The organism is Streptosporangium sp. NPDC051023, assembly GCF_040689595.1.
Classification (GTDB): domain Bacteria; phylum Actinomycetota; class Actinomycetes; order Streptosporangiales; family Streptosporangiaceae; genus Streptosporangium.
In genome coordinates this window covers 57672-114972 of sequence record NZ_JBFBCE010000019.1, presented here as the reverse complement: position 1 = coordinate 114972, position 57301 = coordinate 57672, and the positions used below count along the sequence as shown (strand labels likewise).

The 57301-nt window shown below is 70.9% G+C and carries 53 protein-coding genes (2 of these 53 only partly in view); 26 read left to right on the top strand and 27 right to left on the bottom strand.

Features of this window, described 5'->3' with window-relative positions:
- The 9 genes from AB0395_RS15315 to AB0395_RS15275 all read right to left on the bottom strand — a co-directional run.
- Positions 1-2202: the 5' portion of a polyribonucleotide nucleotidyltransferase gene (locus AB0395_RS15315; RefSeq protein ID WP_366280944.1), read on the bottom strand. 123 nt of this gene lie to the left of the window's left edge; 2202 of the gene's 2325 nt are visible here — the first part of the coding sequence; its start codon is at positions 2200-2202; its stop codon lies off the left edge, out of view.
- Positions 2203-2521: 319 nt separating this feature from the next.
- Positions 2522-2791 carry a 30S ribosomal protein S15 gene (gene rpsO / locus AB0395_RS15310; protein WP_271217844.1) on the bottom strand — a complete coding sequence of 90 codons (270 nt, stop codon included), beginning with the start codon at positions 2789-2791 and terminating at the stop codon, positions 2522-2524.
- Between the two features lie 247 nt (positions 2792-3038).
- Complete coding sequence (locus AB0395_RS15305) at positions 3039-3992, bottom strand: bifunctional riboflavin kinase/FAD synthetase (protein ID WP_366280943.1); 954 nt, start codon at positions 3990-3992, stop codon at positions 3039-3041.
- A 32-nt stretch (positions 3993-4024) separates the two neighbouring features.
- Complete coding sequence (locus AB0395_RS15300; RefSeq protein WP_366280942.1) at positions 4025-5092, bottom strand: dipeptide ABC transporter ATP-binding protein; 1068 nt, start codon at positions 5090-5092, stop codon at positions 4025-4027.
- Positions 5079-6221, bottom strand: coding sequence for an ABC transporter ATP-binding protein (locus tag AB0395_RS15295; protein WP_366280941.1), 1143 nt, complete (start codon positions 6219-6221; stop codon positions 5079-5081). Before AB0395_RS15295 ends, AB0395_RS15300 begins: the two co-directional genes overlap by 14 nt.
- A complete protein-coding gene (locus tag AB0395_RS15290) occupies positions 6214-7182 on the bottom strand; it encodes an ABC transporter permease (RefSeq protein WP_366280939.1) in 969 nt (322 codons plus the stop codon). The genes AB0395_RS15295 and AB0395_RS15290 overlap by 8 nt, the downstream gene beginning before the upstream one ends.
- The gene (locus AB0395_RS15285) at positions 7182-8237 is read right to left on the bottom strand and encodes an ABC transporter permease (protein ID WP_366280937.1); all 1056 of its coding nucleotides are present in this window, start codon (positions 8235-8237) and stop codon (positions 7182-7184) included. Before AB0395_RS15285 ends, AB0395_RS15290 begins: the two co-directional genes overlap by 1 nt.
- Complete coding sequence (locus AB0395_RS15280; RefSeq protein WP_366280936.1) at positions 8238-9929, bottom strand: ABC transporter substrate-binding protein; 1692 nt, start codon at positions 9927-9929, stop codon at positions 8238-8240.
- A 7-nt stretch (positions 9930-9936) separates the two neighbouring features.
- Positions 9937-10839: a proline iminopeptidase-family hydrolase gene (locus AB0395_RS15275; protein ID WP_366280934.1), complete on the bottom strand. Its 903-nt coding sequence runs from the start codon at positions 10837-10839 to the stop codon at positions 9937-9939.
- Between the two features lie 132 nt (positions 10840-10971).
- Here AB0395_RS15275 and AB0395_RS15270 point away from each other — a divergent pair, with 132 nt between their 5' ends.
- Both AB0395_RS15270 and AB0395_RS15265 read left to right on the top strand, forming a co-directional pair.
- Entirely contained in the window at positions 10972-11784 is an 813-nt protein-coding gene (locus AB0395_RS15270; protein WP_366280932.1) for a FadR/GntR family transcriptional regulator, read from the top strand.
- 417 nt (positions 11785-12201) lie between these two features.
- Positions 12202-12486, top strand: a complete 285-nt coding sequence (locus AB0395_RS15265; protein WP_366280930.1) for a hypothetical protein — start codon at positions 12202-12204, stop codon at positions 12484-12486.
- Between the two features lie 98 nt (positions 12487-12584).
- Here AB0395_RS15265 and AB0395_RS15260 read toward each other — a convergent pair whose 3' ends face one another.
- The 9 genes from AB0395_RS15260 to rimP all read right to left on the bottom strand — a co-directional run bounded on the left by AB0395_RS15260 (position 12585) and on the right by rimP (position 22225).
- Positions 12585-13994 carry a leucyl aminopeptidase gene (locus tag AB0395_RS15260; RefSeq protein WP_366280929.1) on the bottom strand — a complete coding sequence of 470 codons (1410 nt, stop codon included), beginning with the start codon at positions 13992-13994 and terminating at the stop codon, positions 12585-12587.
- A 74-nt stretch (positions 13995-14068) separates the two neighbouring features.
- A complete protein-coding gene (truB, locus tag AB0395_RS15255; RefSeq protein ID WP_366280928.1) occupies positions 14069-14968 on the bottom strand; it encodes a tRNA pseudouridine(55) synthase TruB in 900 nt (299 codons plus the stop codon).
- 160 nt (positions 14969-15128) lie between these two features.
- Positions 15129-16124, bottom strand: coding sequence for a DHH family phosphoesterase (locus AB0395_RS15250; protein ID WP_366280926.1), 996 nt, complete (start codon positions 16122-16124; stop codon positions 15129-15131).
- The gene (rbfA, locus tag AB0395_RS15245; RefSeq protein ID WP_366280924.1) at positions 16121-16603 is read right to left on the bottom strand and encodes a 30S ribosome-binding factor RbfA; all 483 of its coding nucleotides are present in this window, start codon (positions 16601-16603) and stop codon (positions 16121-16123) included. The genes AB0395_RS15250 and rbfA overlap by 4 nt, the downstream gene beginning before the upstream one ends.
- Positions 16604-16671: 68 nt before the next feature.
- Entirely contained in the window at positions 16672-16971 is a 300-nt protein-coding gene (locus AB0395_RS15240) for a DUF503 domain-containing protein (protein WP_271217836.1), read from the bottom strand.
- Positions 16972-17097: 126 nt separating this feature from the next.
- Positions 17098-20277: a translation initiation factor IF-2 gene (gene infB / locus AB0395_RS15235; protein WP_366280922.1), complete on the bottom strand. Its 3180-nt coding sequence runs from the start codon at positions 20275-20277 to the stop codon at positions 17098-17100.
- A gap of 142 nt (positions 20278-20419) precedes the next feature.
- Positions 20420-20722 carry a YlxR family protein gene (locus tag AB0395_RS15230; protein WP_366280921.1) on the bottom strand — a complete coding sequence of 101 codons (303 nt, stop codon included), beginning with the start codon at positions 20720-20722 and terminating at the stop codon, positions 20420-20422.
- Complete coding sequence (gene nusA / locus AB0395_RS15225) at positions 20706-21701, bottom strand: transcription termination factor NusA (protein ID WP_271222729.1); 996 nt, start codon at positions 21699-21701, stop codon at positions 20706-20708. Before nusA ends, AB0395_RS15230 begins: the two co-directional genes overlap by 17 nt.
- A gap of 23 nt (positions 21702-21724) precedes the next feature.
- Positions 21725-22225 carry a ribosome maturation factor RimP gene (gene rimP, locus AB0395_RS15220; RefSeq protein WP_366280919.1) on the bottom strand — a complete coding sequence of 167 codons (501 nt, stop codon included), beginning with the start codon at positions 22223-22225 and terminating at the stop codon, positions 21725-21727.
- Between the two features lie 190 nt (positions 22226-22415).
- Between rimP and AB0395_RS15215 the strand changes: the two genes are divergently transcribed.
- The 3 genes from AB0395_RS15215 (at position 22416) to AB0395_RS15205 (ending at position 23700) form a co-directional block, all read left to right on the top strand.
- Complete coding sequence (locus tag AB0395_RS15215) at positions 22416-22919, top strand: hypothetical protein (protein ID WP_366280917.1); 504 nt, start codon at positions 22416-22418, stop codon at positions 22917-22919.
- Positions 22916-23383 carry a ferritin-like domain-containing protein gene (locus AB0395_RS15210; RefSeq protein ID WP_366280916.1) on the top strand — a complete coding sequence of 156 codons (468 nt, stop codon included), beginning with the start codon at positions 22916-22918 and terminating at the stop codon, positions 23381-23383. The genes AB0395_RS15215 and AB0395_RS15210 overlap by 4 nt, the downstream gene beginning before the upstream one ends.
- A gap of 125 nt (positions 23384-23508) precedes the next feature.
- Positions 23509-23700 (top strand): DUF4236 domain-containing protein, encoded by a 192-nt coding sequence (locus AB0395_RS15205; protein ID WP_366280915.1) that lies wholly within the window; start codon positions 23509-23511, stop codon positions 23698-23700.
- 221 nt (positions 23701-23921) lie between these two features.
- Here the strand turns inward: AB0395_RS15205 and AB0395_RS15200 are convergent, their stop codons facing one another.
- Positions 23922-25664 carry a proline--tRNA ligase gene (locus AB0395_RS15200; protein WP_366280913.1) on the bottom strand — a complete coding sequence of 581 codons (1743 nt, stop codon included), beginning with the start codon at positions 25662-25664 and terminating at the stop codon, positions 23922-23924.
- Positions 25665-25792: 128 nt separating this feature from the next.
- Positions 25793-26458 (bottom strand): hypothetical protein, encoded by a 666-nt coding sequence (locus AB0395_RS15195; RefSeq protein ID WP_366280912.1) that lies wholly within the window; start codon positions 26456-26458, stop codon positions 25793-25795.
- Positions 26459-26578: 120 nt separating this feature from the next.
- Between AB0395_RS15195 and AB0395_RS15190 the strand changes: the two genes are divergently transcribed.
- Complete coding sequence (locus AB0395_RS15190; protein WP_366280910.1) at positions 26579-27550, top strand: acyl-CoA dehydrogenase family protein; 972 nt, start codon at positions 26579-26581, stop codon at positions 27548-27550.
- A gap of 54 nt (positions 27551-27604) precedes the next feature.
- On the opposite strand, the gene AB0395_RS15185 is transcribed toward AB0395_RS15190, so the two are convergent.
- Positions 27605-28438: a MerR family transcriptional regulator gene (locus AB0395_RS15185; protein WP_366280909.1), complete on the bottom strand. Its 834-nt coding sequence runs from the start codon at positions 28436-28438 to the stop codon at positions 27605-27607.
- 104 nt (positions 28439-28542) lie between these two features.
- On the opposite strand from AB0395_RS15185, the gene AB0395_RS15180 reads away from it, so the two are divergent.
- The 9 genes from AB0395_RS15180 (at position 28543) to AB0395_RS15140 (ending at position 38897) form a co-directional block, all read left to right on the top strand.
- Positions 28543-30732 (top strand): alpha/beta fold hydrolase, encoded by a 2190-nt coding sequence (locus AB0395_RS15180; RefSeq protein ID WP_366280908.1) that lies wholly within the window; start codon positions 28543-28545, stop codon positions 30730-30732.
- The gene (locus AB0395_RS15175) at positions 30729-31991 is read left to right on the top strand and encodes an amidohydrolase family protein (protein WP_366280907.1); all 1263 of its coding nucleotides are present in this window, start codon (positions 30729-30731) and stop codon (positions 31989-31991) included. The genes AB0395_RS15180 and AB0395_RS15175 overlap by 4 nt, the downstream gene beginning before the upstream one ends.
- Positions 31988-32539: a nuclear transport factor 2 family protein gene (locus tag AB0395_RS15170; RefSeq protein WP_366280906.1), complete on the top strand. Its 552-nt coding sequence runs from the start codon at positions 31988-31990 to the stop codon at positions 32537-32539. Before AB0395_RS15175 ends, AB0395_RS15170 begins: the two co-directional genes overlap by 4 nt.
- A complete protein-coding gene (locus tag AB0395_RS15165; protein ID WP_366280904.1) occupies positions 32540-33535 on the top strand; it encodes an LLM class flavin-dependent oxidoreductase in 996 nt (331 codons plus the stop codon).
- Positions 33532-34422 carry a DUF1028 domain-containing protein gene (locus AB0395_RS15160; RefSeq protein ID WP_366280902.1) on the top strand — a complete coding sequence of 297 codons (891 nt, stop codon included), beginning with the start codon at positions 33532-33534 and terminating at the stop codon, positions 34420-34422. Before AB0395_RS15165 ends, AB0395_RS15160 begins: the two co-directional genes overlap by 4 nt.
- Before the next feature lie 191 nt (positions 34423-34613).
- Entirely contained in the window at positions 34614-35912 is a 1299-nt protein-coding gene (locus tag AB0395_RS15155; RefSeq protein ID WP_366280901.1) for an FAD-dependent oxidoreductase, read from the top strand.
- 185 nt (positions 35913-36097) lie between these two features.
- Positions 36098-37579, top strand: a complete 1482-nt coding sequence (locus AB0395_RS15150) for an FAD-dependent monooxygenase (RefSeq protein ID WP_366280900.1) — start codon at positions 36098-36100, stop codon at positions 37577-37579.
- Positions 37580-37695: 116 nt separating this feature from the next.
- Positions 37696-38625, top strand: coding sequence for a hypothetical protein (locus AB0395_RS15145; protein WP_366280898.1), 930 nt, complete (start codon positions 37696-37698; stop codon positions 38623-38625).
- A complete protein-coding gene (locus AB0395_RS15140; RefSeq protein WP_366280896.1) occupies positions 38622-38897 on the top strand; it encodes a hypothetical protein in 276 nt (91 codons plus the stop codon). Before AB0395_RS15145 ends, AB0395_RS15140 begins: the two co-directional genes overlap by 4 nt.
- Positions 38898-39002: 105 nt before the next feature.
- On the opposite strand, the gene AB0395_RS15135 is transcribed toward AB0395_RS15140, so the two are convergent.
- The 3 genes from AB0395_RS15135 to AB0395_RS15125 all read right to left on the bottom strand — a co-directional run bounded on the left by AB0395_RS15135 (position 39003) and on the right by AB0395_RS15125 (position 41369).
- Positions 39003-39677: a copper homeostasis protein CutC gene (locus AB0395_RS15135; RefSeq protein WP_366280895.1), complete on the bottom strand. Its 675-nt coding sequence runs from the start codon at positions 39675-39677 to the stop codon at positions 39003-39005.
- A 43-nt stretch (positions 39678-39720) separates the two neighbouring features.
- Positions 39721-40410, bottom strand: coding sequence for a GNAT family N-acetyltransferase (locus tag AB0395_RS15130; protein WP_366280893.1), 690 nt, complete (start codon positions 40408-40410; stop codon positions 39721-39723).
- 212 nt (positions 40411-40622) lie between these two features.
- Complete coding sequence (locus tag AB0395_RS15125) at positions 40623-41369, bottom strand: GntR family transcriptional regulator (RefSeq protein ID WP_366280892.1); 747 nt, start codon at positions 41367-41369, stop codon at positions 40623-40625.
- 130 nt (positions 41370-41499) lie between these two features.
- Here AB0395_RS15125 and AB0395_RS15120 point away from each other — a divergent pair, with 130 nt between their 5' ends.
- The 9 genes from AB0395_RS15120 (at position 41500) to AB0395_RS15080 (ending at position 52652) form a co-directional block, all read left to right on the top strand.
- Complete coding sequence (locus AB0395_RS15120) at positions 41500-41859, top strand: hypothetical protein (protein WP_366280890.1); 360 nt, start codon at positions 41500-41502, stop codon at positions 41857-41859.
- Between the two features lie 291 nt (positions 41860-42150).
- Complete coding sequence (locus AB0395_RS15115) at positions 42151-43296, top strand: acyl-CoA dehydrogenase family protein (protein ID WP_366280889.1); 1146 nt, start codon at positions 42151-42153, stop codon at positions 43294-43296.
- A gap of 132 nt (positions 43297-43428) precedes the next feature.
- Positions 43429-46635, top strand: a complete 3207-nt coding sequence (locus tag AB0395_RS15110) for a BTAD domain-containing putative transcriptional regulator (protein WP_366280888.1) — start codon at positions 43429-43431, stop codon at positions 46633-46635.
- A 213-nt stretch (positions 46636-46848) separates the two neighbouring features.
- Complete coding sequence (locus AB0395_RS15105; RefSeq protein WP_366280886.1) at positions 46849-48051, top strand: FAD-dependent monooxygenase; 1203 nt, start codon at positions 46849-46851, stop codon at positions 48049-48051.
- 78 nt (positions 48052-48129) lie between these two features.
- Entirely contained in the window at positions 48130-48714 is a 585-nt protein-coding gene (locus AB0395_RS15100) for a TetR/AcrR family transcriptional regulator (protein WP_366280884.1), read from the top strand.
- Positions 48715-48742: 28 nt separating this feature from the next.
- Positions 48743-49351 carry a DUF4865 family protein gene (locus tag AB0395_RS15095; protein ID WP_366280883.1) on the top strand — a complete coding sequence of 203 codons (609 nt, stop codon included), beginning with the start codon at positions 48743-48745 and terminating at the stop codon, positions 49349-49351.
- Between the two features lie 534 nt (positions 49352-49885).
- Positions 49886-50803, top strand: coding sequence for an alpha/beta hydrolase (locus AB0395_RS15090; RefSeq protein ID WP_366280881.1), 918 nt, complete (start codon positions 49886-49888; stop codon positions 50801-50803).
- A gap of 101 nt (positions 50804-50904) precedes the next feature.
- Positions 50905-52152, top strand: a complete 1248-nt coding sequence (locus tag AB0395_RS15085) for an MFS transporter (RefSeq protein ID WP_366280880.1) — start codon at positions 50905-50907, stop codon at positions 52150-52152.
- Positions 52153-52196: 44 nt separating this feature from the next.
- Positions 52197-52652 carry a MarR family transcriptional regulator gene (locus AB0395_RS15080; RefSeq protein WP_366280878.1) on the top strand — a complete coding sequence of 152 codons (456 nt, stop codon included), beginning with the start codon at positions 52197-52199 and terminating at the stop codon, positions 52650-52652.
- Positions 52653-52929: 277 nt separating this feature from the next.
- On the opposite strand, the gene AB0395_RS15075 is transcribed toward AB0395_RS15080, so the two are convergent.
- Together AB0395_RS15075 and AB0395_RS15070 are read right to left on the bottom strand one after the other, a co-directional pair.
- A complete protein-coding gene (locus AB0395_RS15075; RefSeq protein WP_366280876.1) occupies positions 52930-53658 on the bottom strand; it encodes a response regulator transcription factor in 729 nt (242 codons plus the stop codon).
- Positions 53655-54959, bottom strand: coding sequence for a histidine kinase (locus AB0395_RS15070; protein ID WP_366280874.1), 1305 nt, complete (start codon positions 54957-54959; stop codon positions 53655-53657). The genes AB0395_RS15075 and AB0395_RS15070 overlap by 4 nt, the downstream gene beginning before the upstream one ends.
- Positions 54960-55127: 168 nt before the next feature.
- Between AB0395_RS15070 and AB0395_RS15065 the strand changes: the two genes are divergently transcribed.
- Positions 55128-56330, top strand: coding sequence for a lipase (locus tag AB0395_RS15065; protein WP_366280872.1), 1203 nt, complete (start codon positions 55128-55130; stop codon positions 56328-56330).
- Between the two features lie 111 nt (positions 56331-56441).
- Entirely contained in the window at positions 56442-56816 is a 375-nt protein-coding gene (locus AB0395_RS15060; protein WP_366280982.1) for a helix-turn-helix transcriptional regulator, read from the top strand.
- A 147-nt stretch (positions 56817-56963) separates the two neighbouring features.
- On the opposite strand, the gene AB0395_RS15055 is transcribed toward AB0395_RS15060, so the two are convergent.
- On the bottom strand, positions 56964-57301 hold the end of the coding sequence (locus AB0395_RS15055) for an excinuclease ABC subunit UvrA (RefSeq protein WP_366280870.1). 2053 nt of this gene lie beyond the right edge of the window; 338 of the gene's 2391 nt are visible here — the last part of the coding sequence; its start codon lies off the right edge, out of view; its stop codon occupies positions 56964-56966.

Genomic DNA, 57301 nt, shown 5'->3' with positions numbered 1-57301 from the left:
GGGAGTGCCGCCCTCGGCCTTGGCCGCGGCCTCCTTCTCGATGACCTCGACGGGGACCAGGGAGAGCTTGCCGCGCGAGTCGATCTCGGCGATCTCCACCTGGATCTTCTCACCGACGTTCATGACGTCCTCGACGTTCTCGATGCGCTTGCCGCCGTGCAGCTTGCGGATCTGGGAGACGTGCAGGAGACCGTCCTTGCCCGGCATGAGGGAGATGAAGGCGCCGAAGGCGGCGATCTTGACGACCGTGCCCAGGTAGCGCTCGCCGACCTCCGGCATGTGCGGGTTCGCGATGGCGTTGATCGCCGACCTGGCCGCCTCAGCGGACGGGCCGTCGGTCGCGCCGATGTAGATGGTTCCGTCGTCCTCGATCGTGATCTCGGCGCCGGTGTCGTCCTGGATCTGGTTGATCATCTTGCCCTTCGGGCCGATGACCTCACCGATCTTGTCAACCGGGACCTTGATCGTGATGATGCGCGGAGCCGTCGCGTTCATCTCCGCGGGAGAGTCGATGGCCTCCTGCATCACGTCGATGATGGCCAGGCGGGCGCCCTTCGCCTGCTTCAGCGCCGCGGCCAGCACCGAGGCGGGGATGCCGTCGAGCTTGGTGTCGAGCTGCAGGGCGGTGATGACGTCCTTGGTGCCCGCGACCTTGAAGTCCATGTCGCCCATGGCGTCTTCAGCACCGAGGATGTCGGTCAGCGTGACGTACTGGTCGCCCTCGTTGATGAGGCCCATCGCGATGCCCGCGACGATGCCCTTGAGCGGGACGCCCGCGTCGAGCAGCGCCATGGTCGAGGCGCAGACCGAGCCCATGGAGGTCGAGCCGTTGGAGCCGAGCGCCTCGGACACCTGGCGGATCGCGTAGGGGAACTCCTCGCGACCCGGCAGCACCGGCAGGAGCGCCCGCTCGGCGAGCGCGCCGTGGCCGATCTCGCGGCGCTTGGGCGAGCCGACTCGGCCCGTCTCACCGGTGGAATACGGCGGGAAGTTGTAGTTGTGCATGTAGCGCTTGGTGCGCTCCGGGTTGAGCGTGTCGATCATCTGCTCCATGCGGAGCATGTTGAGGGTGGTGATGCCCAGGATCTGGGTCTCACCGCGCTCGAACAGGGCGGAGCCGTGCACCCGGGGCACGACGTGGACCTCGGCGTTGAGCTGCCGGATGTCCTTGACGCCCCGACCGTCGATGCGGACGCCCTCGGAGATGACCCGCTCGCGCATGAGCTTCTTGGTCAGCGACCGGAACGCGGCGCCGACCTCCTTCTCGCGGCCCTCGAAGTCGGGGGCGACCTTCTCGCCCGCCAGCGCCTTGACGCGGTCGAGCTCGGTCTCGCGCTCCTGCTTGCCCGCGATGGTCAGCGCGGTGGCGAGCTCGCTCTTCACCGCGTTGGCCACGGCCTCCAGGACGTCGTCCTGGTAGTCGAGGAACAGGGGGTACTCGCGGGTCTCCTTCGCGGCGACCTCGGCAACCTTGGACTGCGCCTCGCAGAGCACCTTGATGAACGGCTTCGAGGCCTCCAGGCCCTGGGCCACGGTCTCCTCGGTCGGGGCGACGGCGCCCTCCGCAACGAGCTTGAGCGTGTCGCGGGTCGACTCGGCCTCGACCATCATGATCGCGACGTCGCCGTCCTCCAGGACGCGGCCCGCGACGACCATGTCGAAGGTGGCGTTCTCCAGCTCCGAGTGGGTCGGGAAGGCGACCCACTGGCCCTCGATCAGGGCGACGCGCACGCCGCCGATCGGCCCGGAGAAGGGCAGCCCGGCGAGCTGGGTCGACAGGGACGCGGCGTTGATCGCGACCACGTCGTAGAGGTGGTCGGGGTTGAGCGCCATGACGGTCGCGACGACCTGGATCTCGTTGCGCAGTCCCTTGACGAACGAGGGGCGCAGCGGCCGGTCGATCAGGCGACAGGTGAGGATGGCGTCCTCGGAGGGACGGCCCTCACGCCGGAAGAACGAGCCGGGGATGCGGCCCGCGGCGTACATGCGCTCCTCGACGTCGACCGTGAGCGGGAAGAAGTCGAGGTTCTCCTTGGGGCTCTTGGACGCCGTGGTCGCGGACAGGACCATCGTCTCGTCGTCGAGGTAGACGACGGCGGAACCCGCCGCCTGGCGCGCGAGCCTGCCGGTCTCGAACCGGATGGTACGCGTACCGAAAGAGCCGTTGTCGATGACGGCTTCACTGCTGTGGACACCCTCCACGGGGGACCTCCTTGTGGTCGGTCGCCCGCGTCCACCCAGGCGCACGTCTCGCGCCTGAGTCGTCTTCTTCGCCGGCTCCCCGTAGGTGCAGCGCCGGTCTTCGATCGAAGCGCCCGGTTCCGTATGGCTGATGCCATGATGACCGGAGGCCACTACCGAGGACCGGCCCTCCGACGCCGTGGGGCGCGCTTGCTGTGCGGACGCGGGGCACTGTCTCGGCTATTCAGTTTGCTCATATGAGCGGTGTCTTCACGGCGCGACGCGCCGAAACCCCCCGTATGAGATGAGGGAGCGGCGCAGACGCCGCTCCCTCACGATCTTATCGGCGCAGACCGAGCCGCTCGATAAGCGAGCGGTAACGCTCGATGTCCTTGCTCTGCAGGTACTTGAGCAGCCTGCGGCGGCGGCCGACGAGCAGCAGCAGGCCGCGGCGGCTGTGGTGGTCGTGCTTGTGCAGCTTCAGGTGCTCGGTGAGCTCGCTGATGCGCTTGCTCAGCAGCGCGATCTGCACCTCGGGGGAACCGGTGTCGGTCTCACCCTTGGCGTACTCTCCGATGATCTGCTTCTTGGCGGCGGTGTCGAGCGACACATCTCTCCTTGAACTCTACGGGCACGCGGATTCACAGATGCCCGAACGACCGTGCGTGCCTACAGTCGCCGTGGCGAGATCAGCGCCGGGGTTTCGACACCACCGGTGACATAGCTGACACGCCAGATTACCACCGGGCACAAGGAACGCGCACATCCGCGAAAACGCCCGGCCGGACCGCCGCGCCCGGCGGGCGTCCAGGGGTCTCGGCCGTTCCCGAGTCCTTCACGGGGCCGTTCGCGCGGCGTCAGGAGGTGAGACGGCGGGCCTCGTCGACGTCCGCGTGCATCTGCTCGATGAGCGCCTCGATCGAGTCGAACTTGAGGTTGGCGCGGAGCCTCCGCCCGAAGTCGACGGCCACGTGGGCGCCGTAGAGGTCAAGGTCGTCGCGGTCGAGCGCGTAGGCCTCCACGGTGCGGGGCACGCCCTCGAAGGTGGGGTTCGTGCCGACGGAGATGGCGGCGGGCCAACGCTCGCCGCCGTAGACGGCGGGGAGGTTGCCGTTGGAGACCCCCTGCAGCCAGCCCGCGTAGACGCCGTCGGCGGGGATGGCGGTGAACTCGGGCGACTCCACGTTGGCCGTCGGGAAGCCGAGCTGCCTGCCGCGCTGATAGCCGCGGACGACCACGCCTTCGACCCGGTGCGGGCGGCCGAGCGCGACGGCGACGGCGTCCATGTCCCCCACGGCGAGCCACTGGCGGATGAGGGTCGAGGAGATGGCGTCGCCGTTGCTCACCAGCGGGACCGCCTCGGCCACGAAGTCGTACTTCTCACCGAGGGTGTGCAGCGTCTCGACGTCGCCGGAGGCCTTGTGGCCGAAGCGGAAGTTCTCCCCCACGACGACGCCCGCCGCGTGCAGCCGGTCGACCAGCACGGTCTGCACGAACTCGTCCGGGCTCATCCGGGAGAACTCCAGTGTGAACGGCAGCACGCAGACCGCGTCGACGCCGAGACCGGCGAGCAGCTCGGTGCGGTGCCTGGCCGTGGTCAGCCTCGGGGGGTGTGTGCCGGGGCGCACGACCTCCTCGGGATGCGGGTCGAAGGTCACGACGACGGAGGGAAGTCCGAGCCCTCCCGCCATCGCCACGGCACTGGCGACCATCTGCTGGTGCCCTAGATGAACCCCGTCGAAGACGCCGATCGTGACGACGGACCTGCCCCAGTCTTCGGGCACGTCGTCCAATCCGTGCCAGGCTCGCACCGCGACCTCTTCCCGTTGTAGCGGATCGACCCCTAAAGCCTGCCATGCTCCCCGGGTTTCGCTCCAATCGGGGATCCCATTGGGAAATGGCAGGCCACCTGACGGCCGTCCACGCGGCTCAGCGGCGGTCGTTCCTTACGGCACCGCTCCTGGGCGATCGGGCAGCGGGGGTGGAAGGAACAGCCGCTCGGCCGGTCGATCGGGCTGGGCACGTCACCGGTCAGCACGACGCGTTCGCGGCGCGGCGCCCCCGAGCCGTCGTCGATCTCGGGGACGGCCGACAGCAGCGCGTTGGTGTAGGGGTGGGCCGGAGCGGCGTACAGCGCCTCCGCCTCGGCCACCTCGACGATCTCCCCGAGGTACATCACCGCGATCCGGTCGGACACGTGCCGGACCACGCCCAGGTCGTGGGCGATGAAGACATAGGTGAGCCCGAGCTCCTCCTGCAGGTCGGCGAAGAGGTTGAGCACCTGCGCCTGCACCGAGACGTCGAGCGCGGAGACCGGCTCGTCTGCCACGACGAGCTTGGGCGCCAGGGCGATGGCCCTGGCGATGCCGATCCGCTGGCGCTGGCCGCCGGAGAACTCGTGCGGGTAGCGGTCCAGGTGGGTCCTGGACAGGCCGACCAGGTCGAACAGCTCGCCGACCCGCTTCCTGACCGCTCCCGCGTCCCCGTGGCCGTGGATCCTGAGGGGCTCGGCGACCGCGTCGCCCGCCGTGCGCCGCGGGTTGAGCGAGGCGTACGGGTCCTGGAAGACGAGTTGCATGCCCCTGCGGATCGGACGCAGCCCACGCCTGGACAGGGCGGTGATGTCCCGCCCCTCGAACTCGACCCTGCCCGCGGTGACGTCGGTCAGCCTGACCAGGCAGCGGCCGAGCGTGGACTTGCCGCATCCCGACTCGCCGACCACGCCGAGGGTCTCCCCGGCGCGGACCTCCAGCGAGACTCCGTTGACGGCCTGCACGCTGCCGCCCCTGCCGCCGTGCGCCCTGAAGTGCTTGACCACGTCGGTGGCCCTGAGCAGGGGGGCAGCCGCGTCCGTCGTGTTCGCCGTATTCGCTGTGTTCGCTGCGCTCACGGGGCGTTCATCGCTCCTCATCCGCCACGCGGGCGGTCCGTCGTTCCTGGCTCGCGCCCTGGGCCGCGCCCTGGGCGCCCTGGGCGCCGCGCGCGCCGTCGTGCCGGTCGCCCCCGCGGATCCGCTCCCTGCCCTCCTCGGGCAGCCAGCAGGCGTCGAGGTGGCCTGCGGGGCCGGTCAGCGGGGGGACCTCGCCGCAGGGCGCGTGGCGGTGGACGCAGCGGTCGGCGAACGGGCAGCCGCCGCCGGAGGCGCCCGGGGTTCCGGGGATCGTGGGCAGCCGTCTGACGCGTGGGCCGCCGACCCTGGGCACCGAGTCGAGCAGGCCCCAGGTGTAGGGGTGGCGGGGGGCGTGGAAGACGTCCCTGCGGGGACCGCGCTCGACCGCGCGCCCGCCGTACATGACCAGGACCTCGTCCGCGATCTCGGAGACCACGCCCATGTCGTGGGTGATCATGACGATGGCCGAGCCGTGGTCGGTGCGCAGGCGGCGCATCAGGTCGAGGATCTGCGCCTGCGTGGTGACGTCGAGCGCGGTCGTCGGCTCGTCGGCGATCAGCAGCCCCGGGTTGCACGACAGCGCCATGGCGATGACCACGCGCTGGCGCATGCCTCCGGAGAACTCGTGCGGGTAGGAGTCGACGCGCTTGCCCGGGGCCGGGATGCCGACCTCGTCGAGCAGCTTGACGGCGCGGTCGCGGGCGGCCTTCTTCGAGATCTTCTCGTGGGCGCGGATCTGCTCGGCGATCTGCCAGCCGACCGTGTAGACGGGAGTCAGGGCGGTCATCGGGTCCTGGAAGATCATGGCGATCTCCCGCCCCCGTACGGCCCGCATCTCCTTGTCCTTCAGGGTCAGCAGATCTCGGCCCCGAAATATGACATTTCCGGAAATTTCCGCGTTAGGAGTGCGGATCAGGCGGAGCACGCCGAGCATCGACACGCTCTTGCCCGATCCCGACTCCCCCACCACGCCCAGCACCTCGCCGGGCCGTACCGAGAACGACAGGCCGTCGACGGCGGTGAAGTGACCGTCACCGGTGCGGAAGCGCACCCGCAGGTCGGTGACCTCGAGAAGCGGTTCCGGCGAGGCCTCGCGCGAGAACGCGGCGGGGGAGGCGGGCAGGGGCTGGAGCGGGGATCGGTCAGGCACGGCGCACCCTCGGGTCGAGCCGGGCGTACAGGACGTCCACCACGGCGTTGGCCAGCACGACGAAGAAGGCGGCGTAGAGGACCGCGCCCATGATCACGGGAAGGTCCAGGTTCTGCAGCGCCTGGTAGGTGAGCTTGCCGACGCCCGGCAGGCCGAAGACCACCTCGGTGAGCAGCGCCGCGCCGCCCACGAGGGCGCCGAAGTCCAGGCCGAACAGCGAGACGATCGGGATCAGCGAGCAGCGCAGCGCATGCCTGAGCAGGATGCGCCGCTCCGACAGGCCCTTGGCGCGGGCGGTGCGCACGTAGTCCTCGTTCAGTGCCTGGATCAGCTCGCCGCGCAGCAGCCTGGCGTAGATCCCGGCGTACAGCAGGGCCAGGGTGAGCCAGGGCAGGAGCAGGTGCAGCGCCCACTGTCCCGGGCTCTGCGAGAACGGGACGTAGCCGAGCGGCGGGACCCACGAGAAGACCGAGTCGTGCAGTTCCTTCTGGGTGATCAGGTTGACCACCTCGCCCAGCCAGTAGACCGGCAGCGAGACTCCGAAGACACCGAGCAACATGACGAGCGGGTCGACCAGCGTGCCGCGCATGGCCCCCGCGAGGGTGCCCATCGCGACGCCGAGCACCATCCAGATCACCGCGGCGCCCACAACGAGCGAGAGCGTGACCGGGATCGCGTCCATGATCTGCGGAATCACCAGCGTGCCCCGGTTCACGAACGAGGTCAGGTCGTGGCTGACGAACAGATGCTTCATCATCATGAGGTACTGCACGGGCAGTGGCCTGTCGAAGCCGAACGATGCGCGCACCTGCTCCAGCGTGGCCGGGTCGGCGTTCTTGCCCGCGATGCGGGCCGCCGGGTCGACACCGGGGGTGGCGAAGAAGATCAGGAAGACCAGCACACTGATCGCGAAGAGGACGAGCACCGCGGCGCCGAGACGCCGCAGGATGTATCCGGCCATCAGGCACCTCCCCGCAGCCGGGCGTTCGGGTCGAGCGCGTCGCGCACGCCGTCGCCGAACACGTTGAGCGCGACCGCGGTCAGCGCGACGAACAGGCCGGCCGCGATCGTGATCATCGGACGGGTGTAGAGCAGGGCCAGGCCGTCGTTGATGATCGTTCCCCAGCTCGCGTCCGGTGACTGGACGCCGACGGACAGGAACGACAGCGCCGACTCGGTCAGCATGTTGAGCGCGGTCATCAGCGGCAGGAAGACCACCACGGTGGGCAGGACGTTCGGCAGCACCTCGCGGCGCATGATTCGTGCGTCGCTCGCGCCCAGGCCGACGGCGGCCTGCAGGAACTCCTTGCCGCGCAGCGCCATCACCTGACCGCGCAACGGCCTGGCCACGTAGGGGACGTAGATGAGCGCGATGATGACGATCGGCAGCGCGAGGCTGCCCGCGTCGATGTGCACGGGCCCGAGGTGCAGGCCGCTGGTGAGCAGCACGACCGACAGGCAGATGGCCAGCAGGTAGACCGGGAAGGCCCAGATGACATCGAAGAACCGGGAGAGCACCGCGTCGATCCAGCCGCCGAAGTATCCGGCGAGCACGCCGAGCACCGTGGCCAGCGCGCAGCACAGCAGCGCGGAGGAGATGCCGATCAGCAGGCTGTTGCGGCCGCCGTACAGGAGCCTGGCCATGACGTCGCGGCCCTGGTTGTCCGCGCCGAGCAGGTAGTGGGCCGGGTCGCCGGTCGGGCCGATCGGGGTGACGCCGAGGCCGAGGCCCTCGGTGCTCTGCTGCAGGACCGGGACCTCCTGGCCGCCCACGACCGTGGTACCGGAGATGTTGGAGACGAACGGGTCCGTGTGCGCGATCGAACCCGCGTAGACCGGGGCCAGCAGGCAGACGAGCGCGATGAGGAGCAGCCCGGCCCCCGCCGCCAGCGCGGAGCGGTTACGCAGGATCCGGGTCGCGGCCTGCCGCCACGGCCCGGCGCTCGGCCGGACCGGGGCGGCGACGGCAGGGATGGGTCCCGTCTCCTTCACCGCCCCGTTCACCGTGGCGCTCATCTACTTGACCCAGAGCTGCGAGACGAGCATGAAGAACTGCTTGTGGAACTGGTAGTTGCCGACCCGGGAGGAGACGAAGTCAACCTGCTTGGGGGTGAACAGCGGGATGATCGGGCTGGCCTTGGTCAGGTCGCGGTCGATCTCGCCCCACTTGACGTTCGCGGCGTTCTTGTCGGTCCTGTCCAGCGTCATGGCCTCGGCCATCCTGGCGTCGACGTCCTTGTCGCAGTAGCCGGAGATGTTGATGCTGGAGTCGCTGCCGGGGCGGAAGGACGCGCAGGACAGCAGCACGTGCAGGAAGTCGGAGGCCGCGGGGTAGTCGGCGTACCACTGGCTGACGCTGACCTGGACCTTGTTCTTGCTGTTCTGGATGTAGGTGAAGTGGATGTTCGTCGAGATGACCTTGAGCTTGGCCCGGTAGCCGATCTGCTCCAGGGTGCTGCGGACGTACTCGCCGATCTGCTTGCTGACGTCGTCGTCGGAGACGACCACGGAGACCTCCTGGCCCGCGGTGCCCGACTGCTGGACGAGCTGCTTCGCCTTGGCCAGGTCCGGCTTGGGGAAGTCGCAGAAGTCGGCGTGACCGGGGATGCCGGGCGGCAGGATGCTGCAGGCGGGCTGGGCCACGTTGGCGCCGCCGTACATCTTGACCACGGCGTCGCGGTCGATCGCCCAGTTGAGCGCCTGACGGGCCTCCGGCTTGTCGAAGGGGGCGAGGTTGACGTTGAGCGGCAGGTACCAGAAGGCCGACAGCTGGTTCACGTGCGCCTGGGAGGCGTACTTGGCGCCGATCTCACTGAGCCGGTCGGCGGGCAGCGGGTCGAAGACCCAGTCCGCCTGGCCGTTCTGGATCGCGGTGACCGCGGCCTCTGCGGTGAGGCCGTAGGAGTAGACGATCTCGTCCGGGTAGCCCTGCGGCTGCGCGTCGCGCGACCATTCGGTGAAGTTGGGGTTGCGGACGAGCCTGAGCTCCTTGTTGGGGTCGTAGGAGGCCGCCGCGTAGGGGCCGGTGCCACCGATCGGCGTGGTGCCCTGGTCCTTGGCCGGGGTGTCCTTGGGCAGCACCGCCGCGTGCGGCAGCGCGAGCTTGAGCGGGAACTCCGAGTCGGGCTCGACCAGGTTGATCGTGACGGTGTTCTTGGCCTTGTCGGCGACCACGCCCCCGTCGAGGGTGCACTCCCCGGGCTTCTTGACGCAGGCGTCGGCGCCGACGATTCCGGCGTAGAAGGTGCCGGAGGTCGGTCCGGAGACCTTGTAGATCCGCTGGAAGGAGGCGACCACGTCGTCGACGGTGACCTCGCCGCCGCCCGCGAACTTCACGCCCTTGCGCAGCGTGAAGGTGTAGGACTTGCCGTCCTTGCTGACCTGGGGCATGGCCTGGGCCAGGTCGGGCACCAGGTCGTAGGAGGCCTCGCCGCCGACCTTCTTGAAGGCGAGCAGGCCGTCGTACATGGCCTGGAAGACCTGCCAGTTGCCGTTGCTGTAGTTGATGTGCGGGTCGAGCGTGCCGTCGCCGGCCTTGGCCTGCAGGTGGAGCGTGCCGCCCTTGTGCTGCTCCTGGAAGCCTGCCGCGCTCGCCTGTGAGGGGTCGGCCTGCCCGGCGGAGACCGCCGGGGACGAGCCACCGGAACAGGCGGCGGCGGACAGGGCGAGCAGGGCGGCACCCGCCGCGATCATGATGTTGCGCTTCATGGGGGTCCTAGTCCGTGGAGTCGAGGAAGGAGCCGACCACCTGCAGGAAGAGTTCCTCTTCCTCGATGTGCGGCATGTGGCTTGAGTGCTCGAAGATCTGCCACCGGACGTCGGGGATGTGGTCCGCGAAGGGCTGCACGGTACGAGGGGTGGCCTCGTCGTGGCGCCCGGAGACGAGCAGGGTGGGCGCGGTCACCCGGTGCAGCCGGTCGATGACCGACCAGTCGCGCAGGGTGCCGACGACGTGGAACTCGGTCGGCCCGTTCATCGTGTGGTACACGGTCGGGTCCTCGGCGGTCTTGGCGTCGCTGGCCAGGACCTCCGGCGGGTTGGGAACGATCATGCAGACGTGGCGGGCGTTGAACACCTTCTCCGCCTCGCGGTACTCGGCGCTGCCGGTCGTGCCCGCCGCCTCGTGCTCGCGGAGCGTCCGCTCGACCTCGGCGGGCAGTTCGGTGCGCAGCCGGTCGCACTCCTCGCGCCAGAGCTTCATCGAGGCGGGCGAGTCGGCGATGACCAGGCCCCTGAGTCCCTCGGGGCGCAGTACGGCGTGCTCGGCGGCGAGCATGCCGCCCCACGACTGGCCGATCAGGTGATAGCGGTCCGCGATCCCCAGATGGCCGAGCAGGTTGTCCAGTTCCTCAAGGAACAGCTCGACGGTCCAGAAGTCGGCACCGCGCTCCGGCAGATGGGTCGACAGGCCCACACCGAGCTGGTCGTAGTGGACGACCGCCCTGTCCTGCTCGGCCAGCCGCGCCATGCGCAGCGTGTAGTCGTGGGCCGCTCCCGGGCCGCCGTGCAGCACGACGAGCGGGGCCTTGTCGGCCTTCAGGTCGCCCGTGACGCGGTACCAGGTTCGCCAGTCTCGAAAGGGGGCCAGACCCTGGGTGGTCGGTTCGGGGGTCGCCACCGCAGTCCTCCATACAGCAAAGGGGAGACATCTCGCTAGATGCGACGAATGTCCGTTTGCAGACATCTTATGGATTAATGGCCTGAACACAAGACCTTTTTTAGGATCATCAGGTTGTGTAACGTTCCGGATGTGCACCCCGACACACCCCCTCCGAGCACCGACGACCTCTCGCGCATGCTGAACCGCGTGCTGGACGGCACCCCGCAGTCCTCGGCGCTCGGCCCCGTCAAGGTGCACTCGGTGGCCACCGAGGTCGCCGACCGGCTGATGACCGCCGTCGCGATAGGCGACTACCTGCCCGGCGAACGGCTCCCCGGAGAGCGCGAGCTGGCCTCGATCCTGGACGTGAGCCGCGCGACGGTCCGCGAGGCCATCGGCAGGCTCCAGGCGGTCGGCATCGTGGAGATCAAGCGCGGCAGGACCGGCGGCGCCTACGTCAGGACGAGCTGGACCGAGGCCACGGCCTCGGCGGTGCGCAGGACGCTCCTGCCCCGCTGGCCCGAGCTGGAGCAGCTCTTCGACCTGCGCTGCCTGGTCGAGGGGCTGGTCGCGCGGACGGCGGCGCTGCGCCGTACCGAGGAGGACCTGGCGGCGATGCGCGCGGCCCTCGACGGCTACGCACGGGCACGCACGCTGGGCGAGGAGCAGGCCGCCGACGCGGCCTTCCACGGCGCCGTGCTGGCCGCGACCGGCAACCCGAAGATCACCGCGCTCAGCAGGGACATGCTGACGCGGGTGAGCCTGGGGTTCCCCGTCGAGCCGTACGGCGAGGACGACCCCGAGGACTACCAGCGGGCGCTGATCGAACACAGGAAGATCTACGAGGCCATCGAGGCAGGCGACGCCGAGCAGGCGGGCTCCCTGGCCGAGGAGCACTTCACCCTCACCTCGGACATGATGCGCGCCATGCTCGAACGTGCCCAGGAACGCCCGCCCCATTAGTCACAGACGTCCGGGGACACAGGACTTTCTTTTTCTCTGCCTTCTCACCGGCCCCGGAAACTCCCGACGACCATTGCAGGAATTGAGCCACGTCGGACGGGGTCCGTGGATCACAAAAGGCCATAGATGCCGCAAAGAATCGACGGAGACGCGGCACTCCACCTCTCCCGACTCCCCGGAGAAGCACCTCCGAGCTGGGATGTCTCGCGTTCACAGCGGCAATGAAGGCGCCCGGGAAGCCCACCAACGCAGCCACTCACGACAACGGATCGCCATTTAAGTATTTATCATTAAATATCACAACGGGCCGAAGTGAATTATTTTTAATTCATCATCGACCACTTGTTTTCGCGAGAATTCAAGGCGCACCATGAATACGGCGAGGGAAAGTCAACGGCCCACAGAAAGGGGCTATTCATGATTCGCCTTCGAACCGCTGCGGTCCGCGTCGTCACCGTCGCCGCCCTCGGCCTCGCCGTGATCGGCGTCCCCGCAGCCGCCAACGCCGCTCCGGCGAGCGCCACGACCACCGTCACGGCTCCCGTCATGCGGCAGGACGTGTGCTCGACGGTCAGGTCGGTGGCCGCGCCGTTCCTGTTCCTGTACCACCTCGGCCTGATCACCCTCGACGACCTCCTGGACGCGGTCGCCTCCCTCACCGACCTGCCGATCGCCGAGGTCCGGGCCTGCCTCGGTCTCTGAGAACCATCCGCCCCACCTGAAGGCCCCCGCGGGGGCCTTCAGGCTTCGGCGCGCGGGCCCGGGTGCGGGAAGACCCCGAACACGCTCGGGACCGGCGGTCAGGAACGGGACTCCAGGTACTCGATCAGCGTGCGGACCATCACTCCCGTCGCTCCCGCCGGGCCCAGGTCGGTGGCCTTGTCCCGGTAGGCGGTCGCGGCGAAGTCCAGGTGCGCCCAGGGCAGGCCCGCGGTGAACGGCCGCAGGAACAGCGCGGCGATCGTCGCGTCGGCGAAGCTGCCGCCCTCGTTCTTCCCGTCCGCCACCTCGGACTTGAGCCGTTCGGCGTACGGCTCCCACATCGGCAGCTCCCACATCGGCTCCCCGGCCCGCGCGCCGGCCTCGATGAGCTCGCCGACCAGCCGCCTGTCGCTGCCGAGCACGCCGGTGATGTCCTCACCGAGCGCGTGCATCACCGAGTAGGTCAGCGTGGCCGCGTCGATCAGCACGTCCGGGGAGCTCTCCGCCAGGTAGGCGAGCGCGTCGGCCAGCACCAGCCTGCCCTCGCTGTCGGTGTCGGTCACCTCGGTCGTCCGCCCGTCGCGGTGCGTCAACACGTCGCCGGGACGGGTCGCCGCGCCGCTGACCATGTTCTCCGCCGCCGGAACCACGGCGGTGACCCCGACCGGCAGCCCAAGCCCGGCTGCCGCCTGGACGACCGCGAGCATGGTCGCGCCCCCCGCCATGTCGCACTTCATGGTCGACATCGCCTTGAGGCTCTTGATGGCCAGACCGCCCGAGTCGAAGGTGATGCCCTTGCCCGCGAGGCCGACGGTGCCGCTGAGGCCGTCACCGGGGTAGCTCACCTCGATCAGGCACGGCGGGTTCACACTCGCCGCGCCGACGCCGAGGATGCCGCCGAAGCCCCCCTCCCTGAGCGCCTCGACGTCGAGCACCCGCACGTCGAGGCCGTGCGTCTCGGCCATCGCGCGGGCCCGCTCCGCCAGGTCCATCGGGACCAGGTCACCGGCCGGGGTGTTGACCAGGTCCCTGGCGAAGGTCACCGCGTCGGCGACGATCCGCGCCCGTGCGATCCCCCTGCGCTCCTCGCCGTCGTCCTCACCGGCGAGGACGATCACCTCCTGTACGGCCCGCCGCTGCGGCGCGCTCTTGTAGCCGTCGAAACGGTAGCCGCCGAGCCGTACGCCCTCCAGGACCGCCTGGACGTGGGGGAAGGCGATCGCCACCGTGGGGAAGTCGGCCAGCCTGGGTGCGATCCGGCCGACCGCGCGCCGTACCGCATGCTCGTCGCCGCCCGCGCCGACGCCGACCAGCAGAACCGCGTCCGCGGTGAACGCGTCACCGTCCCTGCGCGGCAGCAGCAACTCCTCGCCCGCCTTGCCGGTGAACCTGACCTGGCCGATGACACCGCCGAGGCCGAGCCCGGGGTCGTGTCCCTCGCGCACCGGCAATACGAGCAGGTCGGCGGCGATCTCGGCGGCGGGCAGAGAGGAGAGGGACACCTCCATGAGGAACTCCTAACAGAGCTAAATGGTTCGGTACATGAACCATAAAACACCGCCCCGTCCTGGAGGACATCGGGTCAGGGCACGAAAACCGCCAGGGACTTGGTGATCTTTCCCTGCTCCTCAACCAGCGCGAGCAGCGTGCCGTCGGGGCCGAAGACCCCGATCGGCCCCGCGCCGAGCCCCAGGGACGGCAACCGTCCGCCGTGCGCGACGAGACCGGCCTCCTGCTCGCTCACGTCACGGCGTGGGAAGGCGGCGGCGACCGCCTCCGCCATGGGGAGGATGACGCAGTCGGCGGCGAGCTGCTCGATCGTGCGGGCCATCGACAGGTCGTACGGCCCGACCCGGGTGCGCCGCAGGAAGGTCAGATGGCCGCCGACGCCCAGCGCAGCCCCCAGATCGCGGGCCAGCGCCCGGATGTAGGTGCCGCTGGAGCAGGCCACGGAGACGTCGACGTCGACCAGGTCCCCCTCCCGGCGGATGTCGGTGATCTCGAAGGCGGAGACGGTGACGGGACGCGCCTTGAGCTCGACCTCCTCCCCCGCCCTCGCCCGCTTGTAGGCCCGCTCACCGTTCACCTTGATGGCGCTGACCTGAGGCGGGATCTGCATGATCCGGCCGGTGAGGGCGGCGACGCCCTTCCTGACGTCCTCGTCCGCGACCCCGGCCGCCGACGCGGACGCCATGATCTCCCCCTCGGCGTCGTCGGTGTTGGTCGACTGGCCGAGCCTGATCGTGCCGTCGTAGCCCTTCTCGGTGAGCGCGAGGTGGCCCAGCAGCCTGGTCGCCTTCTCAACGCCGAGCACCAGCACCCCGGTGGCCATCGGGTCCAGGGTGCCCGCGTGACCGACCTTGCGGGTGCCCGCGACGCCCCGCATCTTGCCGACAACGTCGTGCGAGGTCCACTCGGCAGGCTTGTCCACGATGATCAGTCCGCTCGGTGGCGGGGTGCGCTTGACGCGAGCCGTACTCATGGGAAGTCCTCATCAGGAGACTGTCGAAGGGCCAGGAGAAAAAGCCGGGAAAGCGAGCCCGCGAACACGGTGGGTCTCCGCGATCGCTGGTGGAATCCGCGCGGGCCCTCGACGGGTGAGAACACGCGGCCGGAAACGAAACGTGGGGGCTCCACGGGGACTACAGGAGGGCGCGAAAGTCGGCCATGGTCTGCTCGACCGGCAGATGGGAGGTGAAGCCCGCCGCCTTCGCGTGCCCGCCTCCGCCCAGCGCGGCGCAGACGCGCGCGACGTCGACCCCGCCCTTCGAGCGGGTCGAGACCTGCCAGGCCCCGTCGTCGTCCTCCTTGAGGACCACGGCGACGTCCGCCTCGTCGGTACGCCTGACCACGTCGATGATCCCCTCGACCTCGTCGTACGGCAGGCCGTACGCGGCCCGGTCGGCCCGGGTGACGAACGTCCAGACCAGGCCGGGTCCGGCGGGCTCCAGCACCACCCTGTCCAGGACGGCGCCGAGCACCCTGAGGTAACCGAACGGGGAGCGATCCCACAGCTCTCTGGCGATCTCCTCCGGGTTCAGCCCGGTGGACAGCAGCCTGGCGGCCATGGCGTGCACCTCGGGAGTGGTCGAGGAGTGCCTGAACGAACCGGTGTCGGTGACCAGCCCGGCGTACAGGCAGGTCGCGACGGCCCTGTCGACCGGCAGGCCGAGCCGGTCGAGCAGCTCCTCCGCGAGCACGGCGGTGGCCGCCGCCCCCGGGTCGACCAGGTTGAGCGTGCCGAACCCGGTGTTGGAGGCGTGGTGGTCGACCACGATCAGCTCCCGGGCCTTGCCCGCGTTCGGGGCCAGGACGCCGAGCCGGTCGGCGACGGGAACGTCGAACGTCATCATCAGCTCGGGCGAGGCCGGGTAGGAGCCCGGCTCGACCAGCAGGTCCTGCCCCGGCATGAAGCGCAGCAGCCTGGGCACCCGGAACCTGCGCTCCCCGAAGGAGGCCGTGACCCGCTTGCCCCGCGCCCGCAGCGCCATCCCCACGGCGAGCATCGAGCCGAGCGCGTCCGCGTCCGGCGAGATGTGGCAGGCCAGCGCGACGTCGGCGGCGGACGAGACCAGGCCGACGGCCCGGTCCCAGTCACGACCGGGCACCGAACCGCCGCCACGCGGGTCGGACGTCACGTCGCGGAGCGTCCCGCGCGCTCAGACGGCTCTTCCTCGCCGTCCTCGAAGCCGTCCTCGTCCTCGTCGGGCCTGCGGTACGGGTCCGCCTCCCCGGCGTGCTGCGCGCCCTCCGCCTTCTTCGCGATCTCGGCGTCCCTGGCCTTGGCCTCGGCGAACAGGCCGTCCAGGTGGCGGGCGGTGTCGGGGAGCGGGTCGTGGGTGAACGTCAGCGTCGGCGTGTGGCGCAGTCCGGTCTGACGGCCGACCTCCGAGCGGATGAGCCCCTTGGCGCTCTCCAGCGCCGCGGCCGAGTCGGCCCGCTCCGCCTCGGAGCCGAAAACGGTGTAGAACACCGTGGCGTCACTCAGGTCGTTGGTGATCCGCGCGTCGGTTACGGTCACGAAGCCCAGCCTCGGATCCTTGATCCGACGCTCCAGCATCTCCGCAACGACCTGCTGGATCCGGTCGGCGATCTTACGTGCGCGTGCGGCGTCCATATTCGCTCCCCCCTTCTCACAGTAACGACCGGCCACGAAGGCCTGCTCCGCGACCGGTCGTCCTGTAGCTAGTCCTCGTCCTCGTTGTAGAGCCGTTGTCTGGCGGACAGCAGCTCGATCTCCGGGTGGAAGGCGACCAGGCGCTCGCAGTCGTCCAGCACCGCACCGCAGTTGGCTGCGGTCGCGGAGACGACGGCGATCCCGATCTCGGTACGACGGTGCAGGTCCAGATGGCCGGTCTCGGCGACGGCCACACCCGGAAACCGTCGCTGCACCTCGGCGATGATGGGACGCACCACGGAGCGCTTCTGCTTCAGCGAATGAACGTCGCCGAGCAGGATGTCCAATGTCAGGGCACCTACATACATGGTCAGTCACTCGCCACGAATGTCATCGTGCGCCGACGGCGCGGGGCCGCCCGCGGGCTTCGGGAACCGCCCACACCGTGAGCGGTTCCCTTGGCCGGCGAACGGTCCCCGTGCCGGATCGGAGCGTCAGACGCGCGGCTTCTCCCGCATCTCGAACGTCTCGATGACGTCGTCGATCTTGATGTCGCTGTAGCCGACACCGATACCGCACTCGTAGCCCTCGCGGACCTCGGTCGCGTCGTCCTTGAAGCGGCGCAGCGACGAGACGGTGAGGTTGTCGGAGATGACGACACCGCCGCGGATGAGCCGCGCCTTGCTGTTGCGGACGATCGTGCCCGAACGGACCAGCGCACCGGCGATGTTGCCGATCTTCGGCACCTTGAAGACCTCGCGGACTTCGGCGGTGCCCATCTGGACCTCTTCGAACTCGGGCTTGAGCATGCCCTTGAGGGCCGCCTCGATCTCCTCGATCGCCTGGTAGATGACCGAGTAGTAGCGGATGTCGACGCCCTCGCGCTCGGCCAGATCGCGCGCCCGGACCTCGGGACGCACGTTGAAGCCGATGATGACGGCGTTGTCGTCCGCGACCGCCAGGTTGACGTCGTACTCGGTGATCGCACCGACGGCGCGGTGGAGCACCCGCAGGCGCACCTCGTCGCCGACGTCGATCTTGAGCAGCGCGTCCTCCAGAGCCTCGACCGAACCGGAGACGTCACCCTTGATGATGAGCTTGAGCTCGTCGACCTGGCCCTTCTCCATCTCGCTGAAGAGCTCTTCGAGGGTACGGCGACGGCCGGACCTGGCCATGTCCGCGATGCGCTTGCGAGCCGCCCGCTGCTGGGCGATCTGGCGCGCCATCCGGTCGTCGGTGACGACGATGAAGTTGTCACCGGCGCCCGGCACCGCGGTCAGACCGAGGACCTGCACCGGCCGCGACGGGTCGGCCTCATCGATCGGCTTGCTGTTGTCGTCCAGCATCGCCCGGACGCGACCGAAGGCCTCGCCACAGACGATCGAGTCGCCGACACGGAGCGTGCCGCGCTGGACCAGCACGGTCGCGACCGGGCCGCGGCCCTTGTCGAGGTGCGCCTCGATGGCGACGCCCTGGGCGTCCATCGTCGGGTTGGCCCGCAGGTCGAGCTCGGCGTCCGCGGTGAGCAGGATGGCCTCGAGCAGGTTCTCGATGCCGGTCCCGTTCTTGGCGGAGATGTCGACGAACATCGTGGTGCCGCCGTACTCCTCGGCGACCAGGCCGTACTCGGTGAGCTGGGCCCTGACCTTGTTGGGGTCGGCGCCCTCCTTGTCGACCTTGTTGACCGCGACCACGATCGGCACGTCGGCCGCCTGGGCGTGGTTCAGCGCCTCGATGGTCTGCGGCTTCACACCGTCGTCCGCCGCGACCACCAGGACGGCGATGTCGGTCACCTTGGCACCACGGGCACGCATGGCGGTGAACGCCTCGTGACCCGGGGTGTCGATGAAGGTGATCCTCCGGTCCTCGCCCTCGTGCTCGGTGGAGATCTGGTAGGCACCGATGTGCTGGGTGATGCCACCCGCCTCGCGCGCCACCTCGTTGGTGTGCCGGATGGCGTCGAGCAGCTTGGTCTTACCGTGGTCGACGTGACCCATGACGGTCACGACCGGCGGACGCGCGACCAGGTCGCCCTCGTCGCCCTCGTCCTCGCCGAACTCGATGTCGAAGGCCTCGAGAAGCTCGCGGTCCTCCTCCTCCGGGCTGACGACGAGCAGGTTGTAGTCCAGCTCGGCGGCCAGCAGCTGCAGCGTCTCCTCGTTGACCGACTGCGTGGCGGTCACCATCTCGCCGAGGTGCAGCATGATCTGCACCAGGGACGCCGGGTTCGCACCGATCTTGTCGGCGAAGTCCGCCAAGGAGGCACCACGCGAGAGACGAATCGTCTGACCGCCACCGCGGGGAGCCTGCACGCCGCCGATCGCCGGGGCCTGCATGTTGTCGAACTCTTGACGCCGCTGACGCTTGGACTTGCGACCGCGGGTCGGACGTCCACCGGGACGGCCGAACGCGCCCGCCGTACCGCCGCCACGGCCGCGGCCACCGCCGCCACCGGGACGACCGGCGAAACCGCCGCCACCGCCACCGCCACCGGGACCACCGGTTCCGGTGCCGGGACGACCGGCGCCACCGCCACCACCGGGACGACCGGCGAAACCGCCGCCACCACCGGGACGGCCACCGCCGCCACCGGGACGACCGCCACCGCCACCACCGGGACGGCCACCGCCGCCACCGGGACCGCCGGGACGACCGGCACCGCCGCCGCCGGGACCGGCGGGACGGCCCTGGGGCATCATCATCGGGCTGGGACGGGGACCGCCAGGACGCGGACCACCCGCGCCCGCGCCGCCACCGGGACGCGGGCCACCGGCACCGGGCCCGGGACGCGGGCCCGCGGATCCGGGCGGGCCGGAACGAGCCGCGGGCGGACGGGGACCGGCGCTGTCGCGCTGTCCCTGCTCGCGGGGACCGCGGTCCTCACGAGGACCGGGACGCGGGCCCCTGTCACCGGGAGCGCCGTCACGGCCACCGGGCCGCGGCGGACGGGCCTGGCCCATGCCGCTGGCGTTCGACGAGAACGGGTTGTTCCCGGGACGCGGGCCGCGCGGACCCGGACGCGGTCCCGGCCTGGGCGCGCCCGCACCGGGAGCGCCCGCACCGGGCCTGGCGCCCTGACCACCACCGGGACCGCCCGAGGGACGGCCCTCCTGACGGCCTTCCGGCCTGCCCTCGGGACGCGACGCCTCGGGACGAGGCGCCGGACCCGGGCGCGGAGCGGGACGCGGACCCGGCTTGGGACCGGGGGCAGCCGGACGGGGCGCCTCGAACCGCGGCGGCTGGACCGGTGAAGGCTGCTGCTGCGGCTGGGGCTGCGCCTGCTGCTGAGGCTGTGCCTGCTGGGGCTGGGGAACCGGCGGCGGAGCCTGCGGCGCGGGGGCCACGGGACGTGCCGCGGCGGGCCCCGGCCTGGGCCCCGGCTTGGGAACCGGTCCCGGCTTGGGAATAGAGGACGGCGTCGGAGCGCCGTTTCCGGCCTGGCCACCTGCCGGCCGGGGGGCCGCCTGCGGCGGCCTGGGCGACCTGTTGCCGCCCCTGTCGGACGAGCCCCTCGAGGGACCGCCCAAAGCTTCCGTGAGCCTGCGGACTACCGGTGCTTCGATAGTCGAGGACGCCGAACGCACGAACTCGCCCATCTCCTGGAGCTTGGCCATGACGACCTTGCTCTCCACACCGAACTCCTTGGCGAGCTCGTATACCCGGACCTTCGCCACTGCACTCCCTTACTCGGCCCGGGAGGCTGTGCCGCCGGACCGTCGTTACGTAGACGTACTCATCGCCGCATGCTCATCAGGCGCTCATAGCTATCTGACCAGCCCATCAACTCGGCGTCCTACATGACAGTTGGCAACCATGTCACCCGTTCCTTTCAGCGTGAAGCCCTTCCAGGTGTTCTCGCACCCGCGACAGGTCAAGCGGCACCGCGACGCGAAACGCGCGCGGAAACGCTCGGCGACGCTCGGCGAGTTCGAGACAGCTCAGGGAGGGATGCAGTGAAGCACCACGCCCCTGGAGCCGTCGTCGCAGGTCAGGGACGATGACGCCCTCGACCACCACCAGGCGGAGCAGCTCGGAGGAAACCGTGCGAACCCGGCAGCCCACACACGTTCTCAGTGGGGCCGCCTGGCCACCATATTCCAGCTTACCGTGTGGACGCATCTGCGGAACCGGCCGCATCCCCCGCTTGTGTATCGGGACGGATGTCGATGCGCCAGCCGGTGAGGCGGTTGGCCAGCCGGGCGTTCTGCCCCTCCTTGCCAATGGCGAGGGAGAGCTGGTAGTCAGGAACGATCACGCGGGCCGCGCGCCCCTCGGCGTCGATCACCTCGACGTGGGAGACACGGGCGGGCGAGAGGGCGTTGCCGACGAACTCCGCCGGGTCCTCCGACCAGTCAATGATGTCGATCTTCTCGCCGTGCAGCTCGGCCATGACGTTGCGCACGCGCGAGCCCATCGGGCCGATGCAGGCGCCCTTCGCGTTGACGCCGGGACGCCGGGAACGAACCGCGATCTTGGTTCGGTGACCCGCCTCCCTGGCGATCGCGGCGATCTCGACCGTGCCGTCGGCGATCTCCGGCACCTCCAGGGCGAAGAGCTTCTTCACCAGGCCGGGGTGGGTCCGCGACAGCGTGACCGACGGGCCCTTGTGCCCCTTCTTGACCTGGACCACGTAGCAGCGGATGCGCTCGCCGTGGACGTACTCCTCGCCGGGCACCTGCTCGTTGTGGGGCAGAACCGCCTCGATCTTGCCGAGGTCGACCAGGACGACCCTGGGGTCCTTGCCCTGCTGGATGACGCCCGCGACGAGCTCGCCCTCGCGGCTGGCGAACTCACCGAAGTTGATCTCGTCCTCGGCGTCCCTCAGCTGCTGCAGGATGACCTGCTTCGCGGTGGTCGCGGCGATGCGGCTGAAGTTGCCCGGGGTGTCGTCGAACTCCCTGAGCACCTCCCCGCTCTCGTCGTCGAGCTCGGCGGCGAAAATGGTCACGTGTCCGGACTGCCTGTCGAGCTCGGCGCGCGCCTTGGCCGCCGCTCCCTCACTCCGGAAGTACGCGATCAGCAGCGCGTCCTCGATCGCCTTGACGACCAGGTCGAAGGAGATGTCCTTCTCCCGCTCCAGGCTGCGCAGGACGCTCATGTCGATGTCCACGAGGCTCCCCCTTAGCCTTCGTCGCCGTCTTCGCCGTCGTCTTCGGCGTCGTCAAACCGGCGGAATTCCACCTGCACCCGTCCTCGGGCCAGGTCTTCATAGTCGATGCGGCGCGGCGCGCCGTCGACGTCGAGCTCGATGCCGGTCTCGTCGGTGGCGACGATCCGGCCCTCAACCGGGGTGCCGTCCCTCAGGTCGGCCTTGACCAGCCGCTTCACCGCGCGGCGCCAGTGGCGCGGCTCGGTGAGCGGGCGGTCGACCCCGGGAGAGGAGACCTCCAGCACGTACGGCGTGGCACCCATCGCGTCATCGGCGTCCAGAGCCGTGGAGACGGCGAGGCTGACCTCGGCGACGTCGTCCAGGCTCACGCCTCCGTCACGGTCGACGACGACACGCAGCAACCGCCGCTTGCCCGCCGGGGTGACCGTGACGTCCTCCAAGTCGAGCCCTTCGGCTCCGACGACAGGTTCCAGAAGCTTCATCAGGCGGTCGCGGGATGTGGCGCTGCCCATGCCGACCTCCCATTGTCACGATCTAAGCCGGGCGGACCTCGCCCTTGCGGTTCACCAGCCTATCCACACCGGGGCGTGGAAAGGGCGCCACTCGGTACGGCAGGGCCGTCCGAGAAGCGAGGTGATTGCGATTCCAAGCCCGTACGATGCTAGATGCGTCAGCAGCCACATCCATAACCGGAGGTCGTCCGTGCGTTCCGTCTCCCGGCGCTCCCTGTTGCGGGGCGGCGCTCTCGGAGTGGCCGCCGTGACGATGGCGGGATGCGCCGCCGAGAAGCCGCAGCCGTCACGGCGCCTCACGGCCGAACCGCCGGACCCGGAGACCGCGCTGATCAGGAAGATGATCGCGGGCAAGGAGCGGACCATCGCGCTCTACTCCTCCGCGGGCTCCGCCAAGCTGGCGCCCTTCAGGCAGCGGCACGAGGCCCACCTCGCCGAGCTGCGCCGCAGGCTGCCCCACGAGGCCGGGACCGCCCAGACCTCGTCCTCCCCGCCCGCGTCCTCCGCCGCCTCCGCCTCGCCCTCGCCGTCCGGCTCGCAGATCTCCCTCAGGAGCCTGCGCGACCTGGAGCGCAGGGCGGCCGCGCTGCGCCCGCAACAGCTCGACGGGATCTCTCCCGCGCTGGCCCAGCTGATCGCGTCCATCGGCGCCTGCGAGGCCGCACACGCCCTGGCCCTGTCGAGGCCGCTGTGACGGCCGGCCAGGGGCTCGGCACGGCCCTGGCCGCCGAGCACGCGGCCGTCTATGCCTACGGGGTCATCGGCGCCAGGACCACCGGCGCCCTGCGCGCGACCGTGACGGCCGCCTTCAACGCGCACCGCGCCCGCAGGGACCAGCTCCGCGCGCTGATCACCGCGGGCGGCGGCACCCCGACGGAGCCCGACGCCGCCTACCGCCTCCCGATAACCCCCTCGACGCCCGCCCAGGCCGTCGAGCTGGCCACCCTGGTCGAGCGGGGCGTGACGGCCGCCTATCTGGAGCTGACCGCCTCACCGGACGCGGCGGTCCGGCGGATGGCCGCGCTGGCCATGCAGGAGTGCGTCGCCCGCGCCTACGGCCTGCACCCTGAGATCGAGGCCTTCCCCGGAATGCCCGCCGCACCGGTCTCCCCCGCCCCGACGACGACCGCGCCGGCCTCACCGTCCCCGCCGTCGTAGCGGGTCTCACCTGTCCGGGACCGTCCCCTTCGCCGCGCCTCCATGCCCCCGTACGGCCTCGCCGATGTTTGCGGTGACACAGCCGGGTAGCTGAACTCCCGCTCACCACGCAAAGGGAGGAAGCAATGGGCTGGGGATACCGCAAGTCGATGAAGTTCGGTCCGTTCCGTCTCAACCTGTCGCGTAGTGGCGTCGGCCACAGCTGGGGCAATCGCGCCTTCCGGGTCACCAGGACCGCCGACGGCAGGCGGACCCTGACCGTCAACCTCCCCGGAGGCTTCCACTGGCGCAAAACCCTGAGCGGCGGCTCCCGCTGACGGTGATCGAGACGTCCACCGCGCCGGTATCGCGAGCGGCGGTGGCCTCAGGAACCTCCTGGATCGGCTGTGCGTGATCCCCGGCCGTGCCTTGTTCCGGACCGGCCGCGCGTGATCGCCGGGCACGCCGAAGAGGCGATCCACCGTCATCGGTGAATCGCCTCGTTCCGCGAGCCGAGGGTCAGGCCAGGCCGTGCGGAGGGCCGGGCGGCGGCGTGAGGTCAGGCGCCGCAGGCGGCCAGGACGCGGTCGACGGCCTCGGCGATGGGGATCTCCTCCTTGACGCCGGTGGCGCGGTCGCGCAGCTCGGCGACGCCCTGGGCGAGGCCGCGGCCGATGATGAGGATCGTCGGCATACCGAGCAGTTCGGCGTCCTTGAACTTCACGCCCGGGGAGACACCGGGACGGTCGTCGACCAGCACGCGCAGGCCGCGGGCCTGGAGGTCCTCGGCGATCCTGGTCGCGACCTCGATCTGGCCGTCCTTTCCTGTGCCCACGATGTGGACGTCGGCCGGGGCGACCTCGCGGGGCCAGACCAGGCCGAGCTCGTCGTGCCTCTGCTCGGCCAGCACCGCGACGGCCCTGGAGACGCCGATGCCGTAGGAGCCCATGGTGATGCGGATCGGCTTGCCGTCGGGGCCGAGGGCGTCGAGCTTCGCGGCGTCGGCGTACTTGCGGCCGAGCTGGAAGATGTGGCCGATCTCGATGCCCCGGTCGATGAACAGGCCCGCGCCGCAGACGGGGCAGGCGTCACCCGCGCGGACCTCAGCGGCCTCGATCGTGCCGTCGGCGACGAAGTCACGTCCCGCGACCACGTCGGCGGCGTGCTTGCCCGGCTCGTTCGCGCCGGTGACCCAGGCCGTGCCGTCGACCACGCGGGGGTCGACGAGGTAACGGATACCGAGGTCCTTGAGCACCTGCGGGCCGATGTAGCCACGGACCAGGCCGGGGTGCTTGGCGAAGTCCTCGGCCTCGAAGATGGCGGGCTCGCCGGGGGCCAGGGAGGCCTCGAGCCGCTTGAAGTCCACCTCGCGGTCGCCGGGGACGCCGACGACCAGCGTCTCCACCTTGTCGGAGCCGGGCGTGGCGACTTTGACCACGATGTTCTTGAGCGTCTGCGCCGCGGTGACGCCCAGGCCGTGGTGCTCGTTGACGTGGGCGACCAGCGACTCGATGGTCGGCGTGTCCGGGGTGTCGAGCACCCGCTGGGCGGGCCGCTCCCCGGTGACCGCGGCGGGCGCGGGGGTGGTCACGGCCTCGGCGTTCGCGGCGTAACCGCAGTGGTGGCAGGCGACGAAGGTGTCCTCGCCGGTCTCCGCGGGGGCGAGGAACTCCTCGGAGGCCGAGCCGCCCATCGCGCCGGACGTGGCGAAGCAGATCTTGTAGGTGATGCCGAGCCGGTCGAAGGTCCTGATGTAGGTCTCGCGGTGCTGCTCGTAGGAGCGCTTGAGACCGTCGTCGTCCAGGTCGAAGGAGTAGGAGTCCTTCATGACGAACTCTCGGCCGCGCAGGATGCCGGCCCGGGGCCGGGCCTCGTCGCGGTACTTCGTCTGGATCTGGTACAGCGTCACCGGGTAGTCCTTGTAGGAGGAGTACTCCCCCTTGACCATGTCGGTGAACATCTCCTCGTGGGTGGGACCGAGAAGGTAGTCGGCGCCCTTGCGGTCCTTGAGGCGGAAGAGCGTGTCGCCGTACTCCGTCCAGCGGTTCGTGGCCTCGTAGTACTCGCGGGGCAGCAGGGCGGGGAAGAGCACCTCCTGGCCGCCCATGCGGTCCATCTCCTCGCGCACGATGCGCGTGACGTTCTCCAGGACCCTCTTGCCGAGCGGCAACCAGGAGTAGACGCCGGGAGCGACACGACGAACATAACCGGCGCGGACGAGCAGCTTGTGGCTCGGGACTTCCGCGTCTGCCGGGTCGTCCCTCAGCGTTCGAAGAAACAACGACGACATGCGCAGCAGCACGGCTACTCCTAGCTAGCAGGGATCGGTGACCTACAGGCTATCGACTCGCACGACCGGACCGCCGGTCAATAAGGGGTAAGCCCGCGCGGGGGGTGCCGCTGTCCGGCCTGAGGCCCGGCTCAGCCTCCCTAGAAGGCGATGGCGAACACGAAGGCGGCTGAGACGACGATCAGCGCCACGAGCGAGGAGAAGGCCAGGGCGCGGCCCCGGCGCAGCGTGAACAGCAGCACGGCCACGAACGCGGCCACGAGCAGGGTGTTCCACGGCCAGAACCCCACCACGTACTCGGGGCCGCCCCGCAGGGTCTTGTCGAGCCCGTCGATCGCGACGACACCGGCCAGCACGCCGGTTGACAGGTCGCCCCACACGTCGCGGCGCCTGGTGAAGTAGGCGAGCACGCCGAACGTGGCGAGTGTGAGAACTGTGATGTTCATTGTGAGGCCGTTGCTGCCGAGGGTCAGCGCGGGGCCGTTGGGGCCGAGGCCGAGGAACCGCGCGCCGGACTCGAAGATCGTGGCGGCCAGCAGCGAGATGAGTGGACCGAACGTCGCCAGCGCGCTGCTCAGAGCCGCCCAGCCGAGACCCGCCGCCGAGCGTCCCACGACCACCACGAGCAGCACGTAGGCGTACGGCTCGTAGATCGAGTAGATCAGGTGCGGCCCGTAGGCGAGCAACGCGCCGATCGCGCCGAGCAGCATGCCCACCAGGAGCGAGAGCACCATGTGCAGCATGATGGCCCGCTCGTGCCGATCACCGGCGAGGTAGTCGTAGTCGAGCGTGTAGTCCGAGTCCACCAAAGCCAATGATCCCCCGATCGAATTCCTCATGGCTTATGTGAAGCATATCTGACCTGCAATAATGCCCAAAATACCCCAAGCGTCAGCCAACAAACGGTCGCTTGTTATGCTGCCCCCGTGAGCCTTACCGATGATCAGCTCGATCTCCGCGACGCCGTACGGTCCTTCCTCGCCGGACGCCCCGGCGCCCCCTGGAGCCGGTTCGCCGCCGAGCTCGGCGTCGCGGGCCTGGCCGTCCCCGAGGAGTACGGCGGAGCCGGATGCGGCATGGCCGAGACGGCTGTCGTCTGCGAGGAGCTCGGCCGCGTCATGGCGCCCTACCCCTACCTGCAGACCGCGGTGCTGGCCGTCGAGGCGATCAAGGCCGCCGGAGACCCCGCCGCCATGGCCAGGCTGCTGCCGGGCATCGCGGACGGCTCCGTCACCGCGACCGTCCTGTTCCCCGGCGACGCGGAGCTGACCCTCGACGGCGACCGGCTCACCGGCACCGCCCGCTACGCGCTGGACGGCGAGCTGGTGCTGGCCTTCGTCGGCGGCGAGCTGGTCGAGGCCGTCCCCTCGTCCCGCACCCCGCACACGCCCCTGGACCAGAGCCGCCCGCTCAGCACGCTCACCTTCGCCGGGGTCCCGGTCCTGCGCCTGGGCGAGGGCACGGACTGGGCGGCCGTCAGGGATCTGGGCGTCATCGCTCTCGCCGCCGAGCAGGTCGGCGGCGCGGCCCGCTGCCTGGAGGCAGCGGTCGAGTACGCCGGGGAACGCCACCAGTTCGGCCGCCCGATCGGCTCGTTCCAGGCCGTCAAGCACAAGGCCGCCGACCTGCTCCTGCTGGTCGAGTCGGCCCGCTCCGCCGCCATGGCCGCGGCGCGGTCCGCCGGGCGGGAACGTCCCACGCTGGCCGCGATGGCGGGCTCCTACTGCTCGGAGGCCTACCTCTCCGCCTCGGGCGAGAACATCCAGATCCACGGGGGCATCGGCGTCACCTGGGAGCACAGCGCGCACCGCCACTTCAAGCGGGCCACCTCCGACGCCCAGCTCTTCGGCCCGCCGCAGGCCCACCGCGCCCGCCTGGCCGCCGCCGCGGGCCTGTAAGGACCGTAAGAGCCGGAGGGACCGCAAGAGCCGGAGAGGACGGCCGCCCGCCCGCTACGGCCCTGCGTCCTCGGGAGAGCGGACGATGTTGGCGGCCCTGGCCTGCTCCCACGCGCCGCTCTCCAGCTGCTCGACCCACAGCGCGCGCGCGGGTTCCTGGCCCGGGTTGTCCCAGGCGAACGACGTGTGCGAGGGCAGGGTGATCGAGTCGCCCTCGACCACGACGATCTCCTCGCCGCCGGACATGACGAAGCGCAGGCACCCGGACAGGACGAACGCGAACGACTCGCCGGGCCGGGCGTACGCGCCGCCGCTGGCCTCGCCCGGCGGCACGGTGAGCAGAGAGGACTCCATCCTGGAGCCGGGCAGCGTGAGCTCCTCCCAGACCACACCGCCCTCGAACAGGCCGCGCGCCCGCTCTTCCTGACGCACGACCATCGTGCCCCGGGCATGGAAGGTGGCCAGCGCGCTCGGCGGCACCAGCAGGGCATCGGCGATACGCATGATGAGCCGTGTGGAGACCCCGCTGTCACCCCGCTCGAGCGCCCCGAGGTAGGCGGGCGAGACCCCGACCATCCCGGCCAGTTCCTTGAGGGTGAGCCCGCTGGCCCGCCTGGCGTTGCGGATCGAACTGTTGTCCCATCGGCGCCTGCCGCCCTCGGCCGCGGGCTCGCTGGCCAGCGACGTGCGGATCGCCGCGGGATTCCAGCCGTGGCGGCGGCGCAGGTCGGCGATGCGCATCGCCCGCGCCAGATGATCGTCGGTGTAGCGCCGTTGCCCGCCGCTGCTGCGGTCGGGGACCAGTAACCCCTGGGACTCCCAGACCCGCAGCGTCTGCGGGCTCACACCCACTGCCGCAGCGACCTCACTGATCGTGCGGTACGTCATGACTCGTGAGTCTAGTCCGGAAGCCGGATAGAACCCTCGACAAACCTACATTCTTTTTGTAGTTTTCCCTCACCGTTCTTCGGCTCTCTTCGGTGGAGGCCATCTTGACCAGCGACGTCACAGCCTCACGGCTCCTCGGGGCAATCGAGGTCCGCTCAATCGACTACGTCCCCCCTTCCGAACGCCGGGGCAGGGCCTGGCACCAGGCACCGTTCTGGTTCACCGGCCAGCTCGTGGTCTCGACGGTCATCGTCGGGTTCGTCGGCCCCGCTCAAGGACTGTCCCTGGGCTGGTCGATCGCAGCCGGCACGCTGGGAGCGCTGGCCGGGGCGTTCCTCATGGCCTTCCACGCCAACCAGGGCCCCACCATGGGCCTGCCGCAGATGGTCCAGTCCAGGGCGCAGTTCGGCGTCAGGGGCGCCGCCCTGCCGATGCTCGCCGCGATCTTCCTCTACATCGGGCTCAGCGTGTTCGGCGTCGTGCTGGGCGGCCAGGCCGTCTCGCTGGCGCTCTCCGGGCCGCCCCTGCTGTGGGGGGCGCTCATCGTCGTGGTGGCCGCCCTGCTGGCCGTCGTCGGCCACGACCTGCTGCACGCGGTGCTGCGCCGGCTGTCCTACCTGGTGATCCCGGTCTTCGCCGTGCTGACCGTGCTCGCGCTCACCAACCTCGCCCCACAGCCCGTCGCGCACACCGACACCCCGGCCGCGTTCCTGGTCCAGTTCGTGGCCGCCGCCGGATACCAGCTCGGGTACGCGGTCTTCGTCTCCGACTACTCGCGCTACCTGCCCGCCTCGACCCCCACCAGATCCGTCGTCGGCTGGACCTACCTGGGCGCCGCCGCCTCGGCGATCTGGCTGATGGCGCTCGGCTCGTTCATCGCCTCCTCCGTGCCGGTCGCCGACGCGCTGCCGAACCTGCAGGACATCGGCGACCGGCTCTTCCCCGGTTTCGGCACGCTCGCGATCGTGGTCACCCTGGTGCCCAGCGCCATCGCCCTGATGGGCGTCAACCTGTACGGGGCGATGCTGTCCGGGGTCAGCATCACCACGGGCTTCCACCATCTCCGCCTGTCGGTGCGAGCCAGGGTGATCGGCATCGTGGCGGGCGGCGTGTGCGCCTACCTGATCGCGCTGGCGATGCCCGCGGCCTACCTCGGCACCTTCAACGACTTCGTCACCATCGTGCTGTACCTGCTGGTGCCGTGGTCGGCCGTGAACCTCGTCGACTACTACTGGGTACGGCACGGCCGCTACGCGATAGCGGCGCTGTTCGACCTGAACGGCGTCTACGGCCGGTGGAGCGCCGCCGGACTCGGCGCCTACCTGCTCGGCTTCGTCGCGATGATCCCCTTCATGTCCACCGGCCTGTTCACCGGTCCGGCCGTCCAGGCGCTGGGCGGCGCCGACATCGCCTTCGCCGTGGGACTGCTCGTCTCCGGCGCCGCCTACCTGGTCGCCTGCCGCCGCTACGACCCCGCGGACGAGCAGGAGGCCATCCTGGCCAGCCAGAGTCTCCTCGGCGACGTCGAACGGCGAACCGTCGAAACCGCGGCGGGCCCGCTGTCCGTCCTGTTCCGCCCCGGGGCCCCGGGCACGACACCGGTCCTGTTCCTGCACCCGGCCAACCTGTCGGCCCGCTGCTGGCACCCCCTGGCGGGACGGCTGCCCGCCGGACGCGGCTGGATCGCCCTCGACCTGCGCGGCCACGGCGAGTCGGCCAGGTCAGAGAGCTACGACGTCGCGGCCTGGGCCGAGGACTCCGCGCACGTGCTGACCTCGCTCGGCGTGCGCGGGGCACACCTGGTCGGCGCCTCCGCGGGAGCGGCCGTCGCCGTCGAACTGGCGGCGCGACGGCCGGATCTGGTGGCCTCGATCGTCACCGTCGGCGGTGCCTTCCGCCCCGCCGACCCCGAAGAGGGCGGCCTGATCGAGGACATCGTCGCCCTCGGCCCCGAAGCCGCTCTGCGCCGCCACACCACCACGGCGGTCGCCACCCTCGAACACGCCGAGGCGGTGACCGCCGATCTCAGCCGCAACGACGCTGCGACGACCATCGCGATCTGGCGGGCGGCGTCGGCCACCGACACCGAGCCCCGGACGGACGGCGTTCGCTGCCCCGCGCTGGTCGTCGTGGGCGAGCTCGACCGCACCTGCCCGCCGCCGGAGTCCGCCTGGTTCGCCCAGGCCGTCGGCGCACGGCTGGAGATCATGCCGGGAGTCGGCCACCTGCCGATGTACGAGGCCCCCGCCGCGCTGGCGGCGCTGCTGACCGAGCACCTCAGGAGGAGCGAGTGACGACGATCTATCGCGGCGCGGCCGTCCACGACGGCACCGGCGCGCCACCGGCGCACCGCGACCTGGTGATCACCGGCGGGCGGGTCGCGCCCGCCGGGCACACCGACCAGGGCGCGCGCGTGGTGGACGTGTCGGGGCGCGACATCATCCCCGGCCTGATCGACTGTCACACCCACGTGGCACTGCCGCACCTGGACGCACATCGGCTCATGAACACCCCGCTCTCACACCGCTTCCTGGCGACCGGCCGTACGCTCGCCAGGACCCTGGACCTCGGCATCACCACCGTGCGCGACGCGGGCGGCGCCGACGCCGGAATCGCGATGGCGGTCGCCGACGGCCTGGTCCGTGGCCCCCGGGTGCGCACGGCGATCGCGATGATCTCTCCGACCGGCGGCCACGCCGACCCCTGGCGGCTGTCGGGAACGGCGGCCCGCTGGCTGTTCCCGCTCTACCCGGGCATGCCGGATCCGGTGGCCGACGGGCCGACCGGGCTGCGCCGGGTGGTGCGCGAGCTGGTCAGAGCGGGCGCCGACGTCATCAAGGTCGCGGTCTCCGGCGGGATCAGCTCCCCGCGTGACGACCCCAGGCACTGCCAGCTCCGCCAGGACGAGCTCACCGCCCTGGTCGAGGAGGCGGGCGCGGCAGGCCTGCGGGTGATGGCGCACGCGCACGGCCCCGCCGCGATAACCGCGGCCGTGCGGGCCGGGGCCGCCTCGATCGAGCACGGCGTGTTCGCCGACGAGGAGGGCATCGCGCTGATGGCCGAGCACGGCACCTTCCTGGTGCCGACGCTCACCGCGGCGCGGGCGTTCCTGGCCGTCGCCGAGGCGGGAGCGGCGGCGGAACCCGGCCTCCTGGTTCAGGCGCGGGAGGCGGTCGCGGTACACGAGACCACTCTGCGCCGCGCGATGGAGGCGGGGGTGCGGATCGCGATGGGCTCCGACTCCGGTTTCTCCCCGCACGGCGGCAACCTCGACGAGCTCGAGGCGCTCGCCCAGGCCGGTCTCGACCGGGCCCAGGTGCTGCGCAGCGCGACCTCGGCCGCCGCGGAACTGCTCGGCGCCGACCACGAGATCGGCACGCTGCGGCCCGGGATGCGGGCCGACTTCTCCGTAGTGAGCGGAGACCCGCTCGACTTCGCCACCCTGGCCGGCCGCGTCGAGGCGGTCTACCAGGACGGTGTGCTGGTCGGCGGCACCGAGTTCACCGGCAGAAACGACAACGGAAACGACAAGGGAAACGAGGACCTGGCATGACGGACATCGAGTACCGCAGGCGCACCGCCCCCGGTGAGGACATCGACGAGATCCTGCGCCTGAACCGAGAGTGGTGGGAGTCCAACATCGGCTACGTCATCCCCCGCATGACGCAGGTGTTCCCCTCTCCCGGCGAGGAATACCTGATGTTCAACTTCAACGGCCACCCGTATTTCAACATGCGGGAGAAGGTCGCCCTCTGGGAGCACTACCGCGCGACCGAGGACTTCGTCGGCAAGCCCGACGTGCGCATCATGCGCCTCGAGGTGCGCGGCGACACCGCATGGCTGGCCTGCGAGGCAAGGATCGACGAGATCGCGCTGGCCGACGGCGCGCCCGACCCCGGCACGCAGAACACGCTGCTGATCCGCGCCACCGAGATCTACCACCGCGACAACGGCGAGGGGCTGCCGCAGTGGCGGATGTGGCACACCCACATCAGCCCCCTGCCCCCCGCGGACGAGCCCCGCCCCAGCTTCACCGACACCACCGAGGAACGCGGGCTCGGCTGGGTGCCGTGGCAGCCGCTGCCCGAGCGGGAGGCGTGAGTGACCTCCTCCCGCCCCTCCCTCGGCCTCGTGCTGGGCAGCTCGCAGTCGCCGCGGGACATCCTCACCGCCGCCACCGCCGCGGAGCTCGCCGGACTCGACGAGCTCTGGCTCGGCGAGGACTATTTCTTCACCGGTGCCTTCTCCACCGCCGCGACCCTGCTGGCCGTCACCCGGCTGCCGGTCGGCATCGGCATCGTCCCCGCGACCACCCGGCACCCGGGTGTGACGGCGATGGAGATCGCCACCCTGGCGGGTCTGCACCCGGGACGGCTGCGCGCGGGCGTCGGCCTGGGCGTGCCCGAGTGGCTGGACGCGATGGAGCTGCGTCCCCGCTCGCCCCTCGGCGCGATCCGCGACACCCTGCGCGGGCTGCGCACCCTGCTGCGGGGTGACCCGCTCGACGGCGAGTTCGCCTCGTTCACCGCACGTGCGATCACGCTCGAACACCCCCCGGCGTCCCCGCCGCCGCTGTACGCGGGGGTCGGCGGCCCCAAGGCGCTGCGGCTGGCCGCGGCCGAGGCCGACGGCACCGTACTGTCGGCTCTGGCGGGCCCGCAGTACGTGCGCTGGGCCAGAGAACGACTGACCGAGGCGGGGGCGGACGCCGGGCACCGCGTGGTGGTCTACGCGCTGTGCGCGATCGACGACGACCCCGAGGCCGCCAGGGCCGCGCTGCGCGAGCTGTTCGGGCTCTACCTGCTCAGCGGCCCCCGCAACCCGATGACGGAGGTGCAGGGCATCGCCGACGAGGCGGAGAGACTCGCCGCCCTCGGCATCGAGGCGGCGATCCCCCACATCCCCGACGAGTGGATCGACCAGCTGGCCGTCGTGGGCACGCCTGGCGACTGCGCCCGCAGGATCGCCGAGCTGGCCGAGGCGGGAGCCGATGCGGTCGCGCTGGCCTTTCCCCCCGGCCTGCCGATCGAGCTGATGGCCGAGCGCCTGGCCGTGGACGTCATCCCGATGCTCGAACCGGTGGGAGATAGGCGATGACCTACTCCATCGTCGCCCGCGACGAGCGCACCGGACAGCTCGGCGTCGCCGTCGCCTCCCACTTCCTCGGTGTCGGACGGCTGGCACCGTGGGCCCTGGCGGGGGTCGGAGCGGTCGCGACCCAGGCCTTCGTCGAGCCGGGATACGGCCCGCGCGGGCTCGGCCTGCTCGCCGCGGGACACTCCCCGCGAGAAGCCCTGGGCCGGCTGCTCACGGCCGACCCCGACCACCACCAGCGTCAGGTGGCGCTGGTCGACGCGACCGGCGCGGTCGCCGCGCACACCGGACGACACTGCTACGCGGAGGCCGAGCAGGTGACCGGTCCCGGCGTCTCCGCGCAGGGCAACATGCTGGCCGCCCCCGGAGTCCCGCACGTCATGGCCGAGGCGTTCCTCGGCGCACGGGGAGACCTCGCCGCCCGCCTGCTCGCCGCCCTGCGTGCCGGTGAGCGGCACGGCGGGGACGCCAGGGGACGGCAGTCGGCCAGCCTGCACGTCGTCGGCGCCGAGCGGAGCGAGGTGCCGGTCGCCGGGGTGGTCGTGGACCTGCGTGTCGACGACCACCCCGACCCGGTGGGCGAGTTGCACCGACTCACCGACCTGCACCGCGCCTACGCCGACATCGGCGTCATCTTCACCCCCGGCATGGTCAGCGGCGATCGGGCACCGGCCGACGGCGAGGTCGAAGAGGCCTTGGCCGCCCTTGATCGGGCCTCGGGGCTCCTGCCGGGCAACGCCGAGCCCCTCATGTGGTCGGCCATCGTGCTGGCCCGCGCGGGCAGGCCCTCCAGGTCCCGGGAGGCGGTCGCGGCGGCCCTGGCCGCCAATCCTGGTCTGCGCGGGTTCTTCGACCGGCTGCGCGCGCAGGGCGTCATGCCCGGCGTGTGAACCGGCGGTCCTCGGCGGTCCCCAGCAGTCCCCGGCCGTCGCCGTACGGCCGGGCCTGCCGGGATGACCGCCCCGGAACCCGCAGAAGCCCGCAGAAGTTCGCCGAGCCGCATTGCCCCCCGTGAGACGACAGGGTCGAATTGGTTCGAGCGGCCCGTGCACGCCGGACCGGACAGACACAGGAGGGCGACGTGTCACTGAAAGTCGCGATCGTCGGATCGGGACCCGCAGGCGTCTACACGGCGGAGGCCCTGATGAAACAGGCTCCCGGCGCCGTCGAGGTGGACGTGTTGGAACGGCTGCCCACGCCGTACGGCCTGGTGCGGTACGGCGTCGCCCCCGACCACACGTCGATCAAGTCGATCGCGGGCTACCTGCGCCGGGTGCTCGAGCTGCCAGGCGTCCGCTTCCTCGGCGGCGTCGAGCTGGGCAGGGACGTCGGGGTCACCGACCTCCTCGGCTGCTATGACGCCGTGGTCTACTGCACCGGCGCGATGGTCGACCGGCGGATGGGCATCCCCGGCGAGGACCTGCCGGGGAGCGTGGCGGCCACCGACTTCGTGAACTGGTACTGCGGCCATCCCGACGTGCCCGCGGACCGTTTCACCCTCGAAAGCCCCGAGGTCGCGGTGGTCGGCGTCGGCAACGTCGCGGTCGACGTGGTGCGTGTCCTGGCCAAGGACGCGCAGGAGCTGCGCACGACGGACGTGCCGGAGGAGGTGCTGGCCCGCCTCGCGGCCAGCCAGGTGAAGGCCATCCACATGATCGGCCGCCGGGGCCCCGAGCACGCCAAGTTCACCCTGAAGGAGCTGCGGGAGCTGGGCGAGCTGGCGAACGCCGACGTGTGCGTGCGGCCAGAGGAGTCCGTCGCGGATCTGACGGGGGCGTCGCGGCAGACCAGGGGGAACGTCGAGGTGCTGCAGAGCTGGGCGGCCCGCACCCCGGCGGGCCGCCCCCGGCGGCTGGACGTCCGGTTCTGGATGCGTCCCGTCGAGATCCTCGGCGAGGACCGGGTCGAGGCACTCAGGCTCGAACGGACCCGGCTGGTCGAAGGCCGGGTCGAGGGGACCGGTGAGTTCGAGACCCTCCCCGTCGGCATGGTCCTGCGCTCGGTCGGCTACCGGAGCGTCCCGCTGCCCGGCGTCCCGTTCTCCGAGGCGACCTCGACCGTGCCGAACGAGGCGGGCCGAGTCCGCGACCGCGAGTACGTGGCCGGTTGGCTCAAGCGCGGCCCGACCGGTGTGATCGGCACCAACAAGTCCGACGCCGCGGAGACGGTCCGCACTCTGCTGTCCGACCTCGCGGGCCGCGAGCCGGTGCCGCACGACGACCTGGACGCCCTCCTCGCCTCGCGGGGCGTCTCCCCCGTCACCTACGACCACTGGCTGTCCATAGAGGCCGCGGAGGCCGCCCTGGCCAGGACGCTGGGTCGTGGCGAGCGGGTCAAGCTCCTCGGTCTCGCCGCCATGCTCGACGCCTGCGGCCGGTGACGCCGTCGCATCTGCCCTGACCCGCCCTGGGCCGGCCCTGAGCCGCTCTGGGCCGCTGCCCTGACGACCTGGCCGCCCCTGCCACGCGGCGCGGCGACGCCGCCGTGGCGATCTGACAGTGCCCTGGCAGCCTTCTGGCAGCGTGGTCGTGGACGGTCGTCCCGGTAACCACCGAGGAGGCAGTCATGAACGAAACCCAGGTGCTCATCGCCGGCGCGGGGCCGACCGGGCTCACGCTCGCCGTCGACCTGGCCAGGCGCGGGATCGCCTTCAGGATCGTGGAGAAGTCCGGCGGGAACCCCACGGGATCACGTGGCAAGGGCCTGCAGCCGCGCACCCTTGAGGTCTTCGACGATCTGGGCGTCATCGGCGAGATCCTCGCCACGGGGCAGGTGTACCCGCCGATCCGCGCCTACGCGGGCGACCAGGTGGTCTGGGAGGGCCGGATGCACGAGCCCAGGGAGCCTGAGGCCGCCGTGCCGTACCCGATGGTGCTCATGCAGCCGCAGTGGCGCACCGAGCGGATACTGCGCGACCGGCTCGCCAGGTTCGGCCACCACGTCGAGCCGGGCACCGAGGTGACCGCCTTCGAGCAGGACGAGGACGGGGTGACGGTCACGCTCAACGGCGAGGAGCGGGTGCGGTGCGCCTACCTGGTCGGCGCGGACGGCGGGCGGAGCACGGTGCGCAAGCGGCTCGGCGTCGGTTTCGAGGGCGAGACGTTCGAGACGGAGCGCATGATCCTCGGTGACGTCAGGACCCCCGACCTGGACCATGGGCACTGGCACACCTGGGCCGACATGGCGAGCAGGACGATGCGCGTCGCGCTGTGCCCGCTCCCCGGCACCGACGTGTTCCAGTTCACCGCGCCGTACACCGGCGAGGAGGATCCCGACCTGTCCCCCGAGTCGTTCCAGCGGATCCTGGAGGAGGGGTCGGGGCGCACGGACATCCGGCTCACCGACGTCGCCTGGACGTCGCTCTACCGGGTGAACATCCGCATGGCTGAGCGTTTCCGCGTCGGCCGTGTCTTTCTCGCGGGAGACGCCGCCCACGTCCACTCCCCCGCGGGCGGCCAAGGGCTCAACACCGGCGTGCAGGACGCGTACAACCTCGGCTGGAAGCTCGCGGCCGTCCTCCGCGGCGCCCCGGAGAGACTGCTGGACACCTACGAGGAGGAACGGCTGCCGGTGGCCGCGGACGTGCTCGGCATCAGCACCGCCCTGTACGGCAGGGCCAGACGAGGCGAGGAGGGGGCCCACGCCAGGGATGAGGAGACGCAGCAACTCCTGCTCGGCTACCGGGACGGCTCGCTGGCCGTCGGCGAGCGCGGCGGCGAGCGAGCCCCCGACGCGACGCTCGGCGAGGGCCGCCTCTTCGACGTCCTGCGCGGCCCGCACCTCACCCTGCTGGCCCTCGATACGGCGGACGCGGAGCTGGTCGAGGAGGTCAACACGAAGTACGGCCCCGCGGTGCGCGCCCACCTCGTGGTCCCGGAGGGCAGCGCGGGCGGCACGGGCGGCACAGGCGGCCTGGCCGACGTCGGCGGCATGCTCGGCGAGCACTACGGCATGGGACTCGTGCTCATCCGCCCCGACGGCTACGTCGGCTACCACGGCGAGGAGAGCGGTCTGTGGGACTACCTCGCCGCGGTGACCGCGAGCTGAGCCGACATCGGGGGTTGAGCCGATACCGCGGGCTGAGCCGGTACTAGGGTGCGGTGCTGCGGCACGTCCGCGTGCGGTCGTGCCGACACGTCCCGCCACGTTCCAGGGAGCACACCATGCGCGTCACGCTCGCCGATCCGCTCGCCCTGATCCCCGGCTTCGAGGAGACGCGCCGCGAGCAGATGGCGAGATACCCGCAGACGGAGCCGGGATGGCAGCCGGTGCACACCGTCTACGTCCCGGCCGACCGCTTCGACGCGACGACGATCACCGCCTGGGGCGGCACGGCACTGGACATGCTCAGGAGGTACGTGCGGGTCAAAGAGGTGAACCGGTCCTCCGACACCTTCTCGCCGATCTCGAAGGCCCTCCACGAGAGGGTCACGGCGAAGCTCGACGCAGAGCCCGTCGAGGACCTGCGGATCGACTTCGAGGACGGCTACGGCTTCCGCCCCGGCGAGGAGGAGGACGAGCACGCCGTACGAGCCGCGGAGGCGGTCGCGACCATGCACGTCGACGGGACGCTCCCGCGCCGGTGGGGCCTGCGGGTGAAGTCGTTCGCCGACGGCGACCCCGGCCGGAGCGTCAGGACGCTGGACGTTTTCCTGACCGGGGTGGTCGAGCGCGCCGGGCAGCTGCCCCCCGGATTCGTGGCCACTTTCCCGAAAGTGCTGATGCGGGCCTATCTCGGGCAGTTCGCCGACTGCCTGAAGGCACTCGAGGGAGGGCTCGGCCTCGAGGAGGGCACGCTCAGGTTCGAGATGCAGGTCGAGGCCCCCAGACGGTCAGGTTCCTCGACACGGACCTGGTCCCCTGGCTGGGCGGCAGGCTGGCCGCCGCGCACTTCGGCGTCTTCGACTACACCGCGAGCTGCGGTCTGCCGCCGGAGCAGCAGCGGCTCGACCATCCCGCCTGCGACCACGCCAGGCACGTCATGCAGACGGTGTTCGCCGGAACCGGGGTCGAGCTGTCCGACGGCTCGCTGGCCGCCTCTCCCGAGTCCGACGACAGGTACGCCGTGCAGGGGCTGTGGCAGCGCCACATGACCCTGATCAGGCACTCCCTGAACAACGGCTTCTACCAGGGATGGGACATGCACCCCTCGCATCTGGTCAGCCGTTATCTCGCGGTCCACGGCTTCCACCTGGCCAACCGGAGCAGGTATCTCAACCGGGTCCGCGCGTGGCAGGAGGGGCGTCCCGGCGAGAACGGCGTGATGGACGAGCCCGCCACGATCAGGACGCTGGTCACGGCCCTGCGCCGCGCCGACCTCGCTCTTGGGGACCTTGGGGATCTCAGGGACCCAGGGGATGCCTGAGCCGCACCCACCCGGCCCGCTCGGCCCCGGGAGCGGCGGCGGCCGTGGCCGGTACCGCTCCCGGGACCTTGGAGCGACGGGAGGGCGGCGACGCCCCCGGGGACGTCAGTCGATCAGGGCGCGCCACTCGCGGACCCTGCGGGCCTCGACCGGCTCCGACCACGAGGCCCGTACGGCGCTGCCGATGTGGAAGGCACGCACGCCGTACTCCAGCAGCGCCGGGACATGCCCGGGTTTGAGCCCGCCACCCGCCATGATCAGTGGGCCGTCTCCCGCCTCGCACCGGGTCTTGAGCACCCGCAGGCCGTCCGCGACGCCGCCCGGCGCGCCCGAGGTGAGCACGGTCGCGAGGTTGGGCAGCAGCCGTACAGCCCGCCACCCCGCCTGGATGTCGGCCGCGTGGTCGACCGCCCGGTGGAAGGTCCAGGGCAGCGGGGCGACGGCGTGGATGAGCGCCTCGGTCGCGGCGAGGTCGACCGCCCCCGCCCGATCGAGGAAGCCGAACACGAACCCGGCCGCGCCCGCCTCCGCGAGGGCCTTGGCGTCACGCCGAAGGCTCTCGAGCGACTCGGGCCCGGCCAGGAACGAGGCCTCGCCCCGCAACATCACCATCTGCGGCAGCGCGCACTCCTTGGAGATCGCCGCGACCGTCTCCGCCGCCGGGGTGAGCCCGTCGGACGCCATGTCGGCGACGATCTCAAGGCGGTCGGCACCGCCCTCTTCAGCCGCGACGGCGTCACGCACGTCGAGCGCGATCACCTCAAGCAAGGATCCGGTCATGGGGTGAGGCTATCGGATGACTTTGTCCTGGGATCGCCGTGGTTCAGACATGTTCGGCCACGGAGGACTCGCGGCTGCCCACGGGTGAACCGTGACGCTCGGCCCGCCTCCCATCGCGTCCGGAGAGCGGCCCGCCGCGCTCCGCCGACAGATCACGCCGGTCGACGAACGGCAGCGCGGTCCCGAAGGCGCCGCCGCGCAGCCCTCCGGCCCGCTGGAACAACGCCCCGGAAGCGCGGTGCGGCAGGTCGACCGTGCGCAGGTGGGTGAAACGCTGTCCCCGATAGTAGTCCTGAAGTCTCGCGTTGTCCTTGGAGCAGTCAAGCCTGAGCCAGCGCCTTCCCATCGCCAGCACGCGCAGGCCCGCCCAGTCGAGCAGCGCCTGGCCGAGACCGAGACCGGACTGGCCACGCGCAACGGACAGTTTGTGCACGTAGAGGGCGGAGCCCGGCAGGTCCCGCGCGCCCCAGAACTCGGGGTCGGCGTGGCCATCGAGGGCGATGGTGGCCACGACGCCCTCCCGTCCGGTCAGCAGGTACATGTCACCCATCTCGATCAGCGGGGCGATCCGCTCGGCGGGGAAGCCACCCGCGGGCCACTGCCGTACGCCTCTGCCGTTCAGCCAGTCCGCGGTCTCCGCGAGGAGCGCGAGCACTTCCTGGAGGTCGTCGGCGGTCGCGGAGCGCAGCATGAGCGGACGCGCGGTGACGGGGCTGGCGGTGTTCGAGTGCATGATTGATCCCTTCGTTGCACAGGGTGTGTGAAATGACACGGAGAGTAACCGTGCAACGGCGCACGGCATCCATGCCGGCCCAGGCGAATGCCTAGGGGTCTGAGGGGGGCGGGGAGAAAGGCCCGCGCCTATCCGGCCTGCGAGCGCGGCCCAGCAGACGCCCGCGACGCGGACGTGAAGGGGGCCGGCCCGGCAGGGCGGTCACGGAAACGTCAACGGCTTTCCAGCTCGTACCTGATCAGGTGCTTGTCCGCGGGGAGCACGGAGACGGCGACACGGACCGGGGTGTCGCTCTCGTCGTAGCCGACCCGGACGTAGACGACGACCGGCGTGCCCGACTGGAGCTGGAGGCGGTCGGTCTCGGAGCTGTTAGGCATCCTGGCCCAGATGTCGTCCACCATGCGGACCTGGGGATGGCCCAGCTCGGCCAGCACCTTGTTGGCACCGCGCGTGATGTCGCCGGGGCGAGCGATCTCGGAGTCGGCGACCAGGGACAGCGGGAAGTAGGAGTCGTTGGTGTTGTACGGCTGGCCGTCGACGAACCGCAGCCTGCGGCGGACCACGGCGAACTCGTCGTCGGCCAGCTCCAGCCTGCTGGCGATCTCCTCGGCGGGCTGCACGATCGAGACCTCGATGTTCTGGCTCGGCACCCGGCCCTCCTGGGAGACCGCCCAGGCGAAGGCCTCCCTGGTCTCCTCGGGCTGGGGCTGGAGCTCCCGCTGGGGGTGGATGAGCAGCGGGCGGCGCTCCCTGACCACGGTGCCCCTGCGCGGGGTGCGGGTGATCAGACCCTCGTTGACCAGCTCACCGAGAGCGAGCCGGACGGTGTTACGGCTCACCTGGTGGGCGGCCATAAGTTCGACTTCGGTCGGCAGCTGATCACCCGGTCGGAGCGCACCGGAGTAGATGGTCCTCCGAAGTTCGGAGGCCACCAACTGATACAGCGTTGACCGCGCCATTTAGTCCCCTTTGTGCCAACAAAACTAGACGATCTGGTTTTACCGGGGAACAGCCTCTTGACCCAACCTCTCGATACCCGCATCATCCAATCGTTGGTACAAATCCATCGAAAGGTCGGCGAGGGGGTGGATGCCGGTGCTGTCGATCCGCACGGGTGCGCTGTACGTGCCCTGGCGCGATCCCCGCGAGGCAACGCGTTTACTGCGCTACGCGTTGCATCGCCACGGATTCACCCACACCTACCAGAGCAACGGGAACGGCATGTCCGTGCTTTCGGTACTGATAGATCTGACCGTGTGGTGCAGAAACGGGCTTTTTGTCTGGAATGAGAAGGGCCGTGGGGCCTGTCATCCGGCCGACGACCCGGCCGGGGCGGCACGCCTCATCTCCCGGCACCACCGCGGGCCGATCTCCGGCGGCACCCCCTTCGGGGAGAGGAACGCCCCACGGGGCCACGTCTCTCCCCTCACCGGCTCCCGGCGCGAGTAGCCGGTTCGAGGACCCCAACCCTCGCCGGGGTCCTCGCGCCGCCGTGCCGGGAAGGAGCGCGTCCTGGCGGGTCCCCCACGCCCGCCAGGACGCGTCTCCACCTCGGATCACCGAGAGCCCGCCCGCCGTCGTCGCGGGCGCGGGCCGTACGGCCGAGAGCCGATCGGGCCACGGCCTTCCACCCATCGGGACAGACCAGGCGTGAGCGGTCAGACGGCTGCAATCATTCCGGGGTCCACGGCCGAACGGCCCGCCGTCGTTCTTCCGTGGCGGCTACGGAGGGTTCCCGTCATGACGACGCTACGCGAAGAGATCCGCTCCTGGCTCAGGGAGCACCTGGACGGCGAGTTCTCACACGCCCGCGGTCTGGGCGGCCCCGGGCGCGAGCACGAGGGCCACGAGGTGCGCCTGGCCTGGGAGCGACGGCTCGGCGAGGCCGGATGGACCTGCCTCGGCTGGCCGAGGGAGTACGGCGGGCGCGACGCGACCCTGGAGGAGCAGGTCGCCTTCCACGAGGAGTACGCCCTCGCGCAGGCCCCGGCCAGGGTCGGGCACATCGGCGAGGGCCTGATCGGGCCGACCATCCTCGAGTACGGCACCGAGGAACAGAAGCGGCGCTTTCTGCCGCCCATCCGGCGGGGCGAGGAACTCTGGTGCCAGGGGTACTCGGAGCCGAACGCGGGCTCCGACCTGGCCGGGGTGCAGACCAGGGCCGTGCTCGACGGCGACGAGTGGGTGATCACCGGCCAGAAGGTGTGGACCTCGCTGGCCCACGTGTCCGACTGGTGCTTCGTGGTCGCCAGGACCGAGCCCGGCTCGCAACGGCACCGGGGCCTGTCCTACCTGCTGGTCCCGATGGACCAGCAGGGAGTCGAGGTCAGGCCCATCGTCCAGATGACCGGGACCAGTGAGTTCAACGAGGTCTTCTTCGACGGCGCCCGTACCGCCGCCGCCAACATCCTGGGCGCCCCCGGCGAGGGCTGGCGGGTCGCCATGGCCACCCTCGGCTACGAGCGCGGTGCCTCGACCCTCGGCCAGCAGATCGGCTTCCAGCGGGAGTTCGCCAAGGTAGTGGAGGCCGCCAAGCGGACCGGGGCCGCGGACGACCCGGTGCTGCGCGACCGGCTGATCCAGTCATGGCTCGAACTGCAGATCATGCGGCTGAACGCGCTGCGCACGATGACCTCGCTGTCCGCGGGCGAGCCGGGGCCCGAGGCGTCGATCGGCAAGCTCTACTGGTCGGAGTGGCACCGGCGCCTGGGCGAGCTCGCCCAGGCGGTGCAGGGCAGAGAGGGACTCCTGGCGGACGGCCCGCCGTACGACCTGAACGACCTGCAGCGGCTCTACCTGTTCAGTCGCGCGGACACCATCTACGCCGGGTCGAGCGAGATCCAGCGCAACATCATCGCCGAGCGCACCCTGGGCCTGCCCAGGTGACCTGATGGAACCCTGGAGGTCACAGGAAACGGCGGAAGGCCACGGCGAGGAGCGGGCGGTGCCGGAGGACCGGTCTGAAACCGCAGTCTCGCGGGAGACACGGGATCGCGGGAAAGGGGAGAGAATCGTCCCGTGCGATTCGGGATCCTGGGCACCACGCGGGTCTGGCGCGACGACCTGAGCGAGGTGTCCCTCGGCGGACCGGCCAGGCGGGCGCTGCTGACCCTGTTGCTCGCCGAGCCCGGGAAGACGGTGACCGCCGACCGCCTGGTCGACGACCTCTACGGCGCGCGGGACGGCGCGGCGCACGCCCTGCAATCACAGGTTTCCCGGCTCCGCCAGATCCTGAAGGGAGAGGCGGCGATCGAGGCCGCCTCGGGGGGCTACCTGATCGCCGTCGAGCCCGAAAGCGTCGACGCCCGCCGCTTCGAGCGGCTGTCCGACGAGGGGCGGCAGGCCCTGCGGAGTGGGGCCCCGGAACGAGCCGCCGCGCTCCTGCGCGAGGCCCTCGGCCTGTGGCGGGGACCGGCGTTGGCCGACGCCGCGGAGGCCGGGTCGGCGCAGGCGCTGATCCTGCGTCTCGAGGAGCGCAGGCTCGGCGCCCTCGAGGACCGGATCGAGGCGGATCTCAGACTGGGGGAGCATCGGGCCGTCGTGCCCGAGCTGCAGGAGCTGGTCGCCCATCACCCCCTGCGGGAGAGGCAACGCGGCCTGCTCATGCGCGCCCTGCGGGCGGGCGGCAGGCAGGCGGAGGCCCTGGCCGCCTTCGAGGAGATCAGGCGGCTCCTGGCAGAGGAGCTCGGCGCGGACCCTTCGGCCGAGCTCGCCGCCCTCCACCGGGAGCTGCTCCTGGGAGAGCGTCCCTTCGAGCCGTCGGCGCCACCCGCGCAGCTGACCAGCTTCGTCGGCCGCACCGAGGATCTGGCCAGGGTCACCGAGCTGCTCGGCAGCGCGCGCCTGGTCACCCTGCTCGGTCCCGGGGGCGCGGGCAAGACCCGTCTCTCGATCGAGATCGCGAGCCGCATGCCGGACGTCTGCTTCGTCGAGCTGGCTCCGCTGCGCGACGGACGGGGGCTACCGCAGACGCTGCTGGGCGCGCTCGGCCTCCGCGAGAGCGGGCTCATGGCCGCGCCCACCGAGGCGACGCCCACCGCGCGGCTGATCGCGGCGCTGGCCGACCGGTCGTCGCTGCTGCTCGTCCTCGACAACTGCGAGCACCTCGTCGAGGACGCCGCGGCACTGACCGAACGACTGCTCGCGGGCTGCCCCGGGCTGCGGGTCCTGGCTACGAGCCGGGAGCCGCTGGGCATCACCGGCGAGAACCTGTGGCCGGTCCGCCCGCTCGCCCCGTCCTCCGCCGCACGACTCTTCGCCGACCGGGCCCTGGCCGTACGGCCCGGCCTCGTCATGGACGATGGGGACGCAGAGGCCGTACGACACATCTGCCAGGCGCTCGACGGCCTGCCGCTGGCCATCGAGCTGGCCGCGGCACGGATGCGCACCCACGACGCCCCCGAGCTCGCCGCCCGCCTCGATGACCGGTTCCGGCTGCTGTCTCGCGGCAGCCGTACGGCGGAGGCGAGGCACCAGACGCTGCGCGCGGTCGTGGCGTGGAGCTGGGACCTGCTGTCGGAGGCCGAGCAGGTGATGGCCAGGCGCATGACGGTCTTCTCCGGTGGGGCGACCGCGGAGGCGGCTGCGCGGGTCTGCGCGGTTCCCGACGCCGAGGACGTGCTGGACGCGCTCGTCGACAAGTCTCTGGTCGAGGTCGGCGGCGGGCGCTACCGCATGCTCGACACCATCCACGCCTACTGCGTGGAGCAACTGGCCGCCGCCGGGGAGACGGAGAGCCTGCGGCAGGCGCACGCCGGCCACTTCCTGGAGCTGGCGCGCTCGGCCGACTCCCATCTGCGGCGCGCGGAGCAGCTCCGGTGGCTGCGCCTCCTCGCCGGGGAGCACGAAAACCTCCAGGCGGCGCTGCGCGGGGCCGTCGAGGCGGGGGAGGTCAAGACGGCCCTCGGGCTGCTCGCCTCGTTGTCGTCATATTTCTGGATGCGCGGCATGCGTACCGCGGCGACGGCACAGGCGGTCGCGCTCCTGGACCTGATCGGCGGGACACCGCCCCCGGGACTCGGGGACGAATATGTCCTGTGCGCCCTGGCCGCGGCGGCGAGCGACATCGGCCAGGAGGCGTGGGAGCGCCACCGGCTCACGGCCGAGTCGATCGTCGCGGACCCGGACCAGCCGCACCGCTACCCGGTCGTCACCTTCCTCTGGCCGATGATCAACGCCGGTGCCGGGGACCCGGGAGTCGCGCTCTCGGTGATCGCCAGAGGGCGGGCCTCGTCCGACCCGTGGGAGAGGGCGGTCGTCCACCTGCTGTGGGGCTACCCTCAGCTCGCGGGCGGAGAGCCCGCGCTGGCCGAGCACGAGTTCGCCTCGGCCGTCGGCGCCTTCAGGACGCTGGGCGAGCGCTGGGGGACGGCGCTGACCCTGGACGCGCTCGCCGGTCTGGCCGCCATGTGCGGCGACCCGGAGAAGGCGATCCTGCTGACCGACGAGGCCCTCGCCCTCACCGAGGAGCTCGGCGCGACCGAGGACCTTCTCGACCTGCTCTGCAACCGGGCCGACTACCACGTCCGCACCGCCCAGGCGGTGCCGCCCAAGGCCCCGCCCTCCCAAGCTGGGCCCGCCCGCGACGATCCCGCGGGTACCGCTCTGGCCCGGGCTCGGGCCGACTACGAGAGGGCGGCGGAGCTCGCGCGCCGCGCGGGCAGTCTCACCTACCTGGCCGCCGCGATGCGCGGTCTCGGTGACATCGCGCGCCTCGAGGGTGACCTGGACGGGGCCAGGCTGCTGTACGAGCAGGCGCTGGAGCGGTTCGAGGCGCACTGGGTGAGGACTGCGGGAGGCCGGACGGGCGCCCTCTTCGGGCTCGGCAAGATCGCCGAAACGTCCGGCGACCTGGAGGAGGCCAGGTCCCTGTACCGGCGGGCCGTCGAGGTCACGGTGACCATGGGAGCGATCACCGAGAGCGTCCGCGCGGTCGAGGCCCTGGCGGGGATCACGCTGCTGGAGGGCGATGCCGGGACGGCGGCCCTGCTGCTCGGCGCGGCCACCACGCTGCGGGGCGTGCTCGTCGAGGACGACCTCGGCGTCTCCCGTACGGCCGCCGCCGCCCGGGCGACCCTGGGCGACGCGCACTACGCCGCCGCGCACCGCCGGGGCGTCCGGTTGTCCCCGGAGGACGCGCTCCGCCTGGCCGGTGTGCCGGAGCACGTCATCCAGGAGTCACCGATCAGCGCCATCGCCGACTACGGCATCATCGGCCGCCCCTGAGCCCTCCCGCTCTCCCCTGTTCCTCCCGGTCTTCTCCCCCGCTCCCCCACCCGTCGTCCTCCCTCGCTCCCGGCCTCCTCCCCGCCCGCCCCGCGGGCCCGTGACCGGCGGCACCCGCCGCGCGGGAGGTGGCGGAAGGCTCACACCGTGCGCCCCCGAGGCGGTGAGCACGCGGTGAGAGGGCGGTGAGCGCCCTCGGGCAGGCTCGTCGACATGAACACCACATCGCGTCTCAAGAACAAGAACGTCCTGATCTCGGGGGCCGGCATCGCGGGCCCGGCGCTGGCCTACTGGCTGCACCGCCACGGTTTCACCCCCACGCTGGTCGAGCGGGTGCCCGCCCTCCGCGACGGTGGCTACGCGGTCGACTTCCGGGGCGAGGCGCACCTCACCGTGCTCGAACGGATGGGCATCCTGGCCGACGTCCAGCGCGAGCAGACGAACATGGGTGCGATGTCGTACGTCAACGAGGCGGGCAAGAAGATCGCCGGCATGCCCGCCGACATTTTCAGCGGGGACGTCGAGATCCTGCGCGGCGATCTGGCCCGCATCCTCCACGAGGCGACCGAGGAGCACGTCGAGTATGTCTTCGACGACTCCATCACCTCCATCACCGAGGAGGAGGACGGCGTGCGGGTCACCTTCGAGCGGGGGGCGCCGCGCAGGTTCGACCTGGTCGTGGGGGCCGACGGGCTGCACTCCAACGTCAGGGCGCTCACGTTCGGCCCCGAGTCGGGGTTCGTGAAGGAGATGGGCCTGTACTGCGCGATCTTCACCACCGCCAACCACCTCGGGCTCGACCACACGGGGCATCTGTACAACACCCCCGGCAAGGTCGTCGGCGTCTACAGCGCCAGGAACAACACCGAGGCCAAGGCCATGTTCTACTTCGGCTCGCCGCCGCTGGACTACGACCGCCGCGACATCGGGCAGCAGAAGAAGCTCCTCGCGGAGGCGTTCGCCGGGAACGGCTGGGAGACCCCCCGGCTGATGGAGGCCATGTGGGAGGCGCCGGACTTCTACTTCGACTCCATCAGCCAGGTCCACCTGGACAGCTGGTCACGAGGCCGGGTCGCACTGCTCGGGGACGCCGCCTGCTGCGCCTCGCCGCTGTCGGGCATGGGCACCGGGCTGGCCATGGTCGGCGCCTACGTCCTGGCCGGGGAGCTGGCGGCGGCGGGTGGCGACCACCGTACGGGCTTCGCCCGATACGAGGAGGCCATGCGGGACTACGCCACCGGATGCCAGAAGTCAGGCGAGGGAGTGGGCAAGTGGATGGTGCCCGACAACCGGTTCGTGGCCTGGTTCATGAACCAGAACTACAAGCTCCTGCCCTACGTGCCGTGGAAGGGCCTGATCGCCAAGGGCGTCAGGAAGACCGCGAGCGCCATCACCCTGAAGGACTACGGCCGCTGAGCAGATGACGGGCCGTTCCGTCGTTGACGACGGGACACCCTGGGAACTTCTGTACCTACTAGTATGTACACTCATCGCATGAGCACGTCGGAGCACCTCATCGAGAGCACTCGTGAACTCCTGTGGGAACGCGGTTACGTCGGCACCAGCCCCAAGGCCATCCAGGAGCGGGCCGGCGCCGGACAGGGAAGCATGTACCACCACTTCAGCGGCAAGCCCGGCCTCGCCCTCGCCGCGATCCAGCGCACCGCGGAGGAGATGCGCGCCAAGGCCGAGACGCAGTTCACCGCCCCGGGCACGGCCGTCGAGCGGATCACCGCCTATCTGCTGCGCGAACGCGACGTCCTCAGGGGCTGCCCGATCGGCAGGCTCACCCAGGATCCGGACGTCATGGCCGACCCGGTGCTGCGCCGGCCGGTCGAGGAGACCTTCGCCTGGCTGCGCCGCCGTCTCGCCGAGATTCTGGCGGAGGGGCGCGCACGCGGCGAGCTGGACGACGGCCTCGACCCGGTCACCACGGCCGCCACCCTCGTCGCGACGCTCCAGGGCGGCTACGTGCTGGCGCGCGCGGCCGGTTCGGCCGAGCCGTTCGACCAGGCCCTCACCGGGCTCCTCGGGCTGCTCGCGGGGCACGCCGCCGACGCCGGGCACCCGGCCGTCTGACGAGCACGACCGGAAGGACGGCGCAACCGTGTACGCCAGCCAGTACGAGATCACCCTGCCCGCCGACTACGACATGCGGATCATCCGTAAGCGCGTGGCCGACTTCGGCCACATGCTCGACGACCGCGCCGGTCTGGGCCTGAAGGCCTACACCATCCGCGAACGCGGCGTCGACGGCTCACCGGTCAACCAGTACAGCCCTTTCTACCTGTGGCACGAAACCGGCGCGATGGCCCGCTTCCTGGTCGGCGGCGGCGGATTCCAGGGCATCATCCGCGACTTCGGCCGTCCCGCCGCCCATCACTGGACCGGCGTGGCCGCCGTGGCCGGCCCGGCCCGCGCCGCGGCCCCCAGAGCCGCCTCCCGCCGTCTCACCCCGCTTCCGGCCGACCCGGACACCACCGGCCTGGGCCTGACGACGCGGATCGGCGAGGAGGTCGAGGAGCTTCACGCCCTGGCCCGGCACGGGGGCGTCCACACCGCCGCACTGGCCGTCGACCCCTACCACTGGCGGTTGCTGCGGTTCGTCCTGTGGCAGGACGCCGTCCCGCGGGAGGAGGAGACAACCGAGCGATACGAGGTCCTCCATCTGTCCGCGCCCGGCCTGTCCGGCCTGCCGGATGGCCGGAACCGGTAGAACTCCCGCGCGGTGCGCGGACCTGACAGCCCTGGCCGCCTCCGGCCCTGCGGCACCTCACCCGCCCGTTCCAAACGGTTCAAGCGGGGCAGGAGCGACCGACGGCCCGCCCCTGGACCTCTAGGTGGTCGGAGTCGAGCGGGCTGCCCGACGTGGTGAGGCCGATGCAGCCGCGCCACGAGCGCCACGTCGGGCGCGACGGCGGTGAACCTGTCCGGCTCCCCTGGTACGGCCCGCGCCAGCCCCTTGGCGAGCAGGGAGCCGAGTGTCCGCCGCGCCGCCTCACCCTCGACGCCGAGCTCTTCTGCCAGCTCGGCGGACTCGACCCCGGCGGTAGGGAGACCGGCCCCCGCTCATCGGCTGTGCCATCCGCCCAGGTCATGACCTCGCGTAGCCTCACCGGGCTCTCGCCACCCCCGCGAGCGCCTCGCGCACTCCTCCGCCAATGTTCTCATCTCATTTAATTTGACTTGAGAACATTTGAGGACATATGTTCTCAATCAAGAAATTCTCCCTTAAGAAGATTGGGACATCATGCTGGAACACCTGTCCGACGCCGCCCTGGCCGCCTCGCTGGAGGGCGACTTCTCCAGCCGGTACGCGGAGGTCAACGGGGTCCGCCTGCACCATGTGGTGGGCGGGCACGGCGCCACGCTGGTGCTGCTTGGCGGATGGCCGCAGACCTGGTGGCAGTTCCACAAGATCATGCCCGAGCTCGCGCGCCACTACCGGGTGGTCGCCGTGGACCTGCGGGGAATGGGCGGCTCGGCCAAGCCCGAGACCGGATACGACAAGAAGACCATGGCCCGCGACATCCGGGAGCTGGTGCGGCACCTCGGGGACGAGAAGGTCTACGTGGCCGGGCACGACATCGGGGCCATGGTCGCCCAGTCCCTCGCCGCCAACCACCCCGACGTCGTCGAGAAGATCGCCCTGCTGGATGTGCACCATCCCGACGAGACGCTGTACGGACTGACCCTGCTACCGCAGTCCGACCAGCACGTCGACGGCGACTTCCTGGCCGGCTCCCGCGCCTATCTGTGGTGGTTCGCCGTCAATCAGGTCCGCGGGCTGCCCGAGAAGTTGCTCGCCGGTCGCGAACGGGAGCTGATCGACACACTCTTCGACTACCTGCTCCTGGACGCGGCCTCGATCGGCGAACGCGACCGTGAGATCTACGCTCGGGCCTACTCCAGCCAGGACGCGATCCGGGCGGGCAACGCCTGGTACCAGGCGTTCATGCGGGACATCGAGGACGAGAAGGGATACGGGCCGCTGACCGTGCCGATCCTCGCGCTGGGCGGCGACCACAGCAACCACCCCTACCTCGCCTCGGTACTGCCGGGCAAGGGGACCGACGTGCAGGTGGTCGAGGTCAAGGACAGCGGCCACTACCTGCCGGAGGAGCAGCCGGAAACGGTCATCCGGCTGCTCACCGAGTTCTTCGCCTGATCACGATAGTCCCACCCGACGACCCCGCGCCCGCCCACCACGGGGGCGGGGTCACCTTCCGTCATTCCCGGAATGACAACCGGAAAGACAAGGAGTCTCCAGTGCCCCCTCGAAGCCTGCGAGCTTCCGGCTCCATGATCCTGCTGGGCGGCGGGATCGTGCTGATCGCCGCGAACCTGCGCCCCGCCCTCGCGAGCGTGGCGACCGTGCTGGACCAGCTCCACGCCGGGCTGGGCCTCTCGGCCACCGGCGCCGGTCTGCTCAACGCCCTGCCCGTGATCGTCTTCGGACTCGGCGCCCCGCTGGCGCCCCTCCTGGCCCGCCGTACCGGCATCGAACGCACGCTGCTCGTCGCCCTGCTGCTCCTCATCGCCGGTGCCGCGATAAGGCTGGTGGGGTCGCAGACACTGCTGTTCATCGGGACGATCATCCTGAGCTGCGGGATCGCGATCGCCAACGTGCTGCTCCCGGCCCTGGTCAAGCGAGACTTCCCGCACAGAATCGGGCTGATGACCGGCCTTTACACCACCTCGCTGTCGGCAGCCGCGTCCCTGGCCGCGGGCACGACCGTTCCCCTCGGTGCGGCCATTGGACTGGACTGGCGCGGAGCGCTCGGAGTCTGGATCGTCCCCACCGTCCTCGCGCTGATCGTATGGCTGCCGCAGGCCCGCCATGCCCGACCGGGGACTCGATCCGGCCCCAGAACCGCGGGCGGAGGCGTGTCATCGCTGTTGCGCAACGGCCTGGCCTGGAAGTTCACCCTCTTCATGGGGCTGCTCTCGCTGACCTATCACACCGTCCTCGCCTGGCTGCCGTCGATCTACACCGCCCATGGCCTGAGCCTGTCCACCGCCGGAGGACTGCTCTCGATCGCCACCGTCGTGGCCACTCCGGTGACACTCGTCCTGCCCGCGGTCGCGAGCCGACGCCGGGACCAGCGGTGGTGGGTGGCCGCGCTCACCACGCTGACCGCGGCCGGACTGACCGGGCTGCTGATCGCCCCCACCGCGGCGCCCTATCTGTGGGCTGTCCTGATCGGCCTGGGCATGGGGGCGGCCTTCCCCCTGGGCCTCGCCATGATCGCTCTACGCACCCGCACCAGCGACGGCGCCACAGACCTGTCGACCATGGTCCAGTCCTTCGGATACGTCATCGCCGGGCTCGGCCCGCTCGCCGTGGGCATCCTGCGCGAGGTCACCGGCTCGTGGACCCCCACCGTGGCCGTCCTCCTGGCCCTGCTCGTGCCGCAACTGCTCGCGGGGCTGGCCTCCGCGCGTGACCGCTACATCGAACCGGGCGACTCGCCGCCGACGGACGCCAAATCGTCTGGCACCGTCAAAATCGTCTAGACTGAGAACATCTCACGTCAACCTGTCAGGGTGAAGGGAGGGATATGTCGTCGCGCCCACCGCACGAGAACCTCAGCCTGTTGCTGTCGATCGTCGCCCATGTCACCAGGGAGACCCAGGAGCAGCGCCTGGCCGAGCTCGGCCTCGGGGTCCGCGAGCATGTCGTCCTCAACGTCATCGACGCCGGGGTCCCCACCCAGCTCGCCATCGCGGCCAAGGCCGGCCTCGACAAGAGCACCCTGATTCCCGTCCTCGACCGCCTCGAAGGCAAGCGGCTCATCGAACGGCATCCCGACCCCAAGGACCGCCGCGCCCGCGTCGTCACCATGACCGACGCCGGTCATCGCGCCCTGGCCGACTCCTTCCACACCGTCACGGCCACCGAGGACGATCTCCTCGCCGACCTCACCCCGGCCGAGCAGACGCAGTTCCGCGGCTTCCTGCGGCGCATCGTCGAGGGCCGCATGTCCAGCACATCCGTCCCCGGCTCCTGCCTCTAGGAGGCTGGTGTTAAGTGGGTCATCCTGGCTGAGGGTTCTCGGGTGAGTTCGCCGTGTAAACGGCGGAGATCTGCCGACCGTTCAGGCCGTGAAGTTATCCCCACGCCCGGTGACCAACACCGACCACCCTGACATACGAGGAGAGACCCACGCGAGATAGATCAAAAAAACACCAGCCACCTAGATGTGGCGGATCACCCTGGCCGGGGCACCGGCGGCGACGACGCCGGGCGGGATGTCCCGGGTGACGACGGCGCCCGCGCCGATCAGTCCCGACTCAAGTTCCGGCGGCCTGGCCCGCCGAATGGGAGCCGTCCGCGCCCGCGGTGGGCCGCCGGAGAGGCGAGGCGGAGACCAGGCCCGTTTCGTAGGCGACGATGACGAGCTGGGCGCGGTCATGGACGGCCAGTTTCCCGAGCAGCCGCCGCACGTGCGTCTTGACGGTTGCGAGGCTGACGCTCAGGCGCCCGGCGATCTCCGGGTTGGTCAGGCCGCGCGCGATCAGCACCAGCACCTCGCGTTCCCTGCCGGTCAGCCGGGACAGTTCACGGGCGAGTGGACGGTCGGGGTCGGTCCGCCGGGCGAACTCGGCGATGAGGCGGCGGGTGACGGTGGGGGCGAGCAGCGCCTCACCGGAGGCGACCACGCGGATCGCGGCCAGCAGGTCGGCCGGCGGGATGTCCTTGAGGAGGAAGCCGCTGGCCCCGGCGCGCAGCGCGGCGTAGACGTACTCGTCCAGGTCGAACGTGGTCAGGATGACGACACGCACCTCGCCGCCGCGCTCGGCGCAGATGCGCCGGGTGGCCTCGAGGCCGTCCGTGTCCGGCATGCGCACGTCCATCAGCACCACGTCGGGCCGTAGCTCGCGGGTCAGCTCGACGGCCTGCTCACCGGTGCCCGCCTCGCCGACCACGACCAGGTCGGACGTGGTCTCAACCAGCATGCGCAGCCCCACGCGCAGCAACACCTGGTCGTCGGCGACGAGCACCCTGGTCGGCTCGGTCACCGTGACCCCCCTCGTTCGCCGGCCAGGCGGGCGTGCACCCTGAAACCGCCTTCCTGGCGCGGGCCGGCGCTTAGGGCGCCGCCGTACATCATGACCCGCTCCGCCATCCCGGTGAGCCCGTGCCCTCGGGTGTCGCGGGACGCTCCGGAGAGGCCGGGCCCGTCGTCGACCACCTCGACGTCGACCACCCCGGGTTCCGGCGAGGAGACCGTCACCCGGCAGCGGGCCGCTCCCGCGTGCTTGACCACGTTCGTCAGCGCCTCCTGGACGATCCGGTAGACCGTCACCTCCACTCCCTCGGGCAGCGCCACGTCCCGGCCGGGGCCAAGGCCGCCCCCCAGGTCGACGTTCAGATCGACCTCGACGCCCGCGCGGGCACAGAGCGCGGACAGGCCGTCCAGCCGGGGAACGGGCTCGGGGCCCGGCCTGCCAAAGCCGACGCCCGAGTCGACGGCTGAGCCGGGAACAGGGCTGGTGACAGTGCCGGTGACAGTGCCGGTGACAGTGTCGGGAACAGGGCCGGGAACAGGGCCGATGCCGATGCCGGAGTCGGAGTCGGTGTCGGTGTCGGTGTCGGTGTCTGAGCGCAGCATGCCGAGCATGTGGCGCATCTCCGCCAGTGCCGCCCTGCCGGTGGTCTCGATGAGCCGCAGCGCCTCGCGGGCCTCCTGCGGTCGCGTCTCGGCGACCAGGTCGGCGACCCCTGCCCTGAAGGTGATCAGGCTCATGCTGTGCGCGACGACGTCGTGCAGGTCCCGGGCGATCCGCAGGCGCTCATCCGCGACCGCACGCGCGGCCGCCTGCTCCGCCATGCGTACGGCGTGTGCCCGCTGCTCCCGTACGGCGTAGCCGACCGTCCACGACAGGCCCATCAGCAGCCAGCCGAACATGACCGCCGACAGCGTCTGCGAGGGCGACGGCCCGCCGGTCAGGCACAGGGCCAGCGCGACTCCCGCCAGGGAGGCGGCGAGGGCACCGGCCGCCCGCTGTCGCGGCTCCAGTGAGGCGACGGTGTACAGGACGACGGCGACCACGAGGTAGGACTCCCCCCACCCGGCGGGCAGCGCGACCATCGCCGAGGCCAGCACACCCCACAGCACCGGCATCGGCCACAACCTGCGCACCGCGACGGGCAGGCAGGCGGCGGCCACCGCCACCAGCACGGGTGACGGGCCCGTCACCCGGAGCGTGGCGAGGCCGAAGGCTGCGGTGAGCAGGACGGCGGCCACGGCGTCCACAGCGACCCAGTGGCCTCGGCGCAACCGTCGCACCACCGGGGGACGTTGAGCGCGATCGTTCACGCCCCAACGGTATCCATGCAGGCCAAGCCTGGGGATCCCTCGAAAGGACGTCATCCCGTGGGGTGACTCCTCCAGGTGGAGGAGCGTTCCCGTAGCGTCCTGGGCTGACCCGAAATTCCCTTCCTCGGCCCGATGGCCCGGCCCGTGCCATACGAAACCGTGGAGGACATGAGCAGAACAAGAGTCATGACCCGTGCCGTGGCGCTGCTGGCCGCCACCGCCGTAACCACCGCCGCCGCGGTCGTCCCGGCCGTCGGAGCCGTCGCGGCGGCCGATGCCGGACCGGTGAAGCTCGTCGTACCGGAACCCTCGGGACCGCACCGGATCGGCACGGTCTCACTGCACCTGGTCGACGAATCCAGGAAGGATCCGTGGGTGGCCTCGGTGCCGAAGCGGGAGCTCATGGTCAGCCTGTGGTACCCGGCGCGTGAGGTGGATCGCTACCCGGTCGCACCGTGGATGCCCAAGGCCGCCGCGGACCGTTACCTGCGCGACGCCGGAGTGCCGCCCGGCAAGGTACTGCTGGGCGAAACCCACGCTCACGAGGGCGCGCCCGTCGACCGGCGCGCGGGCCTGCTGCCGGTCGTGCTGTACTCCCCCGGCGCGAACGCCTCGCGCTCCTACGGCACGGGTGTGGTCGAGGAGCTGGCCAGCCGGGGATATCTGGTGGTCACGATCGACCACACCTACGACGCGGCCGTGGTGCAGTTCCCCGGCGACCGGGTCGAGGTGAACCCCGACGGGGAGGTGTCCGACTTCGAGAAGGCGGTCAAGGTGCGCGCAGAGGACACCCGGTTCGTCCTCGACCAGATCACCGCCCTCGCGGCGGGCCGCAACCCGGACGCCGAGCACAGGAAGCTGCCCAAGGGCCTGGACGGCGCGCTCGACCTCAAACGGGTCGGCATGTTCGGCCACTCCCTCGGCGGGGCGACCACCTCCTCGGCCATGTTCGCCGACAAGCGGATCAGGGCAGGGATGGGCCTGGACGGCGCCACGCTCGGACCCGTCGCCGAGGCCGGGCTTGACCGGCCCTACCTGGTGGTGGACACACCGGGCAAAGGGGGGATGGAGAGCAACCCCGCACTGCGGAAGTTCTGGTCGCTCCTGCGCGGGTGGCGGCTCCACCTGACCCTGAAGGGCGCGGCGCACAACTCCTTCGGCGACGACGTGCAGCTCATGCCGCTGGTCGCGCCGTTCCTCGGGCTGTCGACCGAAGACCTCAAGGGGATGGTCGGCACCATTCCGACCGCACGGGCGCTGGCGTTCCAGCGCGCCTACCCTGCGGCCTTCTTCGACCTGCACCTGCGCGGCCGAGGCCACCTGCTGGACAAGCCCTCCTCCCGCTTCCCCGAGGTGACCTACGACCGATGAGGCGACCCCGCGCGGAGGCGACGACGCCCCCGCCGCAGGGCACGCAGGCCGTGAGATGCTGGTCGGGTGCTACTACCGGACCTGGTTCGGCTCCGCCGGGCCCGTGACCTGATGGATCGCGACTACGCGGAGCCGCTCGACGTCCCGGCGCTGGCGCGGGCGGCCCACATGTCGCCCGGCCACTTCTCGCGCAGCTTTCGCGCCGCCTTCGGCGAGACACCGTACAGCTACCTGATGACGCGCAGGATCGAGCGGGCCAAGGCGCTGCTGCGGCGCGGCGACCTGTCGGTCACGGAGGTCTGCTTCGCGGTCGGGTGTACGTCGCTGGGGTCGTTCAGCACGCGGTTCACCGAGCTGGTCGGCGAGAGCCCGAGCGCGTACCGGGCGCGCGGTCACGACCAGGACGCGGGCGTCCCGGCCTGCGTCTCCAAGATCTTCATGCGGCCGGTCAGGAACGGAGAGGCCACGCACACCGCCTGGCCGTAGCGTGAATGGCAAGCCGTCGCCGATCGACCGGCCGTACGGGCCCGCGACCGCGCCTTCCCCTCTCGTTGGCTCCCGTTTCTGCCGGCCGGGTGGGACGAGCCGAAACAGCTGAGAGGACTCGTCCCACGGTGTCCGCGAGGACCTCGGTCAGGCGCCGACGTAGGCCGCGAGGTGCTCGCCGGTGAGGGTGGAGCGGGCGGCGACGAGGTCGGCGGGGGTGCCCTCGAAGACGATCTGGCCACCGTCGTGGCCGGCGCCGGGGCCGAGGTCGACGATCCAGTCGGCGTGCGCCATGACCGCCTGGTGGTGCTCGACGACGATGACTGACTTGCCGGAGTCGACGAGCCGGTCGAGCAGGCCGAGCAGTTGCTCGACGTCGGCGAGGTGCAGGCCGGTGGTCGGCTCGTCGAGGACGTAGACGCCGCCCTTGTCGGCCATGTGGGTGGCCAGCTTGAGCCGCTGCCGCTCGCCGCCGGACAGCGTGG

Excerpts from the sequence above, each read along its gene's own strand:
- AB0395_RS15080 (WP_366280878.1), top strand. The coding sequence starts at position 52,197 with ATGTCGTCGCGCCCACCGCACGAGAACCTCAGCCTGTTGCTGTCGATC.
- AB0395_RS15260 (WP_366280929.1), bottom strand. The coding sequence starts at position 13,994 with ATGGAGGTGTCCCTCTCCTCTCTGCCCGCCGCCGAGATCGCCGCCGAC.
- AB0395_RS15280 (WP_366280936.1), bottom strand. The coding sequence starts at position 9,929 with ATGAAGCGCAACATCATGATCGCGGCGGGTGCCGCCCTGCTCGCCCTG.
- AB0395_RS15115 (WP_366280889.1), top strand. The coding sequence starts at position 42,151 with ATGACGACGCTACGCGAAGAGATCCGCTCCTGGCTCAGGGAGCACCTG.
- AB0395_RS15130 (WP_366280893.1), bottom strand. The coding sequence starts at position 40,410 with ATGCACTCGAACACCGCCAGCCCCGTCACCGCGCGTCCGCTCATGCTG.
- AB0395_RS15100 (WP_366280884.1), top strand. The coding sequence starts at position 48,130 with ATGAGCACGTCGGAGCACCTCATCGAGAGCACTCGTGAACTCCTGTGG.
- AB0395_RS15265 (WP_366280930.1), top strand. The coding sequence starts at position 12,202 with ATGATTCGCCTTCGAACCGCTGCGGTCCGCGTCGTCACCGTCGCCGCC.
- AB0395_RS15240 (WP_271217836.1), bottom strand. The coding sequence starts at position 16,971 with ATGTATGTAGGTGCCCTGACATTGGACATCCTGCTCGGCGACGTTCAT.
- AB0395_RS15145 (WP_366280898.1), top strand. The coding sequence starts at position 37,696 with ATGCGCGTCACGCTCGCCGATCCGCTCGCCCTGATCCCCGGCTTCGAG.
- AB0395_RS15300 (WP_366280942.1), bottom strand. The coding sequence starts at position 5,092 with ATGAGGAGCGATGAACGCCCCGTGAGCGCAGCGAACACAGCGAATACG.
- AB0395_RS15125 (WP_366280892.1), bottom strand. The coding sequence starts at position 41,369 with ATGGCGCGGTCAACGCTGTATCAGTTGGTGGCCTCCGAACTTCGGAGG.
- truB (WP_366280928.1), bottom strand. The coding sequence starts at position 14,968 with ATGAGTACGGCTCGCGTCAAGCGCACCCCGCCACCGAGCGGACTGATC.
- AB0395_RS15185 (WP_366280909.1), bottom strand. The coding sequence starts at position 28,438 with ATGACGTACCGCACGATCAGTGAGGTCGCTGCGGCAGTGGGTGTGAGC.
- AB0395_RS15060 (WP_366280982.1), top strand. The coding sequence starts at position 56,442 with ATGGATCGCGACTACGCGGAGCCGCTCGACGTCCCGGCGCTGGCGCGG.
- AB0395_RS15160 (WP_366280902.1), top strand. The coding sequence starts at position 33,532 with ATGACCTACTCCATCGTCGCCCGCGACGAGCGCACCGGACAGCTCGGC.
- AB0395_RS15140 (WP_366280896.1), top strand. The coding sequence starts at position 38,622 with ATGACCCTGATCAGGCACTCCCTGAACAACGGCTTCTACCAGGGATGG.
- AB0395_RS15065 (WP_366280872.1), top strand. The coding sequence starts at position 55,128 with ATGAGCAGAACAAGAGTCATGACCCGTGCCGTGGCGCTGCTGGCCGCC.
- AB0395_RS15105 (WP_366280886.1), top strand. The coding sequence starts at position 46,849 with ATGAACACCACATCGCGTCTCAAGAACAAGAACGTCCTGATCTCGGGG.
- AB0395_RS15090 (WP_366280881.1), top strand. The coding sequence starts at position 49,886 with ATGCTGGAACACCTGTCCGACGCCGCCCTGGCCGCCTCGCTGGAGGGC.
- rimP (WP_366280919.1), bottom strand. The coding sequence starts at position 22,225 with ATGGGCAGCGCCACATCCCGCGACCGCCTGATGAAGCTTCTGGAACCT.
- AB0395_RS15230 (WP_366280921.1), bottom strand. The coding sequence starts at position 20,722 with ATGCGTCCACACGGTAAGCTGGAATATGGTGGCCAGGCGGCCCCACTG.
- AB0395_RS15135 (WP_366280895.1), bottom strand. The coding sequence starts at position 39,677 with ATGACCGGATCCTTGCTTGAGGTGATCGCGCTCGACGTGCGTGACGCC.
- AB0395_RS15205 (WP_366280915.1), top strand. The coding sequence starts at position 23,509 with ATGGGCTGGGGATACCGCAAGTCGATGAAGTTCGGTCCGTTCCGTCTC.
- AB0395_RS15120 (WP_366280890.1), top strand. The coding sequence starts at position 41,500 with ATGCCGGTGCTGTCGATCCGCACGGGTGCGCTGTACGTGCCCTGGCGC.
- AB0395_RS15170 (WP_366280906.1), top strand. The coding sequence starts at position 31,988 with ATGACGGACATCGAGTACCGCAGGCGCACCGCCCCCGGTGAGGACATC.
- AB0395_RS15150 (WP_366280900.1), top strand. The coding sequence starts at position 36,098 with ATGAACGAAACCCAGGTGCTCATCGCCGGCGCGGGGCCGACCGGGCTC.
- rbfA (WP_366280924.1), bottom strand. The coding sequence starts at position 16,603 with ATGGACGCCGCACGCGCACGTAAGATCGCCGACCGGATCCAGCAGGTC.
- AB0395_RS15290 (WP_366280939.1), bottom strand. The coding sequence starts at position 7,182 with ATGGCCGGATACATCCTGCGGCGTCTCGGCGCCGCGGTGCTCGTCCTC.
- nusA (WP_271222729.1), bottom strand. The coding sequence starts at position 21,701 with ATGAGCGTCCTGCGCAGCCTGGAGCGGGAGAAGGACATCTCCTTCGAC.
- AB0395_RS15285 (WP_366280937.1), bottom strand. The coding sequence starts at position 8,237 with ATGAGCGCCACGGTGAACGGGGCGGTGAAGGAGACGGGACCCATCCCT.